36 protein-coding genes and 4 pseudogenes are annotated in these 49,696 nt (G+C 59.6%); 25 read left to right on the top strand and 15 right to left on the bottom strand.

The features are described 5' to 3' along the window. The 4 genes from AC1RRC_RS32545 to AC1RRC_RS32530 all read left to right on the top strand — a co-directional run. Positions 1-313 (top strand): ATP-binding protein (locus AC1RRC_RS32545; RefSeq protein ID WP_493060034.1); only part of this gene is annotated, 313 nt, incomplete at its 5' end. Positions 314-391: 78 nt separating this feature from the next. Then, positions 392-925 carry a hypothetical protein gene (locus tag AC1RRC_RS32540; RefSeq protein ID WP_493060031.1) on the top strand — a complete coding sequence of 178 codons (534 nt, stop codon included), beginning with the start codon at positions 392-394 and terminating at the stop codon, positions 923-925. 25 nt (positions 926-950) lie between these two features. Then, positions 951-2,165, top strand: coding sequence for a hypothetical protein (locus AC1RRC_RS32535; protein WP_493060029.1), 1,215 nt, complete (start codon positions 951-953; stop codon positions 2,163-2,165). Positions 2,166-2,461: 296 nt separating this feature from the next. Beyond that, the gene (locus tag AC1RRC_RS32530) at positions 2,462-4,006 is read left to right on the top strand and encodes an alkaline phosphatase D family protein (protein WP_493060027.1); all 1,545 of its coding nucleotides are present in this window, start codon (positions 2,462-2,464) and stop codon (positions 4,004-4,006) included. Between the two features lie 94 nt (positions 4,007-4,100). Here the strand turns inward: AC1RRC_RS32530 and AC1RRC_RS32525 are convergent, their stop codons facing one another. Next, positions 4,101-5,357, bottom strand: coding sequence for a helix-hairpin-helix domain-containing protein (locus AC1RRC_RS32525; protein WP_493060025.1), 1,257 nt, complete (start codon positions 5,355-5,357; stop codon positions 4,101-4,103). Positions 5,358-5,400: 43 nt separating this feature from the next. Then, entirely contained in the window at positions 5,401-5,550 is a 150-nt protein-coding gene (locus AC1RRC_RS32520) for a hypothetical protein (RefSeq protein WP_493060024.1), read from the bottom strand. A 488-nt stretch (positions 5,551-6,038) separates the two neighbouring features. Between AC1RRC_RS32520 and tnpA the strand changes: the two genes are divergently transcribed. The 6 genes and pseudogenes from tnpA (at position 6,039) to AC1RRC_RS32490 (ending at position 11,034) form a co-directional block, all read left to right on the top strand. Then, positions 6,039-6,350 (top strand): IS66 family insertion sequence element accessory protein TnpA, encoded by a 312-nt coding sequence (tnpA, locus tag AC1RRC_RS32515; protein ID WP_493060023.1) that lies wholly within the window; start codon positions 6,039-6,041, stop codon positions 6,348-6,350. Then, a complete protein-coding gene (tnpB, locus tag AC1RRC_RS32510) occupies positions 6,350-6,517 on the top strand; it encodes an IS66 family insertion sequence element accessory protein TnpB (protein ID WP_493060022.1) in 168 nt (55 codons plus the stop codon). The genes tnpA and tnpB (AC1RRC_RS32510) overlap by 1 nt, the downstream gene beginning before the upstream one ends. Before the next feature lie 706 nt (positions 6,518-7,223). Further along, entirely contained in the window at positions 7,224-7,472 is a 249-nt protein-coding gene (tnpB, locus tag AC1RRC_RS32505; protein WP_493060035.1) for an IS66 family insertion sequence element accessory protein TnpB, read from the top strand. After that, positions 7,469-9,077 (top strand): annotated as a pseudogene (gene tnpC / locus AC1RRC_RS32500) (IS66 family transposase). Before tnpB (AC1RRC_RS32505) ends, tnpC begins: the two are co-directional and overlap by 4 nt. 401 nt (positions 9,078-9,478) lie before the next feature. Then, positions 9,479-10,318, top strand: a complete 840-nt coding sequence (locus AC1RRC_RS32495) for a 2OG-Fe(II) oxygenase (RefSeq protein ID WP_493060020.1) — start codon at positions 9,479-9,481, stop codon at positions 10,316-10,318. A gap of 50 nt (positions 10,319-10,368) precedes the next feature. Next, positions 10,369-11,034 carry an alanyl-tRNA editing protein gene (locus AC1RRC_RS32490; RefSeq protein WP_493060018.1) on the top strand — a complete coding sequence of 222 codons (666 nt, stop codon included), beginning with the start codon at positions 10,369-10,371 and terminating at the stop codon, positions 11,032-11,034. Between the two features lie 12 nt (positions 11,035-11,046). Here AC1RRC_RS32490 and AC1RRC_RS32485 read toward each other — a convergent pair whose 3' ends face one another. The 3 genes from AC1RRC_RS32485 to AC1RRC_RS32475 form a co-directional block, all read right to left on the bottom strand. Continuing rightward, the gene (locus AC1RRC_RS32485) at positions 11,047-12,429 is read right to left on the bottom strand and encodes an L-histidine N(alpha)-methyltransferase (protein WP_493060017.1); all 1,383 of its coding nucleotides are present in this window, start codon (positions 12,427-12,429) and stop codon (positions 11,047-11,049) included. A 28-nt stretch (positions 12,430-12,457) separates the two neighbouring features. Further along, positions 12,458-13,903 carry a sodium:solute symporter family transporter gene (locus AC1RRC_RS32480; protein WP_493060016.1) on the bottom strand — a complete coding sequence of 482 codons (1,446 nt, stop codon included), beginning with the start codon at positions 13,901-13,903 and terminating at the stop codon, positions 12,458-12,460. 214 nt (positions 13,904-14,117) lie between these two features. Then, the gene (locus tag AC1RRC_RS32475; RefSeq protein WP_493060015.1) at positions 14,118-14,825 is read right to left on the bottom strand and encodes a hypothetical protein; all 708 of its coding nucleotides are present in this window, start codon (positions 14,823-14,825) and stop codon (positions 14,118-14,120) included. Between the two features lie 453 nt (positions 14,826-15,278). Here AC1RRC_RS32475 and AC1RRC_RS32470 point away from each other — a divergent pair, with 453 nt between their 5' ends. The 6 genes from AC1RRC_RS32470 (at position 15,279) to AC1RRC_RS32445 (ending at position 21,332) form a co-directional block, all read left to right on the top strand. Next, the gene (locus AC1RRC_RS32470) at positions 15,279-16,097 is read left to right on the top strand and encodes a hypothetical protein (RefSeq protein ID WP_493060013.1); all 819 of its coding nucleotides are present in this window, start codon (positions 15,279-15,281) and stop codon (positions 16,095-16,097) included. Further along, a complete protein-coding gene (locus AC1RRC_RS32465) occupies positions 16,094-17,362 on the top strand; it encodes a tyrosine-type recombinase/integrase (protein ID WP_493060012.1) in 1,269 nt (422 codons plus the stop codon). The genes AC1RRC_RS32470 and AC1RRC_RS32465 overlap by 4 nt, the downstream gene beginning before the upstream one ends. Positions 17,363-17,502: 140 nt before the next feature. Beyond that, on the top strand, positions 17,503-17,865 hold the full coding sequence (locus AC1RRC_RS32460; protein ID WP_493060011.1) for an SAVED domain-containing protein: 363 nt from the start codon (positions 17,503-17,505) through the stop codon (positions 17,863-17,865). Between the two features lie 11 nt (positions 17,866-17,876). Next, positions 17,877-19,178: a nucleotidyltransferase domain-containing protein gene (locus AC1RRC_RS32455; RefSeq protein WP_493060010.1), complete on the top strand. Its 1,302-nt coding sequence runs from the start codon at positions 17,877-17,879 to the stop codon at positions 19,176-19,178. A gap of 14 nt (positions 19,179-19,192) precedes the next feature. Next, positions 19,193-20,854 carry a ThiF family adenylyltransferase gene (locus AC1RRC_RS32450; RefSeq protein ID WP_493060009.1) on the top strand — a complete coding sequence of 554 codons (1,662 nt, stop codon included), beginning with the start codon at positions 19,193-19,195 and terminating at the stop codon, positions 20,852-20,854. Then, positions 20,847-21,332, top strand: coding sequence for a Mov34/MPN/PAD-1 family protein (locus AC1RRC_RS32445; RefSeq protein ID WP_493060008.1), 486 nt, complete (start codon positions 20,847-20,849; stop codon positions 21,330-21,332). Before AC1RRC_RS32450 ends, AC1RRC_RS32445 begins: the two co-directional genes overlap by 8 nt. Positions 21,333-21,460: 128 nt before the next feature. Here the strand turns inward: AC1RRC_RS32445 and AC1RRC_RS32440 are convergent, their stop codons facing one another. Continuing rightward, positions 21,461-21,697, bottom strand: coding sequence for a helix-turn-helix domain-containing protein (locus tag AC1RRC_RS32440; protein WP_493060006.1), 237 nt, complete (start codon positions 21,695-21,697; stop codon positions 21,461-21,463). Positions 21,698-21,898: 201 nt separating this feature from the next. Between AC1RRC_RS32440 and AC1RRC_RS32435 the strand changes: the two genes are divergently transcribed. Further along, a complete protein-coding gene (locus AC1RRC_RS32435; RefSeq protein ID WP_493060005.1) occupies positions 21,899-22,039 on the top strand; it encodes a hypothetical protein in 141 nt (46 codons plus the stop codon). Between the two features lie 148 nt (positions 22,040-22,187). Here the strand turns inward: AC1RRC_RS32435 and AC1RRC_RS32430 are convergent, their stop codons facing one another. Beyond that, a complete protein-coding gene (locus tag AC1RRC_RS32430) occupies positions 22,188-22,448 on the bottom strand; it encodes a helix-turn-helix domain-containing protein (protein WP_493060004.1) in 261 nt (86 codons plus the stop codon). A gap of 106 nt (positions 22,449-22,554) precedes the next feature. On the opposite strand from AC1RRC_RS32430, the gene AC1RRC_RS32425 reads away from it, so the two are divergent. The 4 genes from AC1RRC_RS32425 to AC1RRC_RS32410 all read left to right on the top strand — a co-directional run bounded on the left by AC1RRC_RS32425 (position 22,555) and on the right by AC1RRC_RS32410 (position 26,472). After that, on the top strand, positions 22,555-22,902 hold the full coding sequence (locus AC1RRC_RS32425; protein ID WP_493060002.1) for a hypothetical protein: 348 nt from the start codon (positions 22,555-22,557) through the stop codon (positions 22,900-22,902). 383 nt (positions 22,903-23,285) lie between these two features. Beyond that, complete coding sequence (gene istA, locus AC1RRC_RS32420; protein ID WP_493060001.1) at positions 23,286-24,809, top strand: IS21 family transposase; 1,524 nt, start codon at positions 23,286-23,288, stop codon at positions 24,807-24,809. Between the two features lie 8 nt (positions 24,810-24,817). Continuing rightward, positions 24,818-25,606: an IS21-like element helper ATPase IstB gene (istB, locus tag AC1RRC_RS32415; protein ID WP_493059998.1), complete on the top strand. Its 789-nt coding sequence runs from the start codon at positions 24,818-24,820 to the stop codon at positions 25,604-25,606. 575 nt (positions 25,607-26,181) lie between these two features. Beyond that, a complete protein-coding gene (locus AC1RRC_RS32410; RefSeq protein WP_493059997.1) occupies positions 26,182-26,472 on the top strand; it encodes a hypothetical protein in 291 nt (96 codons plus the stop codon). Here AC1RRC_RS32410 and AC1RRC_RS32405 read toward each other — a convergent pair. Continuing rightward, entirely contained in the window at positions 26,455-27,915 is a 1,461-nt protein-coding gene (locus AC1RRC_RS32405) for an IS4 family transposase (RefSeq protein WP_493059995.1), read from the bottom strand. The two genes, AC1RRC_RS32410 and AC1RRC_RS32405, sit on opposite strands and share 18 nt — an antisense overlap. 2,025 nt (positions 27,916-29,940) lie before the next feature. On the opposite strand from AC1RRC_RS32405, the gene AC1RRC_RS32400 reads away from it, so the two are divergent. The 3 genes from AC1RRC_RS32400 (at position 29,941) to AC1RRC_RS32390 (ending at position 33,574) form a co-directional block, all read left to right on the top strand. Continuing rightward, complete coding sequence (locus AC1RRC_RS32400) at positions 29,941-30,297, top strand: hypothetical protein (protein WP_493059993.1); 357 nt, start codon at positions 29,941-29,943, stop codon at positions 30,295-30,297. Between the two features lie 755 nt (positions 30,298-31,052). Further along, positions 31,053-32,561: a Fic family protein gene (locus tag AC1RRC_RS32395; protein WP_493059992.1), complete on the top strand. Its 1,509-nt coding sequence runs from the start codon at positions 31,053-31,055 to the stop codon at positions 32,559-32,561. An 83-nt stretch (positions 32,562-32,644) separates the two neighbouring features. Next, positions 32,645-33,574 (top strand): hypothetical protein, encoded by a 930-nt coding sequence (locus tag AC1RRC_RS32390; protein WP_493059991.1) that lies wholly within the window; start codon positions 32,645-32,647, stop codon positions 33,572-33,574. Positions 33,575-33,738: 164 nt separating this feature from the next. On the opposite strand, the gene AC1RRC_RS32385 is transcribed toward AC1RRC_RS32390, so the two are convergent. The 5 genes and pseudogenes from AC1RRC_RS32385 to AC1RRC_RS32365 form a co-directional block, all read right to left on the bottom strand. After that, positions 33,739-35,586 (bottom strand): site-specific integrase, encoded by a 1,848-nt coding sequence (locus tag AC1RRC_RS32385; protein ID WP_493059989.1) that lies wholly within the window; start codon positions 35,584-35,586, stop codon positions 33,739-33,741. A 297-nt stretch (positions 35,587-35,883) separates the two neighbouring features. Continuing rightward, positions 35,884-36,645, bottom strand: coding sequence for a 4'-phosphopantetheinyl transferase family protein (locus AC1RRC_RS32380; protein ID WP_493059988.1), 762 nt, complete (start codon positions 36,643-36,645; stop codon positions 35,884-35,886). Then, positions 36,642-36,923 carry a TubC N-terminal docking domain-related protein gene (locus tag AC1RRC_RS32375; protein WP_493059987.1) on the bottom strand — a complete coding sequence of 94 codons (282 nt, stop codon included), beginning with the start codon at positions 36,921-36,923 and terminating at the stop codon, positions 36,642-36,644. The genes AC1RRC_RS32380 and AC1RRC_RS32375 overlap by 4 nt, the downstream gene beginning before the upstream one ends. Beyond that, entirely contained in the window at positions 36,920-37,174 is a 255-nt protein-coding gene (locus tag AC1RRC_RS32370; RefSeq protein WP_493059985.1) for a hypothetical protein, read from the bottom strand. The genes AC1RRC_RS32375 and AC1RRC_RS32370 overlap by 4 nt, the downstream gene beginning before the upstream one ends. 156 nt (positions 37,175-37,330) lie before the next feature. Continuing rightward, positions 37,331-37,597, bottom strand: a pseudogene (locus tag AC1RRC_RS32365) (hypothetical protein); the annotation flags it as partial. A 194-nt stretch (positions 37,598-37,791) separates the two neighbouring features. Between AC1RRC_RS32365 and AC1RRC_RS32360 the strand changes: the two are divergent. Beyond that, positions 37,792-38,012, top strand: a pseudogene (locus AC1RRC_RS32360) (IS3 family transposase); the annotation flags it as partial. Between the two features lie 626 nt (positions 38,013-38,638). Here the strand turns inward: AC1RRC_RS32360 and AC1RRC_RS32355 are convergent. After that, on the bottom strand, positions 38,639-48,673 hold the full coding sequence (locus AC1RRC_RS32355; protein WP_493059983.1) for an amino acid adenylation domain-containing protein: 10,035 nt from the start codon (positions 48,671-48,673) through the stop codon (positions 38,639-38,641). A 77-nt stretch (positions 48,674-48,750) separates the two neighbouring features. Next, positions 48,751-49,696, bottom strand: a pseudogene (locus AC1RRC_RS32350) (non-ribosomal peptide synthetase); the annotation flags it as partial.

The following is a 49,696-nucleotide window of genomic DNA, read 5'->3' as shown; positions in this document are numbered from 1 at the left end:
GCCACAGCATCCTGATTACCGTCCCACCGCGCCGGTAAATCCTGATTTGCCTGCGCCCTCGCGCAATACGCTTGCCGACGCGGCTACTCGGCCCTCGATAAGCAAGTACCGCGTTTGCAGGAGGCGCTGCGTATCCGCCATGGTAGCGGTAATGCAACTGGCTAAAACAGATGTGCTGATCCTGGACGACCGGGGCATGGGCGCCATCGACAGCGCGACCCACCCGAATTTTCTGGAAATAATCGATGACCGCGCCGCAAACAAGGTCACCATCATCACCAGCCAACTGCCGATGGAGCACTGGCATGCCTAGATTGGTGATGCCAACAGTTCATTAGTCATATTCTTCTGCGACGAGGCGCAGCGTTATTCCCTGCACGAATATGAGTGGTTGCGCGACGTCCATGACGAACTGGCGCAGTGCGGCGTGCGCCTGACCACATTTCTGTTTGGCCAGGAACGGTTGTGCGAGCAACGGGCACGTTTTCAGGAATCCGGCGACACGCATGTCGTCAAGCGTTTCATGGTGGAGACCTTGCGCTTCCGTGGCGTCCGCAGCGCGCTCGACGCCGCGACCTGTCTCAAGAGTTACGATGAGCACGCGTACCCGGCCGGCAGCGACTGGAGCTTTACGCGCTATTACTATCCGTTCGCCTTCGACGCCGGCACGCGCCTGGAAACGAGCGCGGACATGCTGTGGGATGCATTTTCCCAGGCCCACCAGCATGCGGGCCTGGCCGGCGCGGTCGAAATCCCGATGGAATATTTTTCGCGCGCGGTCGAGGCCATTCTGCTCGATGGTCTGCGCCAGGATGCGATCGACTTTGCATTGAACGAAAGCCACTGGACCAAGGTTGTGCAGCATTGCGGCTATGTCGCCTCCGAACAGGCGGTCGAGCGCAACGCCCGGGGACTGGGACGCTGAGACTGGCGCGCCGATGCCACTCCCTGTGCTCATCGTACTGCTCGGCGGCGTCAAGGTGGTGGCCTTGCCGAAGTTGGCCGGGCATCTGTTTGCGCCGTATGAATCGGCCTGGGCGTGGGCGGCCAAACTTGCCGCCGCCAACGCGTTGTCGGCCTGCGAAGTGTCGGCGCTGCTGGGCATCGCGGCGCCCCAGAGCGATCCCCTGTTGCCCGAACAAACGCCGCGCGTCGCGCAAGCGCTCGGCAGGGCATTGGGTTTTCCAGTCTGGCGGATCCGGGATGCTTTTCTCGATGGTCCGCTGAAATGTCTGCGGCCACTCATGCACGAAAGGCTGCGGCTTTGTCCGGAATGCGCGCGTCATGGCCATCATTTCATCATCCATCAGCTGCGGCCATTCGCCTGTTGTCCGCTGCACGGTTTTCCGTTACGCGATCGTTGCCGCCGCTGTGGTGCGCCGCAGGCCTACGCGCCGGGAAACTCGATGGTATTCGGGCCGGTCAACTGTCCCACTTGTCGCGCGCCGCAATTGCCGCTATCGGTTGGCGGTCAGCCTGTGGCAGGTGTCATGGCGGCGCGCAGTGTCGAGCTGATCGCCCGCTGGCAGGCCTTTCTGCGGCGCCGTGTCAGGCTGCCAGCCTGGTCCGACATGGATGGCGTGCTCGGCGCACGCCAACTCGAAGGTGCTGTCAGCAGGGCGCGCATGCCGGCGATTACTCCGCCGGCGCCGGTGCTCCATCGGCTCGTTTCACGCTGGCCCGCCAGCCTGCAGCACACGTGCCTGGAACGATGCTATTGGCGGCAGGCGAATCGGCTTTGGCGGCAATGCGACAACCATGGCCGGCAGTGGTACCGGGGCTTGGTTCGGGGGCTGCCGGTCGATGCGGCGCCTGGCGCGCGGGCGCTCGCCTTCGCTTACTGGCGCATGACGTGGCAGGGATGCTCCAATCCGTATCTGCTTCGGCGTGCCCATTGTCTGCCCCTGTACGGCATCGCGGAGTGGGAGGCAAGCCAGTGTGCGCATGACGATGACGATATTGACGTCACGATGTCGGCGTTCGAGGACGCCATGGCCGCGTCCTGGGCGGACTGGCTCGATTGCATCGACCTGCTTGGCGCCAAGGAATTGGAGCGGGAAACATGGCGCCTGCGCGCTCCGCCAAGCACGTTCGTGCTGTTCCCCAAAAGCAAGAAGCGGCGCAGCACTAAGTTTTTTACACAATTACTTCGCAATCCGGCATAAGCGATTGTTTTTAAAAGAGGAATTTTTCAGCACGCTAGATTTAATAAGTTTGTATGCACTTTTACTTCGTTTTTTTCACACTTTTACTTCGGTTGACGTCTATTCCCATCATGCCTCCGGTTTTAACTACACTCTTTTACTTCGTTCACTGTCAATGCAATTATGCTAAGGATTGTTAGATTAATTATTATATATTTAACAAATTCCGTGAGTATTTGTGAGAGTTAATGAAATAAATTCCTGTACCCTTGGAAACATTCTTTTCATGCAATCTAAGGGTATGTGGAGGTGTTTTCATGGCTTTGAGGCTGGGTCCCGTTCTCCAATTCCGGGGACATTACAATGACTACCTGATCAGCGCGCTGCTGGTCTTCGACACCACGGACGGTTCGCCCACAGTCAGGGCCCAGGGCGCCGTGGCGGATGCGCCGAAGGCCATAGCGGCGATCCCCTTCGACAATCCGACCATGACCGTCTGGCGGGTCGACTTTCATGCCCCGGCCGGGGCGGTCGCCGGCAAGGTGGATTATGAGGTTGGCGGAGAACAGGGCGGCTTTGTCGTCCCTCCCGCAGGCGAGACGCCACGCATGGCCTTCGGCTCATGCAACGGGTATTCGGATGCGAAGTTGATGAAGGCCGGCGACGACCATTACGAGCGCTGGCGCCATCTGGGCGACACGCATGCGAATCAAGCCTATCACCTGATGTTGATGGGCGGTGACCAGGTGTACTCCGACGGCATGTGGAAGGAAATCCCGGAATTGGTCGCCTGGCTGGACCGTCCTGCAAGTGAGCGCTTCAAGGCAGCCTTCACGAAAGCTATGGCGAAAAGGCTGGATCAGTACTTCTGCAAGATGTATCTGGAGCGTTGGCAGAAGGCCGAGATGGCACGGGTGCTGCGGTCCATCCCTACGGTAATGATGTGGGACGACCACGATATCATGGATGGCTGGGGCTCTTATCCTAAAGACTGGCATTGCTCCCCCGTGTACCAGGGGATATTCGGTATCGCGCGTAAATACTTCGAGCTGTTCCAGCTTCAATGCGCGAGTGGCGAACGGCACCCTGCGGCGATCACGAAAGCCGATGGTTTTCACTTGGGTTTCAGCAATCTCGGAAAGCTATCGCTGCTGGTGCCGGATCTGCGTTCGGAGCGGATGCCGGACCCCGAGCAAGTCATTTCGCTGTCGGGCTGGAATGCGATCTACGACTGGATGGGGGCCAATGGCGGCGTGCCGGGGGGGCATTTGCTGTTGATGTCCAGCATACCCGTCGCCTATCTGGATTTGGGCGCCATCGAGAAGCTGCTGGGTGTGTTGCCGGGCCAGCAAGAGCTGGAAGACGACTTGCGCGACCACTGGTCCAGCGCGGCGCATATCCAGGAGCGCAAGCGCCTGATCCACCGCTTGTTTTCCCATGCGAAGGGCACGAAGTCGCGGGTCACCATCCTGTCCGGCGACGTGCATGTGGGCGCCTTGTCCGTCATCGAGTCGACCCGCGACCTGGATGCGGGTCGCGGCGAGTCGGTGATCAACCAGTTGATTTCTACCGGCATCGTGCATCCGCCACCACCAGCCCTGGTGCGCTACGTGCTGGAGACGACCGCGCCGGGTGTCGAGCAGATCGACCAAGGCATGACCGCCGCGATGCAGCCGCTGGCCGGACGCAACCATTATTTGATCGGCGCGCGCAACTGGCTAGCGATCGAACCGGATAAGCAAGACCGGCTATGGTGCAACTGGCATGTGGAGGGATTGAAGACGCCCTACACCAAGGTCATTCATCCGGTAAAGATTCCTTCAACTATTGGGGACGCCGGTCAGCCGGTGCCGCCCGGCTGACCGGCGCTGGCGAGCGGGTGCGCTGGTGCGCTGGTGCGCGGGCGGGCCGCCCGTGTCCCGCTTGCGCGGTCCGAAAATGCCGTGGATCGGGTGCCTATGGCAGCACCAGATGGCGGATCGCATTGACGGTGCCGGCTTTGATCCCGGGGATGTTCAGCAGCGCTTCGACCTGCCCGATGGGGCCATGTTCCGTGCGGTAGCGGAGGATGGCGTTGGCGCGCGCGTGACCGATCATCGGCAGCTGGATCAACTGCTCGACCGTTGCGGTATTGAGGTCAATGCGGCGCGGCCTGGGGGCACGGTCGTAGGGCAGCCAATTGCCGTCCACGTCCGCTTCCAGCACCACGGTGCCATCCCAGCCGGTGCCATAGATCGCCTTAGTGAGCGTGATAGGGCGGAAGACCGTCGCGGCGGTCGATACCGAGACATCTGCTTGCGGACGAGAGGCGCTCACGTGGCGGACCAGTTCATCGATCACCGTTTTGCGCGGGTGGCCGTATTTCCACGCCGTCCAGGCCAACTGGCGTTCCTCGCTGCCCATGCCGATGATGGCGTACTTCGGCGACGTTGCCAGCAGCAGGTCGCGGGTGGTGCCGTTGTGGGAGCCGTGGTGATTGACTTGCAAGACGTCGACGTCGAGCAGGCGGGAGCCGCGGTAATGGGTGGTCATGGCCCGTATCGCGGTTTCCTCGATGTCGCCGGAAATCAGGATGGATGCTTTGCCGAAGTCGATGCGGATCGCCACGGAATGGTTGTTGGCATTGGCGTATGCCTTGCTGTCCCAGCGGTAGCCTTCGTCAACCCTGCCCCAGAGGGCGGTGATCACTGGATCGATCGTGTCGCACGCGACCGGATCGATGACGGGGTCGGTGCGTCCCGCTTTGGCCGGGAGGTCCTTGACCCAGACCGTGGCCAAGCCGATGTCGTCGTCCTCATCGGGCGTTTCTTCCGCGGCTTGGACCTTCTGGTGCAGGGCGATCTGGCCGAGACGGCCGGAGCCTGTTTCCATTCCATTGGTGACTGCGTTCAGCACGCGATACTTGGCCAGCACCGCTTTCACCCCGCGGGTGTGGTCGATATGTGGGTGGGGCAGCACAAGCGAATGCAAAGTGTGTCCCAGGTCCGGCCTGCCGGCGAAGAATTCATTGAGGTAGGCGGTCAGCGCATCGGTGCTCTTGAACTGCGCATTCGTTTCGCCGCCGGTATCGACCAGGATGGCGGCGCAGGGGAACTCGATTAGGGTGGCGGCGCCTTGGCCGACGTCGATGGCGTGCACCCGCATGGTTTGCGCCGGTGCGGTAATCCACGCCGCGCAGGTGATCAAAGCCAGGATGGCGTATTTCAGACTCATGTTGTATTCCTGTAAGGGGGGCGGGCGCGGAGGCCGCGACCGGCTATTTTCCGGTGCCGGTCAAGCTCACGGTGCGCGGGCTGCCGGGGGCGTTGTCGGTGACCGTCAACTCGCCCAGTTTCGACCCTGGCGATTGCGTATCGAGCGCGCGCTCGAAATACACCGGCGCATGCCCGAATTTATCGCCGGTCACATCGGCAACAAATTCATAAAGCTTCTTAACTGAGGTTCTTTCCAACGGCGACAGGCCGGTGGCCCGTAAGCGGCCAACAATAGCAGATTATTGATCAGGAAAAATCTCACTTTGTCACAGCATGAGCGAAGGTCTGCTTCCGTAGCGGAAAGCAAAATTGTCAACGCAAAAACGGGCCACTCCCCCTTGGTGTCACTTTTAAATTGACATCTTTACCAACGTAAAAAAGAAAGCAAAGTTATCAATTCGAAGCCCGTGGGCAAGAAAACATGTCAATTCCTAGCTTTCGATGCATAGAAGTGGGGGGAATATGTTGAAATCATGAGTAAACCTGCACGCTTCCAATCCGCAGTTTTGACAGCCAGGCCAGCTCGCATGCGCGTCATTGAGGTGTACAGCCCGAGTAAGCGGTAACTCAGCGGCGTTGTATTCATCCGGTAGCCGCACCGGCACACTTGCCGTCATGTTCAACACGACGGAGATTGGCCATGCAAGAAATGACGGAGGCGAAGGCGCGGAAGCAGGCTCAGTGGCGGCAGCGGTTGGAGCGGTTCGCGCAATGCTGCTTGCCGGTCAAGGAATTCTGCCAGACGGAGTCGATATCGCTGGCGTCGTTCTATCGCTGGCAAAAAGAGCTGGGCATGGCCGATGGTGCGCCTTCGGCGCCGGTCGGCTTCATTGATGCTGGCGCGCTGCGGACCGAGCGCAGCCAGCGGCACGATGCGCACACTGGCGCCGCGACGCTGGAAATCCGCTTGGAGCTGGGGCACGGCTTGGTGCTGCACATTGCGAGGCACTGATGTTTTTCCCTGAAGGGCAAATCCGCGTGTTCGTGTATGGGCAGCCGACCAGCATGCGCCTGTCGTATGACGGCCTGTATGCGCTGGGCAAACACGCAATGGGGCGCGATCCGCTCGAAGGAAATTTATTTGCCTTCATTAACCGGCGCGCCGATCGTTCTTCATAATGCATCCTCCTATTCGAATCCGGGCAATCTAAGTGTCTTCTCGTCCTGTAAAACCGCGAAATTTCGCGGACGCCGGTCTATCACTGCTCGGACGCCTATCTGAACCACCTCCGAGGTTAATGCAGCCACAGGAACCTGCCATGGCGCGGAATGCATCAGTTGGGTGGCAGGCAGGACACCTTCGGCAATAAGGCGCAGGACCGAACCGACACATATCTGCAGCCGGCGCGCTGTTTCATCCACACTGATCATTTCGACTGCGGAGTCTTTGGGGCAGCAGGAGGTCCGCCAACGCCTTCACCAATTCGGCGTGCATCGGTTCCGCCATGGGCGGCACTTTCCTGATATCGCTCGTCAGTGGCAACGCGAGCTGATTTCTCGAAATCCCTGATGGCAGCTTCATTTGATCTCACCTCCTTGTTTTTCAAGGAGTCCAATGATCCCCCTTTCGAGGCGCCAGGCAAGCCCCCGGAAAGCATGGCTCGCAGCTCAATGAGTGCGGCCAGGCTTACTAGGGGCGGCCCTAAAGTCATTGCACTGCAGAGCTCCTTATCAAACATCCAGGCTGGAAGCTCACGATATAGCCCGGCACGCACTTCCGCATGAACGTACTCCGTGCCATCGCGTCCTTTACGGCGATACAGTTTTAGCTGCTTTCCGTGCAATGGGTGCCACCGGTACTGAACGACAACGAGTTGTGAACGGTATGCTGAATGTTGTTTGGTTGGCCAATCAGATCAAGGTGCTGTATTTCGACCGCAACGGTTTGTGCGTATGGAGCATGCGGCTGGAGCGGGGGCGCTTTCTGAGCAACTGGGAGGCGGCGGCCACACGTGAAATGGACTGGACCGGTTTGAAGCTGCTGCTTGAAGGCATCGAGCCCAAGCGGGTGCGCCGCCGTTACCGCCATGGTGTTGTATACGCGCCCAGCCATGGCCCGCCGATGCCGCAATGACTTACAATTTCCCCATGCCCACCGACCAGCAAACTGCCACCACCACCGACGCGCGCACGCCAGCACAGCTGGCCGACCTGGTGGGCAAGCAGGAGCGGGAAATCGCCAACCTGAAGCGCCAAGTGGCGTGGTTCCAGCGCCAGATCTTTGGTCAGAAGAGCGAGAAGCGCCACCCGGAACCGGATGGCGCGCAAGGCGTGCTGGGCATCGGCTTCGATGCGGTGCCGGACATGCCGCTGCCGGGCAAGAAAACCGTGGTGGCCGGTCATGAACGCAAGTCCAAACGGCCCGGCGACGGCGTCGACGAATCGACCCTGTTCTTTGACGAACGGAAGGTGCCGGTGGAGGTTATCCACGTGCCCAATCCGGACATGGAGTTGCTCAAGCCGGACCAGTACGAGGTGATCGGCGAGAAGGTCACACATCGCCTGGCGCAACGCCCCGGCAGCTATGTCGTGCTCAAGTATGTGCGCCCGGTGATCAAGCGGCGTGACACCGACACGCTGACGTGCGCCGCCGGCGCCGGTTGGCGTGATCGCGGGCGGCCGCGCCGACGTCAGCTTCATTGCCGGCATGATGATCGACAAGTTCGATTACCACATGCCGCTCTACCGCCAGCATCGCCGGCTGGGCGATTCGGGTATCAACGTCAGCCGCCCCTGGCTGACCCAGTTGATGCAGTCAAGCGTGGCGCTGATCGAACCGATTTACGAGGCCCAACTCGACTCGATCCGCACCAGCCGCGTCAAAGCCATGGACGAGGTGCCGATCAAGGCCGGCCTGAGCGGTCCCGGCACCATGAAAACCACGTTTTTCTGGCCGATCTATGGCGAACTTGACGAAATTTGCTTCACGCATTCGTCGGTGCGTTCGGGCCAGCACGTGCGCGACATGCTCGGCTTGTCGCCGCCCAAGGACGGCGTGCTGTTAAGCGACGGCTATATCGTCTACGCCAGTTATGCCAAACAGGTCGGGCTGACCCATGCCCAATGCTGGGCGCATTCGCGCAGGGAAGTGTTTGAGGCGAAGGATGTCGAGCCGGCCCAGGCGGAAACCGCACTGGAGCACATCGCCGCCCTGTATGCGGTGGAAGAACACATTCGCCAGCAGGGATTAACCGGGGCGGCCAAGCGCGCTTGGCGTCAATCCCATGCCAGGCCGATTGCGCAGCGCTTCTTCCAGTGGATCGACAAGTGCTTCGAGAAGCAGGGTTTCCTGCCCAGCAGCCCCTTCATCAAGGCGCTGAAATACATTCACGACCGGCGTGATGGCCTGATGGTTTATCTGGATGATCCCGATGTCCAGATTGATACCAATCACTTGGAACGCGCCCTGCGTGTTATTCCCATGGGTCGCCGGAACTGGAATTTCTGTTGGACTGAACTGGGCGCCAAACATGTGGGCATCGTCCAGAGCTTACTGGTGACCTGCCGTCTGCACGATGTCGATCCGTATGACTATCTGGTCGACGTCTTGCAACGCATCGACCGCCATCCCGCCTCTCAGGTGGAACAGTTGACGCCGCGCGTTTGGAAGACGCTGTTTGCCGCCAATCCGCTGCGCTCTGCCCTCTACCTGAGCGACAAACGCCAGTCACGTCAATAACGCCGCTGATTTACCGCTTACGTGTGACCACCCATGCCGGTCCACCGTGACCGCTGCGCAGCGGGAGATATTAAACCTGGTCGATTACTGTCCGATCTTGGCCAGAGATTTCCAATTCTGGATATGCCGGTCCTTCAGATAGTACGAGTAAGGTGTCGCCGTTCTGCGAGAGCGGCTGACGACCGATTCTGGCCAGCGAGGGCAAGAATGGGAATTCTTACACCTTTCAAAAATTCCAGGAAATTCCTGTCCTGTTTTGATTTTGCTCATAAATTCCATTCGCCGTTGTCTTTGGAAATATCGAGGGCGAGTGCGCGTCCCCATCCATACCTCGTTCATCTCCTGGCAACAAAATTGGGAAAGGGGCATTGTGGAGTTGCCCACACGAAAAGGAGCGCATCATGGAAATCAGCAAATATCACGCTAACCGCATCGCTCGTGACAACACCATTATGGTTCGTGAACTCAGCGATGTCAGCGAAATCCGCTATCAGGATTTTCTGGATTTGACGTCCCGCCGTATTTTGGCAATTAGCGTGTCTAATCTGATCAGCGTATCGCATGCGGAAAGCATCGTATCTCTGTTCAAGAAAGACTACGACGGCACGGTGTACAACGCCGAACCATCGATTGGCAAGGATGGCTTGGCGGCCTTTGAGATCAACTCCAGCGGTGATGGGCAGCAACGCTATCGTCAGACGGCCCTGAAACAACTGCGTAAGTTCCGCCAGGAGTTGAAGGGCTTGGCACACCCGGTCGATATTGTGCAACTGGCGTTGGATGAAGCCCTGCCGGCCGGCTGCATTACCGAACGTCTTTTCGCGGGGGAGCCCAGCAACAAGGGCCTGACCCGTTACTACAAGGTTGGCAGCACGGCCTTGCCCCATGTGGACCGCACGGACTGGGATCTGCCAAACAACCCTGTGGCCCAGTCTCAGCGTGGACGCTTCGCCCTGAATATCTACATCAAAACGGGTGTTGGCGGCGACCTGAACCTGTGGGATTTTGGTCCCCAAACGCCAGAGCAGTTTGCTGCGTTGCAACTCAAGGATAGTTATGGACTGGACCGTAACAAGCTGCCGCATCCGGTCCTGACGCTGACACCGCAAGTAGGCCAGCTCATCATCTTCAACGCAGAGTTCGTTCATGAAGTATCTGTGTTGACCGAAGGTGAACGCATTGCCTGCTCGGGCTTCTTGGCCCTGCGTGGATCGAAGAAACCTGGCGCAATCTACAGCTAAGTATTCACGGGCGGGGCCTCGCGTCCCGCTATTTTTTTGAGGAGATTGATATGTGCACCCTGATCTATCTGAGCCATCCTGACTTGAACGAGCTGGCCACTCACGTCACTGCGGTGGACAATAAGTTAGGCAAGACCATGCTTGTATTGCAGGAGACGATCTTCCATCGCCGCGGCGGCGGCCAGCGCGCCGACCGGGGAACCATAAATGGCCATGCTGTTACCGATGTCTTTCGCGATCCGACCACAGGCCACACTTGGCATGTGGTCGAAGGCACCCCTGCATTCGCGGCAAATGATGCGGTGACTGCCTGTCTGGACAGGTCATGGCGTACAGACCAGTCGCGCTGGCATTCTGCCGGCCATTTGATTGCTCATGTTGCCGAACAGTTGTCACCAGGGCTGCGTGCTGTGAGTGGTCATCACTATCCAGGCGAGGGACGGGTTGAATTCGAGATCGGCGATACCTCGTCCGTGCCGCCTAGCGAACAGCTGAAACACTTACATGAGGAACTGGAGGTTCAACTGTGCCAGGCACTCCAGGTCTCATCCTATGTCCATCCAGATGGCACGCGTTACATCAAATTCGGCGAATATCCGGCTAGTCATTGCGGCGGCACGCACGTAGCCTCAACCGCAGATATTGGCAACATTAAGTTGACTTCAATGAAATCGAAGTCAGGCATCTTGCGTGTCAGCTACACACTCCCTGCCTGACACCCCGCCCGCTTACTTTGCCTTGTAGCTGAACACCATCTGCTTGTAGTTGGCATTTAGCGGGCTGGCAACTGATATCTGATGAATGAACCCGCTACGGGCGGCGAAATCAATGAAGCTAGCTTCCTGGTAGCGGGTTGAGGTCAGCAAAACGATCTTCTGCTTCGGAAGAGGTAGAGAAACCTCCACGGTTAGAGAACCGCGAATAACACTGTGACCGTAATCCTCTCCATCCACCACACTAACGGTTAGCTGTTTCATCGCATCCCTCATGTCCAGCTCGCTATTCAACTCGCGCCAGACCGCGTGCAATGGGGTTTCCACGAATCGCTTGATTTCAGGCGTGTTGTATTTTCGCCGCAAGGTTTCTTGAATGGCTTCAATATCGCCAGAGCCAAGGGTTTCCGCACCTACCACAAGCAGATCTCCCTCTTGCGCTTCCCGCCTGATAGACTGAAAAAGGTGCCTTTCATTCAGATTGCCAATCGTACCGCCAGGGATCAGCCATGCTACCCGCTTGCCTGGTCGGCGTAACTGCTCCCCGGCCCCTACCATCCGGAAGAAGTCGGTCTTCAACAGGTGCATCGCAACTTGATCTCGTGCTCCCCCGCCACGGCTGCGTAGCGCACTATCGATCATGTGAAACGATTGGGACAACATGTACATGCTGAAGTCGACGATGGTGTAGTGCAGAGTCTGCCGCTTCAGTGGTTGGCCAGCAATGCTGGATATGATCAGTAGGTCCTTAGACGGCGCGCCTCCGCCAAGCATGATCACGCCATCGACATCGTGTTGGTTATAGAAATCCTGCCACAGCGGTTCCTTGCACAAATGTTCCAGCGCTGCGTAGCACTCGTGATACTGGTGATACGCGCCTGAATTCACGACCGCGCGCCAGATTTCCGATGCGTCAGGACTCAGATAATGAAATTTCTGATCGATCCGGCCATTCTGATAGGCGGAACGTGTATTTTCCGAGGACTCGTCCGCAGGAATCCACATTTGATGGAAGGCCTGCTTGGTGTTATGCGCCTGCTGGATGATGATGGGCTCTTCTACCCGCGGTAACCCGCTACGCTTTTCCTCAGGCAATAGGTTGAGAAAATCGTGATAACTGCCGTGTTTGATAACCGTCTCAAGATTGGGCGCAGTACATCCCATTTCCCTCAACTTATCCTGCAGCTTGCTAATGAAAATCTTGCCCGTGGATCCGATGGGATCGGATTTCTTCCAGGACTTGAGGGATTGCGCTAGGTTTTCGACTTCGTCGAAACTCGCACTGTGACCTAAAATGGCGGATGCAGTGTCTTTGTTGGTATAGCAAGAAAACAGAACATCAATGGCTTGCCGTTTGATTTCCCAGTCTACGATACCTCGTGATGGCCGCTGCGGCATGATCCCCTCCTATCGAACATTCAGTAATTCACTCTAAATAAGCCTCTTCGGTTTGTTTTGATTCCGGCATCTGCTCATTTCGTTTTGCCAAATACCAGTTTAATGCCATGCCGGCTAGCATTCCAATACCTGCCTCATTAATAAGCGAACCAAATCCGGCCCACTTCCAAAGTCCAGCGGAGAACAGGCCAATCAGCATTGCTGAAATAAGGGAGATTCCATTATGTCTCCATCCACAGACTTTGACCATCACGGCGGCGGCTAGCCCGGCGCCCATCATTGAAACCGACGACAGGGCCAGTGTGACCACGGTGCCGTGAATCAACTGGGAAAGTAGCATGCTGGCGGCGCCAACCAGCAAAACCAGTCCGCTCATATGGATAGTACGTCTGCCACGTGCCCATTCGGGCAACAGGTCGAATTTGACGGACTGGGCCATCGCGATAAGCAATCCATTCGATGTGGCCGCAATTGTGGCGAAAATGTCGGCGACAATAATGCCGGTGGCTATCTGATTGATATGTGAGCGGAAAAATACGCTCAATCCCGCTTCCGGATCTTCAATGCCCGGCATGACGCCGCGTAGAAGAATGCCGAAAACGGTCATGCTTATCCATGTGAATTGTACAAAAGTGATATAAATCCAGCGGGCTGCCTGGGTTTCCTCCGGCGAGCTTCCCGCGAGATAACGGGTAAGAATTTGCGGTTGACCTAGGCCAAAGCCGATTGCTGCGCCGGCAAAACCTGCCAGAAATGTCAGGGCAGAAATAACGCTTCCGTTCGGGAGCGGATTCAAGAAATCCTCACCCGCTGATTTCATATTGCTGGCAAACGTACTGGTATCCGTTTGAATTTCAATGCCAATAGCGAGCAACGCAATAACCGTACCGCTGACACGAACCACCGCCTGTAAGGTATCGGCGTAAACGGAACCAGTAAATCCACCGATTGCGGAATAGGCGATGATGGTGAGTGCAAATAACAGCAACGCTGCCATATCCGGCATATCGAACGCACCGGCGAGAAATTTTTGCCCAGCCATCCATTGTGCAGCGGTGTAACCGCTTAAGCACAGTACAATGATGAGCGCTGATAGCACGGAGACAATGCGAGCCTGCGTTCCATGCAGCCCAGCTCGCAACACCGAGGGCAGTGTTGTTGCGGAGAAACGTCGACCGTAGGCATTGATCCTGTGTGGGAATAGGCGCCAGAACACTAGGTCGCCCAGCAGCCAGCCCACCGGCAACAGCAGCCATTGGGCGCCGAAGTTGTAGCCCAGTCCTATCGCAGCAGTCACGACGAAGCCACTATTGGCGGTGGTTCCCGCGCTCAGCCCCACAAACCAGCGGTTGAATGTTCGCCCTCCCAAGTCGTTGGGGGACTGTGCATGGCGGCGGCCGATCCACGCCACTAAAAAGGTTGCCGCCAGCACGACGAAGAAAATGATCTCTGCCACGCCAGGTATGTTGCTCATGTCCGTCCCCTGTCCATTACATTGAATGACAGCTTGCCAAACTTCAGTGTCTCTAGGAAGGAAATGGCTGGGAAAGCCGGAAAAGCTGGGAAAGATATGAGGGCCCGTTATCGTGGCCGACATACTTTGCGTGGTCACGCAGGAGTATGCTGCTCCTGCGTGAGGTGCCCATAGTGTGTCCTACGGATATCGGCAATCTGAAGTCACAACGGCATTATGCGGGCCAGTCGTCGCCCTCGCCAACATCCTCATCGCCAGATTGACGGCTGGTGGCCCAAGACCAGTCCAACGCCGCCTCACTGACGTAAAAGGAGGGAGTGCCGAATATGCGCCGCCCGTGCACGGGCAATCGGGCTTCAACCATCACATTGACAGAATCGCCGGAAAAGCCGCGGTCTTCGTCGTGGTCACCTTGCACTTCCCCTGTGAATTCCAACACAAGCTCGTCACCCATATTTTGCAGCGCTGCCGGCATGTTGGTCGAAACCTCCAGTTCCGCTTCGAATGGCCCTGTGCAATTGGTATCGGCCATCTGAATGGCGACCTGGTCGTCTTGCTCCGCCATCCTCTGTGCTTCGAACACGAAGTCATCATGCAGCGACGCGGACGTGCCGTGTACGGCTGCACCGTTGACTTCACGCGAGGCATAGGCGAGGCCGACAATGAACGTCTCCAGGTCAACCTCGATTGCCAAGGTGGCAGCCCGGGATTGTATCTGGGTACGGTCCACCAGCCAGTGCTGCGATGGATTGAACTGGTCCGACTCTCCGCCGGATCGCCAGGCAGATTGCAAGGCAGCCAAACTTTTGTAGCCCAGCGCGGCGGCGACGAGCTGGTGCGTATGGCCGAGAGTGAATCGGGTGCCGTGAGCGGAGAGTACGTCACGTAGGGCGTGGACGAGCGGAGTGAAGTGGGTAGACATGTGTCTTCCTTTCGTAAGTAGCTACGGATAATTCACGTTACTTATCCGTGCCTTCGAAAAGAAGCGCAGGGTTAAGGTTGATTGCTGCGGGTACTGCCGTCCCTTTGAGGCGTGAACTCGGCCTGGACTTGGCTGTGCTTAGTGTAGCAACAAGCCATGCCAAAACACAAGTGGGAGCGTTGGATGAGCAAATTTTCTGATTTACGGTTATTGATAATCCCTCATTCTCAAAGGCCAGCAAACCGAAGGTGAAGGGCGCGCGGCGACTTTCGCGCGCGAAAGTCCAATGCATGAGTCCAATGTCGAGCCCATTTTGGGGCCCTGGATTATGGCCGAAAGGCGTCCACTAAATGCCAAGCGGCCTTTGGTTTATTAATTAACTTAAGGAAGGCTAAGTTAATTAGGCATGTTTACATCGGTATAAAAACACCTGATAATGTACCGATGAATTCCGTGACGCGTCACCCCAATTTGGCCCACTCATCGTCGGTGCGCGGCGGGCGGCCCCGTTTCTCCCTGTCCGACGACCAGGCGAGAGTGCTGGCGGCCGCCGTCAACGCCGCCGCCGAGCAGTTCCCGCTCGATCCCGCCAACCACCGGCCGTTCGTGCGCGCGTTCCTGCGCGCCGTGCTGGACGCCACCGGCAAAACGTACAGCCCGGCGATCTACCGCCGCCTGCTTGGAGCCTATGCGCCCGGGCGCTGCCCGTCGACCACCACCCTGGCCCTGGAGAAGGAAGTGCTGGAGCAGGAGCTGGCGGTGGGGGCCACGGTTGCCGGCGCGCTGGCGCCGCACGATGACGCCAGCGTTCCTGTCGCCGAAGTGCTGCGCCGCGTGCTGCTGGAGTGCTTGCCGCAGGCCGGCAGCCAGGCCGCCGGACGCGACACCGCGGCGCAGTTTGAAATGCTGATTGCCCGCATGCGCGAACTGGAAGCCGAGCGCGACGACGCGCGCGGCCGGGCGGCGCGGCTGGCCGGCCAGCTGCAGGAGGCGCAGGCGCTGCTGCAGGCCGCGCAACAGCAGGAACAGGCCGCGCGCGACGCGCTGGCGCAGCAGCAGGCCGGCTATACGCGCCTGGCCGAGGAACTGGCGGACATGCGCCGCTTTTCCATGCAGGCGGTGGACGCTGTGCGCGGCGAAACGCGTGAAGTGCGCGAGCGCTGCGCCTACCTGGAAGGCCTCGTCAGGAAAAAAGAGGGGGAGGTCGACATGTACCGCCAGTTGGTGCTGCAGCAGGGTGGCGCCCCGCGACGTGACGGAGGCGTGCGATGAACGACTTGGTGCGGATGGAGGAAGATGACGCCGGCGAGCTCCTGGTCGACCGCGCGCAGCGGCACAGCCTGGGCCCGGTGGCCGACGACTGGGCCGCCATCGAGGTCTGGCTGGAGACCATCGCCGGCAACAGCCCCAACGGGTCGCAGGAAACCATCAATACTTACCGCTACCACCTGGCCAAACTGCGCTGGTACTGCGAGCGCGTGATCGGGCTGCCGCCCGGGCGCTGGAGCATGCAGGAGGTGACCGCTTTTAAAAGCTTCCTGACCGAGCTGCCGGCGCATGCGCTGTGCGCGAAATCTGGTAAGCGGTTTGTCGGTCCGGAGGATGATGGGTATACGCCGTTCCGAAAGCAGCCGGCCGCCAGCAGCCAGTCCGACATTCTGCGATTTATCCAGTCGATGTTCGGCGCGCTGCACGGTACCGGCTATTTGCCATTCAATCCGATGCAGCTGACGAAAGTACGCAAGGGGCGGCGCCTCGATGCCAGCCGTGCGATCAGCCTGGATGTCTACCAGGTCGTCTTACAGGGGATGGAGGCAGGGGAAGGCGAAAGCCGCAAGGCGCGTCGGCTGCGCTTGCGTGACCGTTTTATGCTGGTCGCGCTGCGCGAACTGGGGCTGCGCGCGTCCGAACTGGTGGGCGCCCGCATGGGCGCGTTCGACCGCATCAGCGATCCTCAAAGCGGCCGCACTTACTGGGTGTTCCGCGTCGACGAAGCCAGCGCCAAAGGGGGACGGGAACGCACGGTACCGGTGACGCGTACCACTCTCGATGCGTTGATGGCCTACCGGCAGGCGTTCGGTCTGGCGCCAGTGCCGGGCACGGGCGACACGATGCCGTTACTGCTGTCGCCGCGCACCGATCCGGCGCGCGCCGCGCCGGGTGTGGTGCAGAGCGCGCGCAACCGCCGCTATGTCGGTGCCTGGGGCGTGGTTGAAACCCGCCATGGCCTGTATCGCGCCGTGAAACATCGGTTGAGTCAGGGCGCTCAAAGCTTACGTGCGCGGGGAGAACACGCCGCGGCGGAGCGGCTGGAGCAGGCCTCACCCCACTGGCTGCGGCACACCTTCGCCAAGGGCCAGGTTCTGGGCGGCATCCATATTCGCCAGGTGGCCGGCGCGCTCGGTCACGCCAGCGTGGACACCACCATGGCCTACACCGATCCCGAAGCGCTGGATCTCATAAAGGCCATGGAACAGGCCCTGCCGGGTGTATTGGCGACCGCACTCGCGGAGGTGTTGACGCCGACAAGAAATTGATCCGATTACCGACGTCTGACTGACCCATTATGAAGCGGTATGAGCGCAGTAACGGTAAGGGCTCGATTGGAGCGAGGGTGAGGCAGTGAAATGTCGGCGTATGGGTCAATTTTGCATCGGCGTCAACACTGAGTCCTGAATTGAGTGCTGGACTCGGCGATGGTTCGATGCAGCACGTACGGGTACGAGCCAAGGAGCCAGGGCAGAACGTGATCTCGCATCCTCTGGACCTGGCGCAATTTACAAATGTGGCACGCGCAGCCATCAACTTAATTCAAGATCAGTTGCATGCCACCCACGTGCATTTGATTGGTGTGTCGCCCGCCAGCACGCTATTCAAATTCGGTCAGCTGTTGCAGGCTGGAAACCACTCTACCTACACCGTCTACGACAGGCCGAACGGACAAGAGTCATTCCGCCCGGCGATCACGATCGACGGAAGTCGTGCCTATGACGCAACTTCAAGCGGGGATGGTGTCCCCAAAACGATTCTTTTACGATAAGGGAAAGTGGCATGACCAAAACATATTATGGTGGGTTGGCGGAAGCGGCGCTCGCCCAGCGTGATCGCGCCCTGAGCCAGGTATTGGGGCATCGCTTGCTACAGCCGGCCAATGAATCGATGGACAGTGGGCGAGCGGAAGCTGGGGTGTTATCCGAACGCCAGCCGACTATCTGGGAGCGAGAGCTGGATATCGTGAACCGCCACATTACGGTCGACGCCAAAGTGGTCGGGCAAGCTTCGGATGCCTACAACGATCTGGGCCGCGATCTGGTCGAGAAGCTGAAATGGCCTTCTGATGCTATTCAAGTGCTTCCGCAGGGTTCAACCAGCACGAAAACACTGGTGGCGTGCCCAAGTAACTCGAAGTTTGATATCGATGCGGTTTGCCAGGTCGACATTAGCAGGATCGAAGCAAAGGACCCCATCGCGTTCTTTGACGAAGTCGGCTCGGCGCTTGACAACTATGAAACGGAGGCGATGAAACGCTGCTGGCGGGTTCATTACCAGAACAAGGATTATTACATTGATTTCACGCCGTCGATTCCATTGGCGACCGTTCCTACAGTCGCGTTAGGGGCGGTCAGGTATCGCCCGACGAGCCGTTATCATGAAACCGCCTTGGCCGTGGTGGACCGTCCGACCAAAGGTTGGAAGACGTCCAATCCTGCCGGTTTTGCGGCCTGGATTAACGATCAGGCCAAGCGGCCGTTGCTGGTCCAGCGCAGGATGGTTGTCGAGGCGATGGATGCGGCCAACGTGACCCCGGTTCCGGACCAGGAGGTGCCTTTGTCGGATACATTGCGGGTCGCGATTCGTCTTTTTAAACGGCACCGCGACATGGCTGCCCACCGGGGATTGCTGCCTGGTGAATTCAAGCCGATCTCCGTCATCATTGTCACCTTGCTGACCCAGGCCTATGAGGGCTTGGCTGACAATGGGGAGACCTATGTCCATCCAATCGCGCTGTTATGCGATCTTGCCGAAATGTTACCCAAGATGCCGGACAGGTCAAACGGCCACTATGAAATCTTTAACCCGACGGTACACGGTGAGAACTTCGCGGAGAAATGGAATGAGGACGGTGGTGAGCGCGCGCAGGCATTTGCACGTTGGTGCAAACTATTGGCCACCGACCTGACAGCGATTCTTGAAGCGACGGAGTTGACCGAGATACGTAAAAAGGTTCACCACGCGTTCGGCACCACTGGCGCAGACCGCGGCCCAAGCCCATCTGGTCCGCTGTTCAGTGGCTTGGCGGCTGCCAAGCCCTCTGCTGTCACACCGGTGCGGCCGACGCGAGGCTTGGCCTGACGCAAAGGCAGCAGTTGAGCGACCCATTTGACATCTTCCTGCGGGATCATCCGGATCTGGCACAGGATGAACCTGCATCAGGTGAACGTGAGCGGCTGTTTCGTATACGCTTGCCGGCCCTGTGTTCGGCGCGTCATTTTGCCGCTGCGTGGCTGGTGCTACCCGGTGGGTTTCCCGGCGTTTGCGCGCGCATACGCCTGTCGCCGGATGCGGTGTTGAAGGTCCCCCATGTCGACAGCGCTGGCGGGTTGTGCTTTTCTGGCGATGCGGGTCCGGCAAGTGGCGCATCGCCGGAGCATCGCATCCAGGATATGCTGTATCGCTTCTCCGAAGAGTTCTTGAAACCTTGGCAGGAGGGGCGGCTGGATGGTGATTTCGCTGCCGAGTCCCAGAATTACTGGGAAATTCACATCGCCAGATGCGAGCCGCGCGGCGCACCGGTGCATATGATTTATACCGTTGATGAGCGGCCTGCGCGTCCCCGTTTAGTGGAGGCGGCGTTGTTGTTGCCGTTGAAGGCAGTGATCGTTGGCGAGCCTTCTTCGTTCGTGGAGCGCATCCGCAATTCATTTGGCCCTCGCGCTAGCCAGGTCGCACGCGCTATGGTCCTGGATATCCCAGTCGATTTTGCCTTCACCCCGGCGATCTGGCCGAAAAATAAAAAGGAGCTGGCGTTATTGCTGGCGATGCGGGTGGATGAATCCACGCTGCGTCAATTCAATGCGCCCAAGAGAAATGCCGCTCAACACCGTCTGGTACTGCTGCGTGCGCCCAGCGGCAGTTATGGTTATCACCTGGATGGTGGGCCTGTCCAGCAAGCTAAGAAGGGGCAATTGCGCAGTCACAGACCGGATCTCCAGTTGCTTCCACTGATCGTTTACCGTCTCGACCCCGCCTGGACCAGTGGCCGTGACAGTAACCGTGATCTGATCAAGCGTCAGTTAAGCCACGTGCTGGTGATCGGCGCAGGCGCACTGGGAAGTCCGGTGATTGACCAGTTGGCGCGGGCAGGCATCGGACGCATTTCGATTGTCGATCCCGACTTGATGGAAGCTGCGAATGTGGGCCGTCATTTGTTGGGGGTGGAGTCTATCGGAGTTAACAAAGCACAAAGTGTTGCCGGACAGGTGGCCCGTTCCACCCCAGCTTGCCGGGTCAGCTCCCATCCTGTTTCGGCTCAAAACTGGCTACGTCGGCGCCCCTCCGATGGAATTGATCTGATTCTTGATTTAACTGGCGAACCAGAAGTGCGCTTTGCGCTGGAATCCAGCAGGCAGACGGATCCGGTGCCGCTGGTGATCGGCTGGATGGAGCCGTACGTCGCTGCAGCGCACGCGTGTATTTTACTGCCGGAGACACAATGGTTCCGCGGCGATGCCGACCAGATGGAACAACTCCAGTCAGTGGCTTGGCCGGATGATGTCATTCAGCGGGAACCAGGTTGCAGCAGCCGGTTTCAAAGTTATACGCCAGCGGCCGCCGCGTATGGGGTGGGGCTGGTGTCGGAAGCTGCGCTGGATGTCATTGATGGCCGTGTCGGCAGCTCACATGTTCGCAGTTGGGTCCGGGCACAGCGCTACTTGGATCGCCAGCGCCAAGGGTTGGTTCACCGTGCCTGGGTCGATTTGCCGGATGGGATGGAGGCGGGATTAATACAACGGGACTTCCATGTCTAGCAGGATGTTTCGTTTGCCCGGACAGGCGGGATTGCTGGTCTTCACTGAGGCGGTGTTGATGCATATGTATCAGCATGCACAGCGCAAGTTTTTTCAGTCGGAGGCCGGGGGCCAGTTATTCAGTCCGGCACCGCACCTGCCCGATATTTTGATCGATGTCGTCACCGGCCCTCACCGGAAGGATAAACGTCGGCGCCACGCTTTTATACCGGACATCCAACAAGCGACTAGCGATCGCCATCATCAATTTTCCGCAGGACAGCATGCCGTCGGTCTATGGCATACCCATCCTGAGCGCAGCCCGTCGCCCTCAATGCAGGATTTGAAGACGGCACGGGAGTATTTGGATGCCTTTGGCGCCACCATGGATGGATTCTTGCTGGTGATACTCGGCAACGATGGCGAGCCACTCAACATGGCTGTCTGGTTGATGCACAATGCGCTCGGGAAAGACGGCCTCCGCCTTGACGAGGTCTGACTGGCTTCATTCTGGAGTTTGCCCTGTTGAACCGTGCCGAGTGCATCGAGGCGTCGAGCTGCCGGTTGGGAAGATATTGCCCGGCTAGTTACGGGGATTCACAGAACACTTGAATACGTCGTAAGCCCTCATTGCCACCAGCTCAGGCGGCTAGCAAATTCCCTCTGCTGCAAGCCAAGTGCGCTCAGCCAGTCAGCCAGTTCCACGATATCGATACGGCGGTCAAGATTTTCCACTTTCGCGACGAATGACTGCGGCTTGGATAATCTCTTGGCCAGTTCGATTTGCGTTATACGAGCATCTTCCCGTGATTTTGTAAGAATTTCAATAAACTGAATATACCTGGGATCGTGGATGGATTTCATCCACCAATGGGAGCATCCCTTTAAAAATATCCCAAAATAGGATAATATTCACCCTGGCATGCTTAGGAAATCAATTGCCGATTGCTTCCGGTAGAGAAAGGAATGTCTGGCAGGGGATGCATGTTGCATCGGTGCGAAAGGCAAGGAGCCGACGCGTCGCAGGGCTTACGGTGAACGCGACCTCGAAAACTTTCAGGAGAAATGATGACTACGTTGATATTTTTACTGGCTGGCGTTGCATTACTGGGCGGTTTTGGCGGCAGCTTTTCGTCGGATGACGACGATGACGGTGAATGGGAGCGCAGCGAAATGAACAAAGAAGGCATGAACTACAAAGAATAACGCAACGAAGCCGTGCCCCGGACCGGATGCCTCGAAGCATAAAATACCGTGCGGAAGCAGGCGCGTGAGTAATCGTCTCACAACGACCGCATTGTGCTACAAGAAACTTTTGATCGGCTGCGCGGCCTATCCTATATACAGACCGTCCTCAGGAAAGTCGCTTGGCTACTTCTGAGAACATGTCGGGGTCGACAAGGTCTTTCAGCGGAATGGCCAGTGCCTCAGCCAACAACCCCATGTTGTCAATTGATACATTCCGGGCTCCTCGTTCAACCTCGCTGACATAGGTGCGGCTGAGCCCTGCGCTCAGCGCCAGATCCTCTTGAGAGACTTCTTTTAGCCGCCTTACTCGTCGTAGATTTCTGCCAAAAATCTCTCTGGGGGACGCAGTTGCATTGGACTTTTCCATGAGTCCAAGCATCTTTTCTCAGTAGAAGACAGTCCACCAACCATGAGGAACTTAATGATAACTATAAGTGACTTTTCAAAAATTCTTAGCTATATTGTAGTTCCTTATGGAAATTAATTATTTATTTGTCATGAACTACGCTGCCAAAACTGTTTTCGCGTTCACATTGCTTACTGCGCTTAGCGCGTGCCAAAAGAACCCAACGGACGTTGCTGAGCTGAAGTCCTATCAGTACTACGCGACGCATGCCGAAGAAACAAAAGTCGTTGCTGCAAAGTGCGATGGGTTCGAAAAATCGGAGTTAAGCACCATGTCACCAAGCAAGCAGGCGGCGTGGCGCGAGACGGCAACTGGTATCAACTGCACCAATGCCCAAGGGGCCAAGACCCTGATCGTGTTAAATGAGTTCCAGCAGAAAAGGGCCGAAGCCGCAGCGCAATACGGGAAGAAATGACGCTTTTGACGAAGGCGGTGACCGAGAGATACCGGGGGGCCTCTCCTCAGCTAATCGGCGTGGCGGTGTGGTGGTCAAGTAATTTCAGGCGCAACAATAGGTTCATGTACTGCCATTTTCCGCTCGTACGCGGCGGGCTGTGAATTTTCGCCGCTATGGCGCCATTTCGTTTCCGGCGTAAAGGCGCCACTGAATTGTCGCCGTAATGGCGCCACCCGATTTCCGGCGTAATGGCGCCACGGTATTTTCGACGTAAAGGCGCCACCGGATCGCCGCCGTAATGGCGCCACTTGGCGCCTGCGTCTCAGGGGCTCGAACTTTCTTCGTTCGACTAGACTCCCGGCATTTTGCCGGGAGAGGTCGTGACCAACAGGAGGTTCGAGATGTATCAATACCGTCAAATACTGGCGCGCATGCGCCAGGGCGATTCCGATCGGGAGATCGCCCGCTCCAAGACCATGGGGCGCAAAAAGATCGCGCAAGTACGGGAGGTGGCCAGCGCGCAAGGCTGGCTGGCCGCCGACACCATGCTGCCGGATGACGCCACGCTGACGTCGGTCCTGGGGCGCAAGGAAGCCCCGCCACCGAGCAGCTGCGTGTCATCGCTGGAGCCGTGGCGTGCCCAAATCACCAACTGGCACGCGGCCGGCATCCAGGGCACCACCATCCATGCCGCCCTGGTGCGCAATCATGGCTACACCGGCAGCTATTCGTCGCTGTACCGTTTCCTGCACCAGCTAGGCGCAGGGGAGTTACCTGAGGTGCCGTTGCGGCTGGAATTCAAGCCGGGCGAAGCGGTGCAAGTGGACTTCGGCGCCGGGCCGCCAATCACCGACGTGCACACCGGCGAAGTGTTCAAGACGTGGTTCTTTGTGATGACGCTGTGCTGGTCGCGCCACCAGTATGCGGAGTTTGTGCGCGATCAGACCGTGGCGACCTGGCTGGGTTGCCACCGCCGCGCCTTCGAATGGTTCGGTGGCGTGGTCGAGCGGGTCACCATCGACAACGCCAAGTGTGCCATCACGCGGGCCTGCACCTATGAGCCGGAAGTCCAGCGTTCCTACGGCGAATGCGCCGAAGGATATGGTTTTCGAATTGACGCCTGTCCGCCGAGGGACCCGCAGAAAAAAGGTGTCGTGGAATCGGGCGTCAAATATATCAAGGGCAATTTCCTGCCGCTGCGCGAGTTCCGCGACTTGGCCGACGCCAACCGGCAACTGCACGAATGGGTGATGACGGTTGCCGGCAACCGTATCCACGGCACCACCCGCGAGCAGCCGCTGCAGCGCTTTGCCGACGTGGAGAAAAGCCTGTTGAAGCCCTTGCCGGACGTGCCGCCGCAACTGGCCATCTGGACCAAGGTCAAGGTCCACCGCGACGCCCACGTCCAGTACGAATACAACTATTACTCGGCGCCGTTCAAGCTGGTTGGCCAGCATCTGTGGCTCAAAGCCGCAGAGGCCATGGTGACGTTGTACCTGGGTCATGAGAGCGTGGCCAGCCATGTCCGGCTCAAGCGGCGTGGCGAACGTAAAACCCTGCCGGACCATATGCCGCCTGCCGCGCAAGCCTGGCTGACGCAGGACACACAATGGTGTCTGGCCGAGGCCGGACGGGTCGGCCCATCCTGCGAGGCCATGGTGCGCGCCATGTTCCGTGATGCGGTGCTGATCCGCCTGCGCGCGGTGCAAGGCGTGCTGGGGCTGCGCAAGAAATATGGCAACGCCAGACTGGAGGCGGCCTGCTCGCGCGCCAATCACTTTGGCACGCCGAGCCTGAAAGTGGTCAAGCGCATCCTCGAAAAAGGCCTGGACCAGCAAACCGAACTGGCCGGCTTCGACGCCATGGCCAGCACCTACACCGAAGGCGGCCGTTTCTACCGCGCCACCCACACCATTCTCCAGTGAGACCAAGCATGAACCCAATTCCTGAACTGACGCCCCTGCTCAAACAACTGCGCCTGTCCGGCATCCTCGACTCGCTGGAAGCGAGGAACCGCGAAGCCATTGACCGCAAGCTGGCCTTCACCGACTTCCTCAGCCTGCTGATCCACGACGAGGTGGCCCGGCGCGAACAGAAGAAGCTGGACCTGCGCATGCGGCGCGCCAACTTCCGCAGCCAGAAAACCCTGGAAGGTTTCGACTTTGACCGCCTGCCGGCACTCAACCGCGCCGCCGTCCATGACTTGGCGACCTGCCGCTTCATTGAGGAAAAAGTGGCGGTGCTGATCGCCGGTCCCTGTGGCACTGGCAAGAGTCATTTGGCCCAGGCCCTGGGCCACGCGGCGGCCCGCCAGGGCTACGACGTTCTGTTCATCACGCAATCCCACCTCATGCAAAGCCTGCGCACCGCGCAGGCCATGGGCAACTACGAACGGCGCTTCCAGTACCTGGCCAAGTTGCCGCTGCTGGTGATCGACGATTTCGGCCTCAAACCGCTGCGCCCGCCCGAGGACGAGGATTTCCACGACCTGATCGCCGAGCGCTACGAGCGTGCCGCCACCATCCTGACCAGCAACCTGGATTACTCGGAATGGGGTGCGGCCTTCCCGGCCAACAAGATGCTGGGCGCGGCCACGCTGGATCGGTTGCGCCATGGCGCTTACAGGGTGGTGCTGGATGGCGAGAGTTACCGCAGTCTGAAACCGATGGCAGACAAGTCTGGGCCACCAGCCTCAAAGGGACGCGCCCCGAAGGGCGACTGACTACTGCTTTCGGGGGATGTGCCCGGCACGCCGGTCACATCCCCCGACTGGAATGCGCGCTGCTTTTATATACCATTTTTAGCCCGGAATTGCTGTTGCAAAAACAGGCTAAATCGCGCATTCTTGCAACCCTGTTCGAGCCCCTGAAATCGCAGTCAAAAGTGGCGCCATTACGCCGAAAATCGGTGGCGCCAATATGCCGGAAATTGACAGCGGGCGGCAGATGCCTAGTGCTGAATGCAATTGTCGGCCGTTGTAGACGCCTACGGTGCCTGAGCTGAAATCGGAGTTTCTGCGCGGCGCCGTGTGTCATCACCGCCCAATCAGCCCCGGCTGAACTTCTGCACTGACGTGTCGTTCACCAATGCAACTGCGCGTTCAGTCGTTGCATCGTTATTGCTTCAGGCGGCTGCCGCCATTCCCTAGTTCCCCGCTCCTGGCCATGTTCACGCGCGACTTGCGTCGGAAAATCGTGTGGCCTGGCACCACCGATAGCGAGCGCGGCGCATTTCAGGGATACATTTTGGAAGAGACCGACGCCGGCGTCCGGGAGAGGGAAGGATTCCGTCGGTGCCATGTTTGCGGGCAAAGCAACTTGGTGGCTGATCGCATTGAATGTGGGCGGCGATCTTGAGCGTAGCTCGCGCGTTGCGGGCATGTACTTTGCGCCGCAATTCAGCGACATGGGTCGCGTCGATATTTCCCGCGCGATCCTGATCGTGATTGCCCTGACGATGGCGGCTGCACAGGCTTTCCGCGCCGGCCATTTGCTGTGGTCCCAGAATGCATTTCAAATCCCGCTTGCTCTTCATCGTGGTCGATGGGTAAGCGTCCATTCAGGCTTCCGATTACCCATATCTTTCTGATGCAAGGTTGAAGCCTAGCTGCATATCGGCAAGGCGGCGCATGCCCCGCCACATGACGATGTTACCTGGGGGCGAATCGTTGGAGCGAGCAAGGTAACCGCCGAGCTGCGCGATCTTTTCGAGATAGCGCGAAAGCGGAAGTTGTTCGCGGGACCTCTTGCTGTCTTTCACTAAGCGGTTGAGGAGTTCAATTTCCGCTGACGTCAGCGCAATCTCCGGCTCAGCATCTGGACACGTTCGATTGAGCATGGTCAGCCAAAAAATACGCCAGCTAATAACGCAAAAAACGGAGATTAAATTGGCGAGCCGCTCCGCTGTACGTAATCGAGAGTCTTCCGCGTGGCATCCCGATTTTAGGATCTTGTGGAACGTTTCGATTTTCCAGCGCATGGCGTACCAATCCAGTTTTTCAATTGCCTCGCGCCGGGATGCAACTGGTAAATCTGTGATTAGCTTCCATTCGACCGGCGTCCGGGTTACTGGCGGGGCGCGTTCGCGCGCATGGATCACGGTTAGGAAGAGAGCTGGATAGCGGCTCTGCTTTCCGATGGGCGGTAGCACCTTGATGCGGCGATAACGGATTTCCAGAACTGCCTCGACGACGTTGCCTTTTGGGTCTGATGTCCGAACGCGATGCAGACCTTTTAACTTCACTTCCTCCATCTCCTGAGCGATGGTGTGGTCGCCATCACCAGCCAGGCGGTCGACGCAGGTGCGGACAAGGAAGTGCGTACCAACGTCTTGCGCGGTACAGAACAACTCGTAGATGTCGCTTTCTCGGTCGCCGATATGTACGCAACGCTCAGGGGCGTCAAATAGCTTGGTTGACTGCTTCAAATTCTCCAACCAGCGATAGCTTTCCTTTTCTTCGATAGGCACGCGCGTTGGGTTGATTGTCTTTTTAAGTGCATTACAGCCCTTGAACTTACTGCGCGTCCAGAACTTGATCGCTGCCAGACCAAGCGGAACACCTTCTGTCGTCACGGCCAAACTCGAGTGCATCAAAATTCCGCATTGGGTTAGCTGCTTTCTGCGGCCGTCGATCTTGCGGATGTTGCTTTTTCCGATGAAGCCAATACGCTCCGGTTGATCACGCTGATAGGAGAAGGTAGTTGTGTCTTGAAGGATAAGTATCGGCCCGTCCGCATTTGCAAAGCGCTCTCGCGTCGCCTGAAAATGTCCGCCCAATATGTCCTGCTCACTGACATGATCATTGGAGAAAAAGCGATAGGCGGCCTTCGTGTTGGCCCAGTCTTGGCAGGCAAATGGAATGCTTTGCCCCATGCTCGACCAGAATTGCTGGAGCAACCGCCGAAAGCGTTTCTTGAGCCGCTCATCTCGGAAAATACAGGCGGCATTTTCTTGATCAATCCATGCCTGCTCATCTTCCGTTGCTAACGGATGACGAGATAGGGAATCGCTTGGCGTGCCCCGTGTCGTCATCTGATTGCAATCCGATTCCTCATGTAGAAAAAGTTAACAGAATCGTTGAAGGTTTACAAGCGAGTTGTGGGTAATCGGAAGACTGGATCGACGCTTACGTCGATGGCACTTACCAGAAAGGGGAAATTAACGTGGGCAATCAGTTCACGGGCAATTTCCAGTCTCTGGCTGCCGTCACGCGCGTCGAGGATGTGGCCTTGCGTGTATGGGGGACCGATATTCTGTCGGCTACCTTTGGCAAGGATGCGCGCCGTTTCGTTATGGCTATGGCACCGGCTGATAGTTTACAAAATCCGTCGCCGAGGGGCTGAAAGCGTTTGCTGAGCAGAAAAGCTCGTTTACTACCCCCACGGTGCGGTGATCGCGAGAAAGCGCAGAAGTGAATGGCCTTCGTCGATTCAATCATACCGGTGGATGGGCGTGAGTTGGCGTACAAGGTCCAGTATGGCGTTGCCGCGAATCGCTAAATATCCGGACGGAGTATCACACGATAAAACATAATATGTGGCACCTCATCCAGCTTACCTATCCGGTATGGCTGCCATGGATTAACGGATGGGAGGGCGCTTTAATTCCTTCTTAATCGCTGCAATCAGTGCAACGAATGGCGAAAAAAACAACCGCACATCGTCCTTCGCAACTTTCTGGATATGCTGAAACAGTGAAGTCATTTGAGCATCCTTTTATTTCTCCATAGGCGCAACCTATATTGTAGATTGCATTATCCGGAATATCAATGAATAGAGTTAAGTGCCCCCGTGCTACTCATTGCGTTCTGGTAGCACCAAAGGTGGCACTTCGCTGGCCCATTGTGCTCACTCGACGAAAGCACAAATGAGCCGGTAAAAGCGATTCCTCGGAATTGCGCACGGCGTACTTTTAGCGGGGTGATGGACCCGAACTTAAGAATACTTATTTCGCGCATCCAGCCACCAACGCTACCTGGATATGCGCCAGCACCTTTCGGTAACTGGTTGCTCAACTTCCCGCTGTTGAGCCCGGAACGTTCACGTGGTTTCTCACGCGGCGCTTCCATCCCTGTTCTTGGAATGATGAAGGTGGCGCCGGCACCTCATAGGTCACTTTCCCGCCCGTAGGCGTCGTGACGGTCATAAACGCCGATGTGCCAATCACATCGAGCCGTCCATGTGCCCTGAGTAGGCATGGTCACTCTGGTTGCTTCATTGGCCGACGATACCGGGACCGTGGTGGTGGTCACATGCGGCGCTTTGGGGCATGGGCAGGCGGAAGTTTATTCGCTGTGGGTGCGGTTTCACTGACGCCACTTGCTGCTTTCACCAGGCCCTGCTTGGCTTGCGGTTGGATATTGCGTTCACTACGTGCTTAGTATTCCGAAATGCCTTGTAGCGCTTGATTTTACTGGAGATGCTCGACACTCACTGTTCCTGAGTTTTTCTTGCTTAGCCTCAGAAAGCGTTAGTTCTTGTAAGGAAACATGGCGGGGGTGTTCGTGCGCATCAATGGGCCGAACCCGGATGCGCGAGATTCCGCGTAGCTGCGGAAAAGGGAAATCTTTGCTATCCATATGGGTAGCAAAGAGGGCAGGGAGACAGATGCCGATCTCTCGACGGTCTGATGGTATTTCAACGCTACAGATCTAGTCAACAAAATTCAGGGCGACTTCGGGACATCCGGCCCTTTCTGGTCACTATGCGTGCTTCTTTGTCATGACTGATGTGTCGACGGGAAGCACGTTTGAGAACGTATTAGGTACATTCAGGGACATTTAGTCTACACTTTCAAGACAGTTCAGGTACATTATGGGGACACAGAAAAGACACCTCGTAGACACTTGATCGACACCTCATCGACACACCATCGACACACCATCGACACATTCAGAGGCACTCTGAAGAGATTTAACAGCATCATAGGTATGTATCTCAAACACGCGGACGACTGAAAAGCAAGGCAAGTTTTGTATATTCTGCCAATGGCGAGCCATTGTAAAATTTAGGGACCACGTATATGTCTGAAATGTTATTAAAGATCGACTATTAAAAAATGAATGAAAAAATTGACTGGGGAAAGTTTATTGCAGGGGGCACACCAAGTATTCAGAGAAGGCTGCAAAATGAACTGGACAATATAGAAGATGCGCGGAGCAAGGGCTACTCTCACCAAGAGATATTAGAACATTTGAATGAGAACGGATTTGACTTGACGATGGTTTCTTATCGCACAATGCTTAAGCGGGCTCGAAAGCGGTGTGTTATAAATACAACGGGGGAAGCGCTTTCAGTAAAAAAAATGTCAGACGTTTCTGAAAATATATCAAAAAATAAGTTGAACTCAACGCAGCATCATACTGATTTACCTAAAAAGCTGGTTTATATTATGGGAAGCACGCCAGAATGGTAAAAGTATTAGTTTTATAATATATTAAATATTTTGTAATTGAATTTATTCTATTTTAGGGATAAGAGTACATGAGAACTGAGATCATCGTACTCCATACCGTACCTATTTTTATTTCACCCTGAAGAAACCAACGATGTCGTCATATTTTTGCTCGTCATGCTTTCAGGATGGCGGTAGGTGATTGTTATTAATCCTGCTGCCACCATCGCTTCCAGTTCTGCTCGGTCGTTCTGAAACCTCTCATAGTCGACGAATGGGTTGCCATCACCGTTTGCCATTTCAGCAGTGATCGTCCCATGTTGTCCTGCAGTGATCTAATTTGTTCGGACACCTCAATAGGTAAATCCACCCCTTGAGGAGAAGAACTTTGCAAGGCTGGCCAATAGCCTGCCATCATGTCGGTGATTGATCTGCGCCGCTTGCCGGCGCGAATTCCGGGGGACCTGTGAGGCCATAAGGCCGGGGCATCCGGCCAGCCAGCCTTTTCCATCGCAGCGGGTCAATGCTCTTTCCATTGAAATTTTGCAAGAATTTTCAATGAAATCTGGATTTCCAACAAATGATGAAACATCACTTTTAAGTGAATAAGTTTCCAATATGAAATTTCATCAGGTTAGCGCGGCGATAGAAGGGGACCCCTCATAAATTTTTAACGTTTTTACGCAATTATTCTTATTTTTTAATGTTTCAATTCGACTTGTAGCGTTTTTATGCAACAATAAGCACCGGCTAACTAAAAATATTGTCATTGAAGCATGGAAGAGAATGAACGCCCTGTCGGCTACAAGTGGCTCATCCGAGAGTGGGGGCTGGCGACTTTTCCCTTATCGCATGAGTCGTACATCGGCGCACGCACGCGCGCCGACGCGACCAAGCCGGGCGTGGTGCAGGAAATATTCCCGCAAAATTATTGGCCGGGCGACGATCCGTTTGGCCATCTCGTCTTTGCGCTCAAGTACGACGATTTTAACCTGGACGTCCTGTGCCAGTCGTTCGACCAGCTTGGCGCCGACCGCGTGCGCCAGTATGTCGAAAGCCAGCCCAATGGCAAGTACGCCCGGCAGTTGGGTTATTTGTACGAGTTGCTCAATGCCGAGACGCTAGAGCTGTCGGTGGCGATTGGTGGGGCGTATGTCGACCTGCTCGATCCCGACAAGTATCTGGTGGCCGCCACGCCGGTCAAGAACACCCGGTGGCACGTCAATGACAACTTGCTGGGCTCGGTGCGCTTTTGTCCCGTGGTGCGCAAGGTCCCCACGATTCGGGCGCTTCTGGACATGGACTTTACCTCGCAACTCCACGCCTTCAAGGACAAGGTCGATCCGGCCCTGTTTCAGCGCGCCGTGGATTACCTGTATTTCAAGGAAACCCGTTCGTCATTCAACATCGAGCGTGAGACGCCGACCGCCGATCGGGAACAGCGCTTTGTCCGCGCACTGCACGACGCGGGGACGTCCGCGGTGGAAGACATCCTGGCCGAGACCACCCTCACCGGATTGCAAAACCTGATTGTCGAACAGCGCTATGCCCAGGCTGGTTTTCGCGACTGGCAGAATTATGTGGGCGAATCCATGCCCGGCCGTTCACCCATCGTGCACTACGTGTGCCCCCCCGGCCAGATGGTGCGCAGTTTGATGGACGGGCTGCTCGATTGCGCAACCCGGACCGCCGGCCTCAATCCGGTGGTGCGGGCGGCCTTGATCTCGTTTGGTTTCGTGTTTGTGCACCCGTTTGAGGATGGGAACGGACGTATCCACCGTTTTCTGATCCATGATTTCCTGACGCGTGACGGCGTCGTGCCCGAAGGGATGATCTTGCCGGTGTCGGCATACATGTTGCATCACCCGCGCGAGTATGACGGCGTGCTGGAAGCATTTTCGAAACCGTTGCGAACCGTGGTGCGAATCGATATCGATGAGGACGAGGTCCTGACGATTAACAATCCTGCGGAAGTATCGGGATCTTACCGCTATCCCGATCTGACGCTTCAAGCGAATTATTTACTCCATGCGGTCGAGCAGACGATTAACACGGAACTGGTGTCGGAGATCTTATTCATCCGCGGTTATGACCAGGCCAAAGCCGCCATTCGTGACATCGTCGATATCCCGAATGCCCGGTTGGATTTGCTGATCAAGCTGCTCTATCAAAATAAGGGGACGCTCTCGAAGGGCAAGCGTAAGGAATTCAAGGAGCTGAGCGACGATGAACTGGCCCGGATGGAGGCGGCATTCCAGGCCGCGTTCGCCGATCAGACCCTGTAAAGCGGATCTTACGCAGTCCCTTCCTGCGGGCGGTTTCAACGGCCGTCGCGCGCGATCCATGCAACCTATGAGGTGAACAAAATATGCGCCAGCAGCCGTTCAATGACAAGATGCTTGCCCACCTGCTGCGGTCAAGCCTCCCCCTCGAACATCAGGTGGGCATGATTGCGCACCGTAGCGGCTACATCGTCAACGGTGAGTTTTCGTATGGACGTGAAAACGAGCATGGCCGGGTCACGGATTTTTCCGTGGACCTGCTGCTCTCCAGTGATCTCACCGCACTTTGCGATGACGTGGCAGTGGACAAATACCTGAACGTGCTGCTGGAATGTAAGTATGCATCCCCGGCCGTCGCCTGGGTGTTCTCCACGGCGCCGCACCATGAACCGGTGACGATGACGGCTTTTTCACCCTTCCAATGGCTCAGCACGCATGTGATCTACGGCTTTGATGGAATGAAGGCGCTGGAGCCGCCGGTCTACTGCACGCGCGGCGTATCGTTATCCCCTGATTCCGCAGATCCCAAGCAGGTGCGTCACGGGCTGCAACAACTGCGGTTTGCCGTGCCGAAGCTCCTCGAAAGCCTCTGTGAATACTGCTTGGGGGCAGATGGCCCGGTGATCCCGTTTATTACCCCTATACTGGTCACCAATGCCCCGTTGTATGTGCTGGGCGATGACGCGATGCTGCCCGGGATCGAAAGCACGCGAACACTGAACGATCTGGCAACCGAGCACACCCATCTCGGGGTGTACCAGAAGGCGGGACCGGAATTGATTGCGCTCTGCCGGTCTACCGCAGCGGCGATTATTGGAACGCATTCGCAAGGACGCCTGGAAAATCTCATGGATGTATTAACCGATGAGTTGGTCGACGCGGTAGAGTGCGTGACGGTGGTGTCGTTAGCGTACTTGCCAGTATACCTGGCCTCCCTCAAATCGGTGGTTGCCGGACTCACCGTTGCCAGCCGTGCGAATGTCGGCAAGAAGCTCTCTGACGCGGGGGTTATCTAGCGTCCTTGCGTTCCAGCCGCGAAGACGGGGGGGCGTTGCGCACAGCGGCAACGCCGTCCCTGGATACCCTCGTCGAGGACAACTCCAGCCGGTCAGGGTGCTTTCCTGATTAAACGATGGCGCGGCCTGCTCGCAGCGTCGTTTCGCCACCGCCGCGCAGACGGTTACGCGGAGCCCGTTCTGTCCGCCGTGGTGTTAACGGCCATGGCGTTGTCGGGCGTCCCGGGCGCCTGTTCTCCGTAGAACTTCGCCGCCTCGTTGGCAATGCGCTTTTCCCGTGCTTTGACATACAGCGACGTCGTGGCGGAATCCTCGTGTCCCATGATTTCCTGGACGATGTTGAGTGGCATGTCTTTTTCTACCGCGATCGAGCCGAACGTGTGGCGGAACGCGTGTGGGCTGGTGCGATGCAACTGCTCGATATCCTCGATGGTGATGTCCGCTGTGATGCCGGGCATATTGTCCAGGCTGCTCAATTGCTGCCGGACGCGGGCCAGCGTCGCCTTGACCAGGGCATAGACCGCATTCGGCGTGTAGCCGCGCAGGCCGACCCCATCGCTGTGGCGCGCCTGTGCACTGGCGGTGCCAGGCACCGTCACCGGCACGAACAGCGGCCGGTCTTGTTCAGGGTGCGTGAAATCGTGGCCATGATCGCGCCAATGCGCCTGCAAGGCGGCAATGGTGCGCTGGCTGACCGGCACCAGGCGCGTCTTGTTGCGCTTGCCCACGGCCTTCAGCATCCACACGCCGCGGGCATGGGGGCTGGGCGCGAGTGCCTGCCGCATGGCCTTGGCCGCCTCTTCGCGCCGCAGGCCGGAGTCCCCCATCAATAAAATCGCCGCCAGCGCCACACGGTCTTGGCTGTTTTCCCGGACCTCGGCGCGGCGCGTCAGCGTGGCCACCAGCGTGTCCCAGGCCTCGGGCGACAGCGCGCGGCTGACTTGAATGGCATCGAGCTCCTGGCGCACCACCGGGTCTTTGACCACGGTCCACGGATTGCCGGCCAAATAGCGCACTTTGACCCAGTAGTCGAACGCGGCCCGCAGCACCATCAGCGCATACTTTTGCGAGGCCGGCGCCATCGGGGTGTCCGCGAACGGCCGCCACAGGGCGCTGCCGCGCTGTGCCGGCCGGCCGCAAAAAGCCGGGGAGGGCGCCGCCAGGAAGCGCTTATAAGCTTCGCAGTCGTCTACCAGCAACGACGACACCGGCTTGCCGGCCACGTGCACCGCCCACAGCACAAAGCGCTCCAGTTCCTTGCGGTAGGCGCGCTGGGTGTGCGCCTGGCCGTCGTAGCGCGCCAGATAGCACTGCACGGCGGCCAGGTCGTCGCGCGCTGAAATAAAGCAGAAGGACGCGGCCCGGTTGGCGCCGTCATGGCCGTCCAAGCGCGCAGGCAAGGTAAAGCGGCCCAGCGGCACCATGGCCTGCGCCCGTGCCGGGTCGAGCAGCTGCATGGCCGCTGGCGGCGCGGCGGTGAGCGGAGCAGGGGAGACGTCGCCCAGCTGGTCCGGGTGGCGCCGCAGCCAGGCCAGGATCACGGCGGCGCGCCGCACGCCGATGCGCGGCACGGCGCGCCACCAGGCGGCGCCGCGACGGTTAATCAGGCTCACCAGTTCGCCGACCGTTTGGATGCCTTCGGTGTGCAAGGCCTGTGCGGTCCGCGGGCGCAGCCACTGATCCAGCCGATCGGCCGGCGCGGGAGCGCGCGTTGTGCCGGCCGCCGCTTGCACGACGGCTTCCAGCAGCGCGGCGGGCCATGCGCCGGTCCGGCGCGCCTGTTCCAGCTGGGCGGTGAGCGCCGGCCGCTGGTCGATGGCGTATTGCGCCAGCCGGGCTTGCATCTGGTCCAGGAACGCACCGAGGCCGTGCGCCCAAGGCGCGCTGTCGGCGCTGTAGTACAGGTCGGCGATGCGTTCCAGCGGCATGCCCCGGCAGTGCGCACGCAGGGCCTGGAGATCGTTGCGGGTATAGGCGAAGGAGCCCAGCAGCACGTCGGTATGCTGGGCCATTTATGCCTCGCGCGTGGCGTGTTGCGCCGCGCCGGTGGCGGCGGGCGGCGGCAACCGGCGCCGATGATCCGGATGGGCGGCGTGGTCCGCCAAGGGGCGTGTCGGAGCGGCGGAAGGATCCACGGGCGGTGCGGGCAAAGCCGTCATGGTACCGTGTTTTCCGGCAAAAATCACCATAAATGCTTGAGTGATAATTGGGATTATCACTTAAGTAACGATCATGGCAGCAGCCTTGTAATCCGTGCGAACTCTTAAAGGTAAATGCTGTTGACGCCGACCGAAAATTGACCGGCTTTGTCACAGCCAAGCAAACATCGTGGCAATGCAGCCCGCCAGCGATGGAACATACCCGATGCGCAGCTGCTGCCCGCAGCGCCAACCGTCGCACAGCGTTTCCCTGACTGAAAACAGTAGCTCGCGGCGTTCCATCTCGATGCCTTGCAGAATAATCGCGTCGAAGTCGAAGTAATGGCCCACTGCGGCGGAGGTTGCCTTGAAAAAACTCTCTTTGGCGGAAAACACCAACGTCAACAACACGCCGATATCCAGTTGGTCCGAATACGACACAAGCAGCGCGTACTCGTCGGCAGAAACCACCGTGCTGCGCAGCGCATCCCGGGTTTCCGCCACAACCACCTCTTCGATGTCGATACCGATGCCACGGCACACCGACGACGGCAACGCCACCGCCGCCGCCAGCGCGCGGCCATGCGTAATACTACCGACCATGCCCTGCGGCCAGACTGGTTCGCGCATCGGTCCCGTTCTTACGGTGCCAAGATAGCCAAGCTCCCGCAGCGCGGAGTGGGCGCACTGCCGGCCGTGGAAATATTCGGCCTGCCGTCTACGCACTGCCTGCGCGATGTACGGTGGGCACGCGATACCGCATTCGGCAAAGCGCATGCTGTCGAAGCTGGACTCATCGAACGGCATGCAATGCAGCAGCGGCGTGACCGGTAACGCCGCACTTGGCCAGCGAACAGTCCAGGGGACGGCCGGGCGTGCCCCTGGCATTACCAGTGCTTCGTGCGCAAAGGGCGTGGAGGTGGGGGTGTTCATGTGAAGGCGCGCAAGCTGTCGGCCAGCACCATATCCGATTGCACGGCGACGCGCAACGGCATTGGCCCGGCCAGCGGCGTGCGCCAAAATGCCGCTGGTCGAGGGGCGCCTTCGCCCTTGATGAGCGAGATGAACTGCGCCTTTTTACTGCTGATCGCCAGCGCCGTCGGGCAGTCGATCGCCCCCGACTGGGCGCCGGAAACCAGCTTGGTCCCGTCGATGGACAGCGCTACGCCGCGCTGTGTCAGCGTGGTCAGCAACTTAGCAATGGAACTCATAGAGGCATGCCCCGTTCGATGTGGCTAACTGTCGCCTGCCGGAACAGGTCGCACAGCATGGCCGCATTGAGGCGGCCATCATCATCCGGCCGGTGCAATTGAACGATAACGGATTTGCCGCAGCACCAGAAAACAAACCCGTAGCTTGTTTCTCCAAGTGTCCCCTGGAAGAGAAAGATACGGATCTTGCCCCCGCCGAGCTGATAGATTTCGAAAATATTAGTAAAGGGATTGTTATTAATCACATGCATGGTTAAGGTGCACTTCTTTCCGGTGGCGCATCGACAGCGCTCCAGTTCAAGACAGCTGATCATATCGAAGTAATTTTTAATTTTGCAACATTTTCAAAAAATAATATACAAGAACAACATGCCGTTTTTCACTTTTATTTTTTTGCAGCATACTACCTAGCGTCCTAGAGAGCAGATAAAACTGAAGGCAGGGCGTTCAGATTTTTGCTTTGCTCGGGTGGGTCGCAGTTCCGGCATTTCTCGCATTTTCAGGTCGCCGTTCAGCACGGCCTCCCGGACCTGAACGAGCAGGTGTGCCCCTTTATTGGTCCAGCGCATCTGCCGCTTTTTTGGGTGCTGCAAGCTCACGACTTCATTGACTGCCGATTCGGCGATACTGCTGCTGATCGGCATGCCGCGCCGATAACGCGATCCGTAGTTGACCAGGTATTGGCCATTGGATTCCAGGTACCAATACGTCCCGCGAAGATTCCTCCACAGCGCTGAGTACGCCGGATGTTCGGGCGTCACCCCGAACATGTCGTGAATGCTCTTGTTGCGCTCGACGGCTGCGGAACCCTTGCCATGCCGCGACAGCCATTTGGCCGACGCAATTTCGTCTTGTACGGTGCGTCCGTTATGGTCCGCTGCGTATGCAGCCGAAACTTGCAGCACAAGACTTTGTAGCGGGCCGTGACCGGATCACGCGCCCGTGCCGGAGCTTGGCTTGCGCTGCAAGCAGAAAAGGAAATTCAAGGCGACGACGAACTCGAACCACGACCTGCCGATCGCCGACAATCTGCTCAACCAGAACTTTGCGCCGACGCGCCCCAATGAAGCCTGGGTGACCGATATCAGTGTGCCGCAGCAAGCGGTGTAAAAGATAAGAGTATGGCCCCTCGCAATCGGCTTGCAGGAGCGGGTTGCAAACCACCATCAGCGGCGCTGGTCAAAAGCCAGGGTCGTGAGTGTTATGGACAAGGTGCTTTCTAGGCATCAAGTATGGATCAATGAAGACGAACAACCGTGAACTGCCGTTCAAGTGTCGAAAGTACTAAGATGACATCAAAACCGGGGAGAGATGTTGCCCCGCGATCAGTCTGGCCGTTACCTGCTTACGGGTCAGGCGGTGTCCGGCATAGAGGCAGCGTCAGCCTGATTCCGGCTCTTACGTTGAACTGCGGGAACCTTCGGTGGCGATGTAAAGCGAAAGGCACAAGCCCGAAAGGCAAGGCCGATAATAGCGATGCGCCACCAAGGGACGGAGCTGTACTGGTCCGTTTTCCAACAATTTTTTCACGGCGCCGTTAGACCGATTGCATCAGGTCGGAGGCGCGGGAAACTGAATTGATCAGCACTTCCCTTGGTATTTTTGGCAAAAGGATGCTTCCTATGCCATGCGGAAACGGTATTCACCATGATCGGGGGAGCGCAGCGGCATTTCCGATGACGGGGACGGGCGCCACCCCGCCCGAATGGCTTTGCTCATCCAGCCTGCCCCAGCAACTCAGCCAGCATCCCCGCGAACGAGGCCGCATGGTCCCCGTGCAAGGCGGTGTAGTGCGTCCCGAGCACCTGATACACACGCAAGTCCCTGGCACCCAAGCCTTGCCAGCCGGCACGCAACCGGCCCCCACCTTCGCCAGCTGACGGCTCATCCCTGGCCTCGAACAAGTACACCGGCCCTGTCGGCATGACCGGCAAATGCGCGCCTTCCAGCTTGCGCAGGTATTTGGTTATGCGGATCATGTGGTTCAGTTGAGCCGACGAGGATAGTTGCTTTATACCGAACGTTTCCATCAACGGGTATAACGGATGCGCGCGCACCGTTTCGGGTTCGCCGTCGGACAAACAGGAGAGATCATCCAGTTCGTAGTCACGGCGACCGGCATCGGGCACCTGGCTGTCAACCATGCCAATGAAGCTCAAGGTCTCGCCGCGCGCCTGCAGTTGACGGGCTATCTCGAGTGCCAGCAAACCACCGGAAGACCAGCCGAGGATACGATACGGTCCCGCCGGCTGTACTTTTTTCAGTACTTCGCAGTAGTACGCCGCCAGCGACGTGAATGACGTGTATTCCTCCAGCGTCAGCGCCGCATGCTGCACGGCGATCGGATCGGCCGTTGCGGCCTCGAAACCGGGAACCTGGATGGCCCACACGCTGGCGTGCGGCTGCAGGTGGGCTGCCAGTGCGCGGTATGAATAGGCGTCGCCCGTGCCGGGGTGAATGCAGAACAGTATGTCGCCCTGAGGCTGGCTTGCCAGCGGAATTGCCACGCCGAACTGCACCGCCGTAGCTTGCTGCGCCGTGTCCTGGCCATCCACACAGCGGCAGAAGGCATCCAGCGTCCGATGATTGAAGATACTGATCAAGGGTACTTGCCGGCCACTCAGCTTCTTCACTTGCGCGGCCAATTCAACCGCCATCAGCGAATTCCCGCCCAGCGCGAAGAAGTCGGCTGTCATGGAAACCTTCTCAATCTGCAAGAGATCGCACCACAACTGCGCCACCTGCCGCTCGAGTGCGGTCTCCGGCGCGACGTAATGGTCAGGGTTTTGTGCCAGCTGGTTGGCGGTTTTCGGCGCGGGCAGCGCCTTCCTATCCAGCTTACCGCTGGCGGTGAGGGGCAGCCTGTCGATCACGATGAACTGCTGCGGCACCATGTAGGCCGGCAGTTCGCTCTCGGCGCGGGCGCGCAGGCGTTTGACCAGCAGGCCCGCCATGGTTTTCCGCATGGGCTGGTTGGCATGGACCGGCTCGCGCGCCGCGCGGCGGCCCGCCTCGAACTGCCATTCGGCCAGCGTCGGCCAGGTACGGTGCTCGACACGCGGCCCGGCCAGCAGCAGGTCGACGCACCGCAGGTCGTCCCGGCTGCAAGCCATTTCCAGGCGCCAGTCATGACGCTCCGCCCACTGCCAGAACGCCCCCAGGTCCGCCCCCCCGCGATCCGGCACAGCGGCGCGCAGGTCGCCCAATGTCTGGTGCCCGTCCGTGTCGTCGGCAAAGATTTTCTCCACCAGTTCGACGTGCCGCTGCACGCGCGGATTGGGAACGCCGGAAATGACGTAGGTGCGGTCGACCGCCAGCTCATCGAGCCTGGCGATATCGCCCAGGTCACGGGACCAGGCCAGGTGGCAAAGGTCGGCGGCCGGCACCTCGGCCGTCGGCGCCCCGCTTGCCGCGACCGTCAGCACAACGTCATAGCGGAAGTTTGCCATCTCATTGTCATGGTCTTCCCGCTTCAACAGGATCTCGCAGCGGATCGTGCGCGCGTGGCGCTGGCAAAAGTCGTGGAAGAACGCCGGATGCAACAGCAATTCGGATTCCTCGTCGACGGATTCGTTGATTTCGCGGCGCAGGCTGCCGACCGCCTTGTGCGGCGGCGCATCGAAGCACACCATGCTGCCGTGGAACGCCCGCATCAGTTCGAACTGGCGCACGTCGCCGATGAACAGCGAGCCGCCTTCCTCGGGCACTTTCCCGACCAGCACGTCCAGCACGTTTCCCGCGTATTCGACACTCGGGAAATACTGGATCACCGAGTTCATGACGATGGTGTCGAACCGTCCCTCCACCATGCCGGCACAGGCGTCGGCCGCCGCCTGCACGGTCTGCACGTGCGCCAGGTCCGGCGCCCGGCCCACATGCGCGTCGATGGCGGCCAAGGCGCGCCCGGAAACGTCGGTGGCGACATAGCGCTCCGTGCCTTTGGCCAGGCGGAACAGGAGCAGGCCCGTGCCGCAACCCACTTCCAGCACGCGCCGCCCGCGCACGCCCCGGATGCGGCTGACCGTGTTGTCCACCCAATCGGCCATTTCACGCGGATCGATGGCCTGCCCGGTGTAGCTGCTGTTCCAACCGACGATATTGAATTCCGGGTGGGCGCCCTCGTCGGACGCGGAATAGATGCCGTCAAACACATGGCTCCATTGGCCGACCTTGCTGTCCGCCAGCGAGGCGCCGTCCGCCTCGGCAGGCGGCTGCAGTGTGTCGCCGGCAGGCACCACGTAGGCAACCAGCAGCTTGTTGTCGCCCATCGCCGCGCTTTCCGGCGCCGTATCCCGGTTTTCCCACACGGCGACGGTGGCGGACGACAGGTCGCCGCCGCGCATCAGCACCGCTTCGATTTCCCCCTGTTCGATACGCAGGCCACGGATCTTCACCTGGTGGTCGATCCGGCCGTAATATTCCAGCGCGCCGTCCAAGCGATGCCGGGCCTTGTCGCCGGTCTTGTACAAACGCATGCCTAGCCGGCGCGAGTCGATAAACTTTTCGCGCGTCATGTCCGGCAGGTTCCGGTAGCCACGGGCCAGGCCCACGCCCCCGATGTGCAGTTCACCTATCGCTCCACGGGGCAGCAATTCACCGCGCGCGTCGAGCACGAACAGCTTGCAGTTGCTGATCGGCCGGCCGATCGGCAGCGGCCGGCGGTCATCCACGCCATCGCAGGTCCAATGGCTGACGTCGACCGCCGCTTCCGTGGGACCATAGAGATTGTGCAGGTCCGCATGGGGCAATTGTGCTTTGCAGCACCGCGCCAGGTCCGTGCCCAAGGCCTCGCCGCTGCAGATGATACGGCGCAGGCTGGCGCACGACGGCATATCCGCCAGGCGCAGGAAAGTGTGCAGCATCGACGGCACAAAATGCAGGGTGGTGACGGCTTCGCGCCGGATCAGCGAGGCCAGGTACTGCGGGTCGCGGTGCCCGCCGGGCCGGGCGATGACCAGGGTCGCCCCGTACGCCAGCGTCCAGAAAAACTCCCAGACCGACACATCGAAGCTGTACGGCGTCTTTTGTAGCACGACGTCGCCGGCCGTCAGCCCGTACTGTGCCTGCATCCACGCGATGCGGTTGACCAGGGCGCGGTGGATGTTCTCCACGCCTTTCGGGCGCCCGGTCGAGCCGGAAGTATAGATCACGTAGCACAGCGAATCGGCGCAGGCCGCCTCAACCGCCAGTGGCCCAGCCTGCGCGGCGTCCGCTTCCAGCAGCTGTCCGTCCGCCATCACCAGCACGTGGCCGACACCGCCCAGTACCGGCCAGTCCCGGTAATGCTGCTGGGTCAGGACAACGTTGAGGGCGGTGTCTTCCAGCATGTAGCTGCAACGGTTAGCCGGATATTCGGGGTCGATCGGCACATAGCCCGCCCCGGCCTTCAAAATGCCCAGCAGGGCGACCGCCATTTCCAGCGAGCGGTCCATCGCAACGCCCACCAGATCGCCGCCGCGCACCCCCAGCGCCCGCAAGCGCGAGGCAACGCGCCCGGCCTGCACATCGAGTTGACGATACGTCATCGACTGCTCTTCGTAACGTAACGCGATCTTCCCGGGCGTGGCCCGGCACTGGCGCTCCACCATGTGATGCAGGCACACGGCGTCGTCCAGCGCGGCGTCGGTGCTGTTGAATGCTGCCACCTGTTCCCGTTCGGCGGCGGCGTCCAGCAGGGCGTAGTCCATCACGCACCGGCCGGGTTCCTCGACCAGCTGGCCCAGCAGATGCTGGTAGGCGGCGGCCAGCGCCTCGATGGTGGCGCGGTCAAACAGGTCGGTATTGAACTCGATCCCGCCGGACAAGGCTTCGGAATTGTCGAACAGCTCCACGCGCATATCAAAAATCGAGCTCTTCCGGCCGGATTCCAGCAATTCGCCCGCCGGGCCGTCGGCGTCACTGGAGGCGACGTTTTTCGGCACGTTCTGCAGCACGAACATAATCTGGAACAGGGGATTGCGGCTGGCGTCGCGTTCGATGTTCAAGTGATCGACCAGGAGTTCGAAAGGCATGTCCTGGTGCTCATACGCGTCCAGGGCGGTGTGCTTGACGACCTGCAGGAAGTTGCCGAATGTCGCCGTCTCCTCCAGTTGCACCCGCAGTGCCAGGGTGTTGACGAAGAATCCCACCAACGCCTCGGTGGCCGCATGGTTGCGGTTGGCGATCGGGGTACCGACGCACAGGTCGGTCTGCCCGCTGCAGCGCGCCAGCAGCACGTACCAGGCCGCCAGGGAAACCATGAACAGCGTCGCGTCCTGGTCGCGCGCGAGGGCCCGCAGCCCGGCGGAAACGCGCGGTGTCAAGGCCAGGGGCACGTAGTCGCCCCGGTAGCTGGCCTGCAACGGGCGTACCCGGTCGAGCGGGAAATCAAGCTGTTCCACTCCATGGAACTGCTGCCGCCAGTAATCGAGGTGTGCCTGCAGGCGCTCCCCGCTCAGCCACTGGCGCTGCCAGTATGCGAAGTCACTGTACTGGATAGGCAGGGGCGCCAGCGGCGACGCCAGGCCCGCGCTGAACGCCTCGTACAGCTGCGCCATCTCGCGCTTGAGCACTTCCAGCGACCAGCCGTCGGCGACGATGTGGTGGGTGGCCAGCAACAGGACATATTCGTGGCCCAGGTCCAGCAGCTTACAGCGCAGCAGCAGGTCGGCCTGCAAATCAAATGGCGTTGCCGCATTGGCCAGCGTTTCGGCTTCCACACGCTCACGCCGCTGCGGCTCCGGCAGCCCGGACAGGTCCAGGGTTTGCAGTTGCCACTGCGCGGGCGGCTCGTTGACGGCCACATGCGGCCGCCCCTGGCCATCCACGATGAAATTGGTGCGGAACGCTTCATGCCGCGCAATGATGTAGGCCAGCGCCTGTTCCAGCGCAGCAGCGTCCAGTTGCCTGAACCGCACCACCACCGGCAGGTTGTAGAACGGATCGTCCGGGGCCACCTGGTTCAGGAACCAGAGACGCTGCTGGGCAAACGACAGCGGCAGCGCCATGTCGCGGGGGCATGGCGCGATCACATTGCCCGCGCCTGCCGCCTCCTGCCCGCCCAGGCACCGGTCGATTTCATGGGCCAGTTCGTCGAGGCGGCTGTACTGGAACACGGTACGCAACGGCATCTCGAGGCCGAACTGGCGCTCGATGCGCGACACCAGCTGGGTTGCCAGCAGGGAGTGCCCGCCCAGCGCGAAGAAATTGGCGGTCCTGCTCTCCACGCGCTGTTGCAGCAGTTCGCCGACGATTTCCGCCAGGCTGGCCTGGGTCGGCGTTTCCAGCGGCGCGTGCGCGTCGGCCTCGGCCTGCAGGTCGGGGCGCGGCAAGGCGCGATAATTGATCTTGCCGTTGTCCGTCAGCGGCAGCTGCGCCATGACGACGAAGTTCGCCGGCACCATGTAATGCGGCAGGCGCTCCTGCAGCAGCGGGACCAGGTCGGTCGCGTCCGTCCCCGTGCGGCAGACGTACGCGACCACGCGCTTGCCGACGGGTTGCGCGAACTCCACCACGTTCACCGCGGCGGCGGACACGCCTTCGCAGCGGCGCAGGACGTTTTCAATTTCGTCGAGCTCGATGCGGTAGCCACGGATCTTCACCTGGCGGTCGTTGCGCCCCAGGTATTGCAAATTGCCGTCTGCCAGGTAGCGGGCGCGGTCGCCGGCACGGTAGAATTTCGCGTCGCCGTATCCCAGGCCGGGCAGGGCCAGGAAACGCTGGCCCGTCAACTCTTCGCGGTGCAGGTAGCCTTGCGCCACGCCGGCGCCGGCAACATACAGTTCGCCGGCAAACCCCGGCGGCACCCGGCGCTGGCAGTCGTCCAGCAACACCGTGGTCAGGTGCGGCAGCGCCCTGCCGATGGTGTTGCGCCCGCTGGCGAAGTCTGCCCCGGTCAGTTCATGGAAAGTCGCATGCACGGTGATCTCGGTGATGCCATACATGTTCACCAGAGCCGGGCTGCCCAGCGCATGGCGCACGCGCCATTGCTCAAGGTGGCTGATGTCCAGCGCTTCGCCACCGAACACCACGTAGCGCAGCGCCGCCAGGGCGGTTGCGTCCTGGCCGCGGTCCGCCGCTTCCAGGGCCAGGAATGCCGATGGCGTCTGGCTGAGGATGGAAACGCGGTTTTCCCGCAGCCACTGATGGAAGCGCGGGGAATCCTTGATGGTGGCGGCATCGACGATGCACGCGGATCCGCCCGTCACCAGCGGGCCCCACAGCTCCCAGACCGAAAAGTCGAACGCGAACGAGTGGCATACGCTCCAGCGGTCGGCCGCGCTGAATGCGAACAGCCCGCTGCAGCCGTCGAACAGGCTGGCCACGTTGCCAGCGCTGACCAGAACGCCTTTCGGATTGCCGGTGGTGCCCGAGGTGTAGATCACATAAAAATCGCGGTCGGGATCGGACGGCGCCGTGGCGTGCACGGCGGCCTGCGGCACTGCCGCCAGCATTTCCGGCAATCCCTCCCACAACAGCAAGGGCGAGCGCTGCGGATCGACCAGGCCACGGTGTTGCTCGCACGTGATGGTCACCGCCACGGCGGCATCGTCCAGGATGTAATCGATGCGCTTGGGCGGGTGGTCCGGGTCCAGCGGCACGTAGCAGGCCGACGCCTTGGCGGCGGCCAGCATGGCGACAGCAAAGCGGCGGTCGCGCGGCAGCAGCAGCGCCACCTTGTCACCCGGCTTCAGGTAGCGCTGCCGCAGGCATTGCGCCAGGGCGTTCGACCTTGCATCCAGTTCCGCGTAAGTCATGGTGCCATCCGCGTCACGCAGGGCAACCGCATCGCCGTCGGCCTGGCATTGCCGCGCGAACAGGGCGAGCACGTCCGGCGCGCGTCCGCCGGCCGTGTGCGGGGCCGGTGCGGCGCGTTGCGCTTCCCACCTGGCCAGCTGCGCCACTTCGTCGGGGAGCAGGAAGTCCAGCATGGACAGCGATTCGCGGCCGCCCGCGCACAGCTGGTGCGTGATACTGACGAAGCGCTCCAGCAGGCGGTTGTCGGTGAACGTGCCTGCCGGATACACCAGGCTGGCCTGCATGTACTGCGCCACGTTCTTCATGTAGAACTGCACGGCGTCCTCGATCTGCGGGATGAAACCCTGCTGGTCGTCCGGTCCGCTGCCATAGAGGATGTCGATCGGCTTGATGTAGCTGTTGAAGTTGTACATGAAGCCGATGCCCTGGGCCGGCGCCAGGCGCGCCTGCGCGTGGGCGCTCAGCGCGGTATAGGGCTTGCAGGCGCGCTGGAATTGCTTGTGGTAGTCCCAGAACTCCTTGAATGTCCGCCCGCCGTTCAGGGCGGTGCGCGCAAACACGAACGGCTGCTGCCGGTAGTAGCAGCCCCAGTCCTTGAGCTGCGCCTCGGTGCGGCCCAGGCTGAACTCGGAAATCAGGAAGTCCGCCTGTCCCTGGAAATAATAATCGATCAGCAGGCCATAGATGCCTTTGCAATAGATGGCCGGCGTGATGCCGTTGGCGCGGCAATACTGCTTCACCTGCACCCACGTGTCGGGATCGAAGCGGTAGGCGTCGGTGACCAGCGGCGTGTCCGCCGCCAGCTGGGGCACCGGCAGCGCCTCGACGCCGGCCAGTTTGCCTTGCCAGAATTCGATGACCTCGCGCGTATCCATCTCCGCCGCCATGGCCGCCACGTATGCCTGGAACTGTTCCGTCCCGCGCGGCGGCTGGCCCGCGTACGCCGGGTCCAGGTACGCCCGCGCGACCTCTTCCCCGAGCAGCACGACGGCGCCCCCATCGAACAGGACATGGTGGGCCGCCAGCACGATCACATGGTGGTCGCTGGCAAGGCGGATCAGCGCCATGCGGTGCAGCGGGCCGTTTTCCAGGTCGAAGGGCCGGTGGGTGAACTCGGCCATGAACGCATCGAGCTCCCCGGCGCTGCGCTCGTGCCGGCCGGACCAGTCACGGAATTCATACTCGGCCTCGGTGTTCCCGGTCACCCACTGGTACACGTCATTGATTTTGTCATCATTAAAGCGGTGCAATCGCATCCGCAGCATCTCGTTGCCGGCCACCAGGTGCCGGACCGCCGCCTCCCAGCGTGCCAGGTCGATCGGCTGGTAGATCGGCGAGGCGCAGCCCAGGTTGTTCCGTTTGGTCGAACGGTTCAACAGCGCGCTGAAATAAATGTCGCGCTGCACCGGCGACAGCGGGAATGCGCGCACCGCGTCCGGATGTTCGGCCTTCAGCCGGTGCAGGATGTCGGCGTCGTCGTACCATGAAATGGTGCGCAGGTCCCGCTCGGCGTCCCGCACTAGGCGCGTGAGCAGCACGTCGTAGTGTTCGGCGAAACGCGCCATCGATGCGCTTGAATACAGGTCCGCGTTGTATTCGACCCAGCCGGAAATCCCGTCCGCTGTCGACGCCAGGTAGAGCGTGACCTCGTGCTTGGCGACGCACTCGTCGGCGCCCAGAGGCATGGCCTTCACCGGCAGCATGCCCTGCCCTGCCGCCCTTTGTTCCCCGCTCTCGTCCACGAAGTTGAATGCCATCGGGATATCGAGATGCCCGGACGCGACCCGGCCCTGGTTCAAGATCTCGGCCAGGCATGCGATCGGCACCTGCTGGTGTTCCAGGGCTTTGAGCACGCGCTGCTGCACCATGCGCATGTAGGACAGCGCGGAACCGGACTGCGGCACGTCGATGCGGCAAACGATGGCGCTGACGAAGAACCCGATCAGCGCCTGTACTTCCGGTTGCTCCCGGCCTGCGGTAGGAATACCGAAGCTCACCGTATCGTGCCGGTTGTAGCGGGCCACCAGCAGCGCATACGCCGCCAGCATGACATTCGACGGCGTCAGCGCGTGGCGCTCGCACAGGATGCGCAGGCTGTGCAGCAGCGCGGGGCTGGGGGCATACGGGACCGTCTGGCCACGGAATGACTTCTTCGCTGAACGGGGACGATCCGGGGCCAGGCGCGTCTGGAAACTGCTCTCGTTCAGGTTGTTGCGCCAGAACGCTATCGAGTCCTGCAGCTTGCCGCTGGCGAGGCGCTGGCGTTGCCACGCCGCGTAATCGGCGTACTGCACCGCCAGCGGCGCCAGCGCACAGGCGCGGTTTTCAAGCGCGGCACGGTAAAACTCGGACAACTCCGACAGCAGGATTTGCTGCGACCAGGCATCGCTGGCGATATGGTCCATCGAAAAGAACAGCACCGCGCAGCCATCGAAGCGCAACAGGCGGGTGCGGATGACTTCACCATTGGCGAGGTCGAACACGGTCTTCAATTCCTGGTCATAGACCTGCTGGCAAATGGCCTGGTAGCCGGCCTGGCAATCCGCGCCGGGATGGTCGTCGACCACCAGTTTCCAGCGCGCCGCATCGGCCGGCACCTGGAACGGTACGCCGTCGATGACCTCGATCCGGGTACGCAGGATTTCATGGCGTTCGATCACCTGGCGGATCGCCTTTTCCAGCAATGCCTCGTCCACGTTCCCCTGCCATTCAAACGCATGCACCATGTTGAACAGCGCCTGCTCGTCAAACAGCTGGTGCAGGAACCACAGGCGTTCCTGCTCAAACGACAGCGGCAGCGGCTGGTCCCGGCCCAGCGGGCGCGGCACATCGTCGCCGCCGCTATTGCCCTGCTGCTTCAACAGCGCAATGATTTCCTCGCGGTGGCCGACGATCTGCTCGCGCAAGTGCGCCGGCAGGCCGCTCGCAGGGGCGCGGAACTTCAGTTTTCCCTCTTCCAGCCAAAGCTGGATGCCGTGTTCCGGCAGTTCGGACAGCAATTGTTCAATGTTCATAATTCTCCCTCCACATACTGTTCTTGGCCCGCAGGCTCTTCTGTCGGCTGCTTGCGCTTCAGCGCGGTCAACAGGTCGATATACGTCCCGAGGCTGGCGCAGCTCGCCTTGTCGAATACCGTTGCCACGGTCAGGTTCACGTCGAACCGTTTATTGACGACAGCCAGCATCCTCATCACCAGGATCGAATGGCCGCCCAACTGGAAAAAGTTGTCTGCGGTGCCGACCCGCTCCGTCCCCAGCAGTTCCTGCCAGATTTCGCACAGCGCGGCCTCGGTCGCGGTCGCCGGCGCCGCATATTCATGCCGTGGCGTTGCATCGTCCCCGGGCGCCGGCAGCGCCTTGCGGTCCAGCTTGCCGTTCGGGCTCAGCGGCAGCGCATCGAGCTTGACGTACGCCGCCGGCGCCATGTAGGCCGGCAGCGCCTGCGCCGCGTGGTCGCGCAGGCGCTGTTCGTCCGCCTCGCCGGTGTAATACGCCACCAGCCGCTGGTCGCCGTCCCGGTCTTCGCGGGCAATCACCACCACCTCGCGCGCCAGGCCGGCCAGCGCCGCCTCGATCTCGCCCAGTTCGATGCGGAAGCCCCGCACCTTCACCTGAAAGTCATTGCGCCCCAGGTATTCCAGCGTGCCGTCGGCCAGCCAGCGCCCCAGGTCGCCGGTGCGGTACATGCGCGCGCCCTCGCCCTGGCCGTACGGGTCGGCCAGGAAGCGTTCCCGCGTCAGCTCCGGACGGTTCAGGTAACCGCGTCCCACCTGCACTCCGCCGATGTACAGCTCGCCCGGCACGCCCACCGGCACCGGCCGCTGCTGTCCGTCCAGCACGTAGATGCGCGTGTTGGCCACCGGACGGCCCAGCGGGACCGCGATGCGCCCGTCGCCGGGCTGGCACTGCCAGGCCGTCACGTCCACCGCCGCCTCGGTCGGGCCGTACAGGTTGTGCAGTTCCACCCCGGGCAGCGCGGCCTGGCAGCGCCGCGCCAGCGTGCCCGACAGCGCCTCGCCGCTGCAGATCACGCGCCGC

The sequence above is a fragment of the Pseudoduganella sp. GW821-FHT12E03 genome (assembly GCF_058807115.1).
This window is presented reverse-complemented; position numbering and strand designations above follow the sequence as displayed.

What these genes read in the sequence shown, in the direction of transcription:
- AC1RRC_RS32530 (WP_493060027.1), top strand. Translation starts at nt 2,462, where the DNA reads ATGGCTTTGAGGCTGGGTCCCGTTCTCCAATTCCGGGGACATTACAAT.
- AC1RRC_RS32525 (WP_493060025.1), bottom strand. Translation starts at nt 5,357, where the DNA reads ATGAGTCTGAAATACGCCATCCTGGCTTTGATCACCTGCGCGGCGTGG.
- tnpA (WP_493060023.1), top strand. Translation starts at nt 6,039, where the DNA reads ATGCAAGAAATGACGGAGGCGAAGGCGCGGAAGCAGGCTCAGTGGCGG.
- tnpB (WP_493060022.1), top strand. Translation starts at nt 6,350, where the DNA reads ATGTTTTTCCCTGAAGGGCAAATCCGCGTGTTCGTGTATGGGCAGCCG.
- tnpB (WP_493060035.1), top strand. Translation starts at nt 7,224, where the DNA reads ATGCTGAATGTTGTTTGGTTGGCCAATCAGATCAAGGTGCTGTATTTC.
- AC1RRC_RS32495 (WP_493060020.1), top strand. Translation starts at nt 9,479, where the DNA reads ATGGAAATCAGCAAATATCACGCTAACCGCATCGCTCGTGACAACACC.
- AC1RRC_RS32490 (WP_493060018.1), top strand. Translation starts at nt 10,369, where the DNA reads ATGTGCACCCTGATCTATCTGAGCCATCCTGACTTGAACGAGCTGGCC.
- AC1RRC_RS32485 (WP_493060017.1), bottom strand. Translation starts at nt 12,429, where the DNA reads ATGCCGCAGCGGCCATCACGAGGTATCGTAGACTGGGAAATCAAACGG.
- AC1RRC_RS32480 (WP_493060016.1), bottom strand. Translation starts at nt 13,903, where the DNA reads ATGAGCAACATACCTGGCGTGGCAGAGATCATTTTCTTCGTCGTGCTG.
- AC1RRC_RS32475 (WP_493060015.1), bottom strand. Translation starts at nt 14,825, where the DNA reads ATGTCTACCCACTTCACTCCGCTCGTCCACGCCCTACGTGACGTACTC.
- AC1RRC_RS32465 (WP_493060012.1), top strand. Translation starts at nt 16,094, where the DNA reads ATGAACGACTTGGTGCGGATGGAGGAAGATGACGCCGGCGAGCTCCTG.
- AC1RRC_RS32455 (WP_493060010.1), top strand. Translation starts at nt 17,877, where the DNA reads ATGACCAAAACATATTATGGTGGGTTGGCGGAAGCGGCGCTCGCCCAG.
- AC1RRC_RS32445 (WP_493060008.1), top strand. Translation starts at nt 20,847, where the DNA reads ATGTCTAGCAGGATGTTTCGTTTGCCCGGACAGGCGGGATTGCTGGTC.
- AC1RRC_RS32440 (WP_493060006.1), bottom strand. Translation starts at nt 21,697, where the DNA reads ATGAAATCCATCCACGATCCCAGGTATATTCAGTTTATTGAAATTCTT.
- AC1RRC_RS32435 (WP_493060005.1), top strand. Translation starts at nt 21,899, where the DNA reads ATGATGACTACGTTGATATTTTTACTGGCTGGCGTTGCATTACTGGGC.
- AC1RRC_RS32430 (WP_493060004.1), bottom strand. Translation starts at nt 22,448, where the DNA reads ATGGAAAAGTCCAATGCAACTGCGTCCCCCAGAGAGATTTTTGGCAGA.
- AC1RRC_RS32425 (WP_493060002.1), top strand. Translation starts at nt 22,555, where the DNA reads ATGGAAATTAATTATTTATTTGTCATGAACTACGCTGCCAAAACTGTT.
- istA (WP_493060001.1), top strand. Translation starts at nt 23,286, where the DNA reads ATGTATCAATACCGTCAAATACTGGCGCGCATGCGCCAGGGCGATTCC.
- istB (WP_493059998.1), top strand. Translation starts at nt 24,818, where the DNA reads ATGAACCCAATTCCTGAACTGACGCCCCTGCTCAAACAACTGCGCCTG.
- AC1RRC_RS32410 (WP_493059997.1), top strand. Translation starts at nt 26,182, where the DNA reads ATGTTTGCGGGCAAAGCAACTTGGTGGCTGATCGCATTGAATGTGGGC.
- AC1RRC_RS32405 (WP_493059995.1), bottom strand. Translation starts at nt 27,915, where the DNA reads ATGACGACACGGGGCACGCCAAGCGATTCCCTATCTCGTCATCCGTTA.
- AC1RRC_RS32400 (WP_493059993.1), top strand. Translation starts at nt 29,941, where the DNA reads ATGAATGAAAAAATTGACTGGGGAAAGTTTATTGCAGGGGGCACACCA.
- AC1RRC_RS32395 (WP_493059992.1), top strand. Translation starts at nt 31,053, where the DNA reads ATGGAAGAGAATGAACGCCCTGTCGGCTACAAGTGGCTCATCCGAGAG.
- AC1RRC_RS32390 (WP_493059991.1), top strand. Translation starts at nt 32,645, where the DNA reads ATGCGCCAGCAGCCGTTCAATGACAAGATGCTTGCCCACCTGCTGCGG.
- AC1RRC_RS32385 (WP_493059989.1), bottom strand. Translation starts at nt 35,586, where the DNA reads ATGGCCCAGCATACCGACGTGCTGCTGGGCTCCTTCGCCTATACCCGC.
- AC1RRC_RS32380 (WP_493059988.1), bottom strand. Translation starts at nt 36,645, where the DNA reads ATGAACACCCCCACCTCCACGCCCTTTGCGCACGAAGCACTGGTAATG.
- AC1RRC_RS32375 (WP_493059987.1), bottom strand. Translation starts at nt 36,923, where the DNA reads ATGAGTTCCATTGCTAAGTTGCTGACCACGCTGACACAGCGCGGCGTA.
- AC1RRC_RS32370 (WP_493059985.1), bottom strand. Translation starts at nt 37,174, where the DNA reads ATGCATGTGATTAATAACAATCCCTTTACTAATATTTTCGAAATCTAT.
- AC1RRC_RS32355 (WP_493059983.1), bottom strand. Translation starts at nt 48,673, where the DNA reads ATGAACATTGAACAATTGCTGTCCGAACTGCCGGAACACGGCATCCAG.